We start from the raw sequence: 56,131 nt of genomic DNA, 5'->3' as shown, positions 1-56,131 counted from the left end.
ACTCCGGCCACAACATGCCCGGCACGAACGTGCTGTGGACGACCCACGCGGCGGAATACCTCAACGCCCACTACTGAACGCCCGTCCACGCCGTCGCGCGGGCGGCGGGATAGATTGCGGGAGAGTAGTAGCGAGGTGATTCGTGGGTGGTCCGCCGAGTGACGCCGAGGGGGTCGGCGTTCGGCCGGAGGTGTTGGTGAATGTCCTGGGTGGGCTGGCCGCGACGGTGTCGGGGCGGCCGGTCGACCTGGGCGGGTTGCGGCAGCGGAGTCTGCTCGCGGCCCTGATCGCGGCCTATCCGCGGGAAGTGTCCGCGGACCGGCTGCTCGAACAGGTGTGGCACGATGCGGCCGAACCTTCGGTCAGCTCACTGCATTTCGGGATCTCGAAGCTGCGCGACCGGCTCGAACCCGATCGGCGGCGCGGCGCCGAAAGGGTGATCGTGCGATCCGGGACGCGGTACCAGCTTGCCCTGGACGCGGACCGGATCGACGCGCACCGCTTCGCCGGACGGCTCGCCGCCGCCGAATCGGCCTGCGCGGCCGGGGATTCCGCGGCCGGGCTGAGCGCCTACGAAACGGCGCTGAGCGAGTGGAAGGGCGCGCCCTACGCCGATATCGCCGACGCCGATTTCGTGCGGCCGGAGATCGCGCGGCTGACCGGGCTGGAACTGCGGGCCCGGAAAGCCTTGGTGGAGTTGCGACTCGGCACCGGCCGGATCGAGGCCGCACTCGCCGACGCCGAGGCGCTGGTGGCCGCGCATCCGCTCGACGAACGGGTGTGGGAGCTCGCGGCGCTGGCGCGCTACCGGGCCGGGCGGCAGTCCGAGGCGCTGGCGGCATTGCGGGATGTGCGGCGGCTGCTCGACACCGAACTCGGCATCGAGCCGGGAGTCGGGTTGCGCGAACTCGAGACCGCGATCCTGCGCCATGACGAGGATCTGCTGCCCGGGTCGGCGGCCGCGGTCCATGCCGTCACCCCGTTGATCGCGGCGACCTGCCCGATGCCGGTTCCTCGAACCCAATTGATCGGGCGTGCGGACGAACTCGACGAGATCAATCGCGCGGTGCGCGAGAGCCGACTGGTGACCCTGGTCGGTACCGGCGGGGTCGGCAAGACCCGGCTGGCGGTGGAGACCTGCCGCCGCCTGCCCAGGAACCCGGCCACCGGGGATCAGCTGTGGTGGGTCGATCTGGCTCCCGTCGAATCCGATGAACTGGTCGCCGCCACCGTGGCCGCGGCCATGCAGGTGCGGGGCGCGAGCACGCCCGCGCGGCTCGCCGACATTGTCGCGACGCAGGAATGCACGGTGCTGCTGGACAATTGCGAACACGTCCTCGATGGGGTCGCCGAGGTGGTGAATGTCCTGCTGACCCGCTGCCCGCGGGTCCGCATCATCGCCACCAGCCGTGAACCGCTCGCCCTCGACGGCGAGCGCGTCATCGACGTTCCGACGCTGGACGAGTCCGAGGCCGTGCTGTTGTTCGCCGCGCGGGCCGCGGGCATGGTCGAGGGGTGGAGCCTCGAAGACCGTGTGCGCGAACCGGTTCGGCGTATCTGCGCCGACCTCGACGGCATCCCGCTCGCCGTGGAGTTGGCCGCGGCCCAGCTGCGGGTGCTGTCCGAGCAGCAGATCGCCGACGGTCTGGCCGACCGGTTCACCCTGCTCGAGGGAGGTTCGCGCACCGCGCCCGTGCGGCAGCGCCGCCTGGCCGACACCATCGACTGGAGTTACCGGCTGCTCGATCCCGCCGAAGCGCGGCTGTTGCGCGATATCTCGGTCTTCGCCGGAAGTTTCGACATCGACGCGGCCGCCGCCGTCCACGGGGCGAGCTCGTCGATGGCCGTCCTGGCCCCGCTGACCGGTCTGGTTCGGCGATCCCTGCTGCGGGTCCAGCCCGCCTCGTCACCGCGCCGGTACCGGCTGCTGCAGACGATTCGCGAATTCGCGCTCACCCGTTGCGAAGCCGAGGAGCTGGAGCGGGCCCGGGCGGCACACCGGCGGTGCGTGCTCGAGCGGGCGCAGGCCGCGGCCGCGCATCTGCGCGACGCCAGATCGGCGCAGTCGATGGACACGCTCAACCGCGATGTCGCCGAACACCGCGCCGCCATCGCCTCCGCCTTCGCCGCCGGCGACCCCGCGTACGTGCTGCGGCTGGCGGCGGCGCTGTACTGGTTCTGGTACCGGCGCGGATTCATCGAGGAGGCCATCCCGGCCATCACGACGGCGCTCGCCTCGAGCGAAGCACCCGACCACGGCGTGGACGCCGCGACCCTGTCCCTCGCCCTGGGCGGACTGGGTGGGCTGCATTATCTTTCCGGCGATCCGGTGCGCGGCGTGGCGATGGCGGAGCGCGCCGCCTCCCTCGCGAACGCCGAAGGCGATCGCGACACGGCCACCTGGATGCGCACCTGGACCACCTATCTGCGCGCGGTCGCCGACCCCACCCGCGACACGGCCGCGGACGCCGCCGTGGCCGTCGCCTCGGCCCGCCGCGACGGCCGCCCCTGGCAGCTGGCCGACGCGCTCATGGTGCAGGGCCGAATCCTGCGCTACGCGAATCGGCCCGCCGCGGCGCGCGCCGCCCTGACCGAGGCGATCGCGGTCGCCGAACGCTGCGGCCACCGCCTCACCGTCGCCTCGGCCTCCTGGACCCTGACCCGCTGCGCCCTCGAGTCCGACGACCACGCCGAAGCCCGAACCGCCCTGCGCACCATGCACACCGCGGTCGAGCTCGACGGCGACGTCACCTCGTGGCTGGTGATGGTTCACCTGGCCGCGGCCCTGGCGACGCGCACCGACCGGCCCACCGACGGGGCCCGCCTGCTCGGTGCGGTCCGTGCCCTGGGCGTCCGGATCGGATTCCAGCCGGAGGTGATGGACCCGATCGACGCGGCTCGAGAGGCCGCCGCCGTCGAGAACGCGCTGCCCCCAGCGACATTCGAGGCGAGCTTGACGGCGGGTGCGACGATGTCCCGCGACGAGGTGAATGTGCTGGTCAGCTCTATTCTCGGCGAGCCCGCGAGGCTGCCGGGCAGGGCGCTAAGTTCGCGCTAAGAGGCAGGCACTCTGCTGGACGTCAACGACCCCGTCGAGTGACAGGAGCTTCATGTCCAGCGTCTGCGATCCGCCCGCGCCCACCGGTGCGCGTCCGCTTCCGGCCTATCGGGTCGCCGAGCGAGTGCGGGCGGCGGTCGCAGGCGCGGTGCCGACGCCGGGAGCCGACGCCTACCGGCACCCGGCCGCGGATGCCGCTCCCGCCGTCCTGGTCTCGACCAGATCCGGCGCCCTGTACGCGGGTGGTCTCACCTATCGCGTCGAGGACTCGGGAACCGTGCTGCGGGCCTGGCGGAGCTGGCTGGCGACCGCGCCGGACTGCGTCACCAGTTCCGTCGCGGTGCTGAACCTGCCCGCCGTCCCCGTCCTCCCCGCATCACTGCACGGGGCCACGGTCCTGCACCTGCGCTACGCCCACTCGGGAGATCCGGCCCGGGGCGCCGAGTTGCTCGCGCCGCTGCGGCAGGTGGCCACACCAGTGCTGGACACCACCTGCATCCACCATGACCCGGACCATCCGATGCCCGTCCCGGCCATCGACGCGCTGCTGGCGGCCGCGGCCGGGCAGCCGATCACCTTCGCCGAGATCCGGGCCCTCGGCGGCGCGATCGCCCGGCAATCCCTGTCCCCCGGCATGATCGCCGGACGCCACGCGCTCGGCCATGCCCGGGGACTGATCGGCTATCCGGCACCGGAAGCCGACGGCTAGGCGCGGCACGCTGATACGTTTCACGGTTCTCACAGCGATAGATTGCCGAGTGAGAGCTAGTGAGGTGATTCGTGGGTGATCTACCGGGTGACGGCGAGGAGATCGGTGCGCGGCCGCGGGTGCGTTTACACGTCCTGGGCGGGCTGGCGGCCACGGTCGAGGGACGGCCGGTCGATCTGGGCGGGCTGCGGCAGCGGAGTTTGCTGGCGGCATTGATCGCGGCGTTCCCGCGGGAGGTGTCGGCGGATCGGCTGCTCGAGCAGGTGTGGCACGACGCCGTGGAACCGTCGGTGGGATCACTGCATTTCGGGATCTCGAAGCTGCGCGATCGACTCGAACCCGACCGCCGGCGCGGCGCGGCGGGCGTGATCGTCCGGTCCGCCACCAGCTATCAGTTGGATCTGGCCGCCGACCGAATCGACGCGCATCGCTTCACCGGGCACCTCGCGACGGCCGAAGCAGCCTGCGCCACAGGTGATTCCGCTACAGCACTGCGGGCGTACGAGGCTGCGCTCGACGAGTGGCGCGGCGCACCGTACGCGGATATCGCCGACGCCGACTTCGTGCGGCCGGAGATCGCACGTCTCACCGCGCTCGAGCTCCGGGCGCGAAAAGCGCTGGTGGAGTTGCGGCTCGAGACGGGCCACGCCGAAGCCGCGCTGCTCGACGCGGAGGCCTTGGCGGTCGCGCATCCGCTCGACGAACGTGTCTGGGAGTTGACGGCGCTGGCCCGCTACCGGGCCGGACGCCAATCCGACGCGCTGGCGGCACTGCGGGATATCCGCGACCGGCTCGACACCGAGCTGGGTATCGAACCCGGGCTCCGGCTACGTGAGCTCGAGACCGCCATCCTGCGCCATGACGAGGAGCTGCTGCGCGGATCGGAGGCCCCCGCCCGGGTTGTCGTCACCGTGCCCGAGACCGCGCCGGCCTGTCCCATGCCGGTGCCGCGGACCCAATTGGTCGGCCGCACGGCCGAACTCGACGATATCGGCCGCGCGGTCGGCGCGGCCCGCCTGGTGACCCTGGTCGGCACGGGCGGCGTCGGCAAGACTCGGCTGGCGGTCGAGACCTGCCGGAGGCTGCCCCGGGTCACGGGCTCCGAGGACGAGCCGTGGTGGGTCGATCTGGCCCCGGTCGAATCCGATGACCTGGTCGCCGCCACGATCGCCGAGTCACTGCAGGTCCTCGGCGCGAGCACACCCGACCGCCTCGCCGACATCGTCGCGAACCGGGAAGGCACACTGCTGCTGGACAATTGCGAACACGTCCTCGACGGGGTCGCCCACATGGTGCACACCCTGCTGATCCGATGCCCCGGCCTGCGGGTCCTCGCCACCAGCCGCGAGCCGCTCGCGGTCGACGGCGAGCACGTCGTCGAGGTACCGCCGCTCGATGAGTCCGATGCCGTCGAGCTGTTCGCCGCGCGGGCCGCGGGCGTGGTGGCCGGCTGGTCATTGAACGAGTCGGTGCGCGAACCGGTCCGGCGGATCTGCGCCGACCTGGACGGCATCCCCCTCGCGGTGGAATTGGCCGCCGCGCAACTGCGGGTGCTGTCCGAGCAGCAGATCGCCGACGGTCTGGCCGACCGGTTCACGCTGCTCGCCGGAGGCGCTCGCACCGCACCCGTTCGACAGCGCCGCCTCTCGGACGCCATCGACTGGAGCTACCGGCTGCTCGACCCCACCGAAGCGCGGCTGCTGCGCGACGTCGCGGTCTTCGCGGGGAGCTTCGACATCGACGCCGCCGCAGCCGTACACGGTGTCGCGAACTCGATGACCGTGCTGCAACCGCTGACCGGTCTGGTGCGCCGGTCGCTGCTGCGGGTGCAGCCCGCGTCGTCGCCGCGCCGCTACCGGATGTTGCAGAGCATCCGCGAATTCGCGCTCGCCCGTTGCGAAGCCGACGAGCTGGAGCGGGTGCGCGCGGCGCACCGCCGCTGCGTGCTGGACCGGGCGGAGGCCGCCGCGGTCCATCTGCGGGACGCCCGCTCGGCGGAGCTGATGGACGCGCTCGGCGCCGATGTCGCCGAGCATCGTGCCGCCATCGCATCCGCTGTCGCGGCCGGCGACCCCGGGTACGTGCTGCGGCTGGCCGCGGCCCTGCACTGGTTCTGGTACCGGCGCGGGTTCATCGCGGAGGGCATCGCGGCCATCAGCAGCGCCCTCGACGCGACCGCAGCACCCGGGCACGGGGTCGAACCCGGGACCCTGTCCTTGGCGCTCGGCGGATTGGGCGGGCTGCACTATCTTTCCGGTGATCCGCTCCGGGGCGCGGCGGCCACCACACGGGCCGAGCGGGTGGCGGCCGCCGCGGGCGATCTCGACACTGCCGCCTGGATGCGGTCGTGGACCACCTACATGCGCGCGATCGCCGAGCCCACACCCGAGGCGGCCGTCACCGCCGCGGCCGCTGTCACCGCCACCCGCGCGGACGGCAGACCATGGCAGTTGGCGGAGGCCTTGATGATCGAGGGCATGATCCTGCGGTTCACCGATCGTCCCGAGGAGGCTCGGGCAGCGCTGCGGGAGGCCGTGGCGGTTGCCGAGCGCTGCGGGCACCGTTGGTCGGGGGCTTCCGCGTCGTGGACGCTGGCCCGCTGCGCATTGGACGCCGGTGACATCGCCGACGCGCGGACCGCGTTGCGCACCATGCAGACCGCGCTGGAACTGGACGGGGACGTGACGTCGTGGCTGGTGATGGTGCAGCTGGCCGCGGCGCTCGCGGCGCGCAGCGGCCGTCCCGCGGACGGCGCCCGGATGCTCGGGGCGGTCCGCGCCCTGGGTGGCCGGATCGGATTCCTGCCGGAGGTGATGGATCCGGTCGATGCGGTCCGCGAGGCCACCGAGGTCCGGTCGGCGCTGTCGGAGGCCGAGTTCGAGGCGGGTGTGGCGGCGGGCGCGATATTGACTCGCGCCGACGTGAACGCGCTGGTCAGCACCCTCGCCTCCGAGACCGCCGGTGATGCTGGGCGGCAGCTAAGTTCGCGATAAGCGTCGTGCGGTCTCCTGGATATCGATCAGCACCATCGACTTTCAGGAGCCCCATGTCCAGCGTCTTCGATCCGGCCGCGCCGACCGGCCTCGACCGACATCCGATTCCGGCCGCCACCGTCGTCGAACGCCTGCGCGCCGCCGTCGCCGGTGCCGCCCACACCCCCGGCGAGGAGGGGTATCAGCGCTCGGCGGCCGGATTCAATGCGGCGATCGAGCACGCGGCCGCGGCCGTCGTGGTGGCCAGCAGCGCCGCCGACGTGGCGGCCACCGTCCGCGTCGCTGTCGAGACGGGGTACACCATCGCGGTGCGGGCCACCGGGCACGGGGTGCTGCCGACACCCGCCGACAGCATCCTCATCGACACCACCCTGCTGGACGCGGTCTCGATCGACCGTGATCAGCGGACGGCGACCGTGGGCGCGGGTGTGCGCTGGCAGCAGGTCCTCGACGCCGCCGCCCCGTTCGGGCTGGCCGGGCTCGCCGGGTCCTCGACCAGCGTCGGTGTCGTCGGGTACACCCTCGGCGGCGGTCTGGGCCCGATCGCGCGCACCTACGGTTTCGCCGCCGACCATGTCACCGCCATGGAGGTGGTGACCGCCGACGCGACCCTGCGCCGCGTCACCCCCGACACCGAACCCGAACTGTTCCGGGCCCTGCTGGGCGGGGGCGCGGCCTTCGGCATCGTCACCCAGATGACGTTCCGGCTCTTCCCGATTCACACGCTGTACGCCGGTAGCCTCACGTACCGCATCGAGGATGCGGCGGTCGTGCTGCGGGCGTGGCGGAATTGGGTGGCCGCGGCGCCGGAGACGGTCACCAGTTCGGTCGCGATCCTGAATCTGCCGCCGCTGCCGGAGATTCCGGAACCGCTGCGCGGAGCCACCGTGCTCACCCTGCGCTACGCCCATGTCGGCGACGCCGCCGAGGGGGCCGCCCTGCTGGCCCCGCTGCGACCGGTGGCCGCGCCTTTGATGGACACCGTCGCCGAAATGCCTTACACGGCTTTGGCTTCCATCCACAATGATCCGACCCACCCGATGCCCGCGCTGGATCGGGGGACCTTGCTGCGGGAATTGCCGGACGCGGCGCTCGACGCCCTGCTCGGGGCGGTCGTGGGGGCCCCGATCGGCATGGCCGAGATCCGGGTGTTCGGCGGAGCGATCGCGCGAGAGTCGCAGTCGCACACTACGATCGCGGGTCGCCACGCGGCGTTCCAGGTCTTCGCGGTCGGCGTGCTCGCCCCGCCGGTCGCCGAAGTGGTTCCGGCCGCGCTCGACCAGGTGGCAGCCGCGATGGACCGGTGGAGTCTGGACGCCGCCACGCCGAACTTCGGCCTGAATCCGCTCGGCGGCTCGTCGGAGACCCTGGCGGCCTGGACCGAGCCGCAGCGCGCACGCCTCGTCGACGTACGCCGCCGCTACGACCCGGCCGGGGTGTTCGCCCCGGCCGCGCGCTGGAATCCGCCGGTGCGCTGAGCTCCGGTTTCCGCGCCGAGCGCCGGCGGGACCTGCCGCTGGTCGAGAGACCACGCGGGGTGCGGCAGGTCCCGCCACCCAACTTCTTACCCACCGGTAGGGTCTGCTGGCAGAATGACGGGGCGCTCCGGCGGCGGGTGCGTGAACAAGGAGGTTGCGCGTGGCATTCGGTGATTTTCAGAACGAGATCTACTTCAACGGGTTGCGCGGGGTGGTACCGACACTGCCGGTGAGCTACGCGGATCTGGCCGAGCGGGCGCGGGCGGCGATGCCGCCGTCGGTGTACTCGTACGTGGCGGGCGGCGCGGGCGACGAGCGGACCCAGAATGCCAATGTGGCGGCGTTCGATCGCTGGGGGCTGATGCCGCGCATGTTCGTCGGCGCGAAGGAGCGCGACCTGTCCGTCGAGTTGTTCGGGAGCACCTGGGCCGCACCGGTGTTCATGGCGCCGGTCGGGGTGATCGGGCTGTGCGCGCAGGACGGGCACGGGGACCTGGCGACCGCGCGGGCGGCGGCGCGCACCGGGGTGCCGATGGTGGCGTCCACGCTGACGGTGGACCCGATGGAGGATGTCGCCGCCGAATTCGGTGACACCCCCGGCTTCTTCCAGCTCTACACCCCCACCGATCGTGACCTGGCCGCGAGCCTCGTCGAGCGCGCCGAGAAGGCCGGATTCCAGGGCATCGTCGTCACCCTCGACACCTGGGTGACCGGGTGGCGGCCGCGTGACCTGTCCACCGGCAACTTCCCGCAGCTGCGCGGGCACTGCCTGGCCAACTACTTCACCGACCCGGTCTTCCGGGCGAGCCTGGCCAAGTCGCCCGAGGAGGATCCGCAGACGGCGATCCTGCGCTGGATCCAGGTCTTCGGTAATCCGCTCACCTGGGCCGACCTGCCGTGGCTGCGGTCGCTGACCAAGCTGCCGCTGATCGTGAAGGGCATCGGTCATCCCGATGACGCCCGCCGCGCCAAGGATCTGGGCGTGGACGGCATCTACTGCTCCAATCACGGTGGCCGCCAAGCCAATGGCGGGCTCCCGGCCCTGGACATGCTGCCGGGCGTGGTGGCGGCCGCGGACGGACTGCCCGTGCTCTTCGACTCCGGGGTGCGGTCCGGCGCGGACATCATCAAGGCGCTCGCGCTGGGCGCGTCGGCGGTCGGCATCGGACGGCCCTACGCCTACGGGCTGGCATTGGGCGGGGCGGACGGGATCGTGCACGTGCTGCGCACCCTGCTGGCGGAGGCGGATCTGATCATGGCGGTGGACGGGTATCCGACGCTGAAGGATCTGACACCGGACGCGCTACGGCCCGTCACCGTCTAGCGCGACGATCGGCACTGCGCCGAATTGCTGTGTCACTCCTGGATGCGACGGAAGGGCCGCTCCGCCTCCAGGGTGTAGGCCAGTTCGAGGAGGGTGCGTTCGTCGCCGTGCGCGGCGGAGAACATCATGCCGATGGGGAGGCCGTCGGCGGACGCGCCCAGGGGCAGCGACAGGGCCGGCGCACCGGTCACATTCGCCAGCGGGGTGTAGGTGACGTAGTTCAGCAGGCGCTCGAAGACCTCGTCGAAGGGCTGGTCGGGGCTCAGATAGCCCAGGTGCGGGGTCACGCTCGCCAGCACCGGGGACACCACGAGTTCGACATCGCGGAAGGACGCGGCGTAGGCCTGACGGATGCGGGAGAGCCGGTAGAGCACCGCAGGCGAGCGCAGTGCGGATCCGCCGAACCGCGCGGCCAGGCCACGGGTGAACGGGTCCAGGCGGGCGGCGTCGAAGGAGCGGTCGAGGGTGAGTTTGCCGGTGCGGCCCAACAGGAACGCCAGCATCGCCCAATAGGTGGCGAAGTCGTCGGCGAAGCCGCGATCCACCGGGTACGGGAGGGGACGCACCTCGTGGCCCAAACTCTCCAGCAGGGCGATGGTGTCGTCGTGGACGGCCCGGACCTGCGGGTCGAGCGGGGCGCCGGTGATGGGTTCGGTGAGCACCCCGATCCGCAGGCGGCGTTGCGCGGGACCTTCGACCAGGCCGACCGGCGGCAGCGACGGATTCCGCCAGAAGCGCTCGGCGGCAGCGAAATACGTGGCCGTGTCGCGGACGGTACGCGTGAGCACGCCCTCGGAGACGAGGTTGATCGGCATGGACCGAGCCTGCGGGCCGTCGATGTGGCGGCCCCGCGTCGGCTTCAATCCGACCAGCCCGCAGCAGGCGGCCGGGATGCGGATCGAGCCGCCGCCGTCATTGCCGTGCGCGATCGGCACCACGCCCGCGGCGACCATGGCGGCCGCGCCGCCCGAGGACGCGCCCGAGGAGTATCCCGTGGCCCACGGATTGTGTGTCGGTGCGGCATCGGCGAATTCGGTCGTGGCGTTCAGCCCGAACTCCGGCAACGTGGTCTTCCCGAGCACGGTCATCCCGGTGCTGAGGAACTGTTTCGTGAAGGGTCCGTGCGCTTTCGCGGGCCGCGCCCGCCACGCCGCACTGCCGTGCTGGGTCGGCATTCCGGACACGTCGGTGTTGTCCTTGACGTACGTCGGCACACCGTAGAGCAGCGCGTCCCGCTCGCCCGACACCATTGGCGTATCCAGATCCACCACCAGCGCGTTCAACTCCGGATTCACCCGAGCCGCCCGCTCCCGTGCCGCCTTGGCCACTTCCGCGGCACTGAGCTCCCCCCGCCGGATCAGCGCGGCGATCCCCACGCCGTCGTGCTCACCCAACGCGTCATCGGTGAACGCATGAACTCGCGTTGCCATGATCCGGGCCTCCTCATCGACTCTCCCGACTCAGCCCGACCGTACCCCCGGACTGGTCGTACGAACAGAAGATGATGGCCGGACGCCGGTTCATGACCGGTTCTGCACCGGAATGTCCGGTTCTGCACCCCACCGGTCGCATCATCGGGGCCGATGCTCGCGCACGCGGGCCACGCCCGCCGTGCCCGAGACACGAAACCCTGCGGTGACCTCGGGAAGCGGCCAGACTGTGCGCATGGTTCTGGTGCCGGGGGCGGTCTTCGCCGGATTCACGATCGAAGCGCTGCTCGGCAGCGGCGGCATGGGTGAGGTCTATCGCGCACGCCATCCGCGCCTGCCCCGGCACGTCGCGATCAAGGTCCTCACCGATACCGCGGCCCGCGACGCGTCCTTCCGTCTGCGATTCGATCGGGAGGGCGCGCTGGCGGCCCGGGTCAACCACCGCAATCTCGTCACCGTCTACGACCGTGGCATCGACGGCGACCGGCCGTGGATCTGCATGGAATATGTTCCCGGCCAGGATGTCTCGGCCCTGATCCGACGTCGCGGCGGCGTCCCGCACGAGCAGGCCGTCTACATCGTCGGCCAGGCCGCACTGGGCATCGACCACGCCCACCGCCAAGGGCTGTTGCACCGCGACATCAAACCGGCCAACATCCTGCTCGCCCCCGGAGACCCCGGCGAAGGCGACCGAGTCCTGGTCTCCGACTTCGGCATAGCCCGCAGCCTCGACGAGTCGCGGGGCCTGACCAGCACCGGCGGCGTCGTCGCCACCCTCGCCTACGCACCGCCCGAAGCCTTCACCGGCGAACCCCTCAGCCCGCGCGCCGACATCTACGCCTTGGGCGCGACCCTGTTCGAGATGCTCACCGGCTCGGTCCCCTACCCCCGCACCACTCCCGCCGCGATCATCCACGCCCAGCTCAGCGCGCCCCCACCGCGGCCGAGCGACCTGCGCCCCGACCTTCCGCGCGGCTTCGACGAGGTCATCGCCCGAGCCATGGCCAAAGATCCGGCCCACCGCTTCGCCAGCGCACGTGAGCTGGCCGAGGCCGCCACCGCGGCTCTGCGCGCCGCACCACGACCGGCACCGGCGCAATCGTTCGCCACTCCTGACGCGACCACCCTCGCGAGCCATCCGCCGCAACCCGATACCTCTGCCGCCCAACAGGTTTCCAATGCGCGATCACCCGACACCAGGGACGTCGCGTGGGCCGGGTACCCAGCAGGGGCCGCGCCGCCACCGATGTCCCCGGCCGTCGTCCCGGCACCAGCCGCGCCGGAACCGCCGCGCACGTCCACCGGTATCGGGCCGGAGCGTCCGGCCCCGAAAACGGCTCCGCCCGAGCGTTCTTCGTCGTCCCGCCGCACTGGACGACGGATGATTGTCGCGGGGGCCACGGTCGCGGTGGTCTCGGCGGGTCTCGCCGGGCTCGGCTTCGGCTACCACGCGATCCGTTCGCAGTACTACGTCGGCGTGGACGGCGAGAAGGTGGTCGTGTTGCGGGGATCGCCCGGCACGGTTGCCGGTTTCACCATCCGGGAAGTGGACGGGGTGGCGTGTGTGGATCGGAACGGCGGACTGAGACAGATGTCGGTTGGGGACACGTTTCCGACCGGATGCGTCGCACTGAGGCGCTCCGACCTTCGAGAATCGGCGCGCGCCGACGTCGAGAAGGGTCTGCCGCCGGGCGACAGGGGCGCGGCGATGCAGGCCATGCGGACGCTGGTGGAAACCCAGCTGCTGCCGCCCTGTGATCGCGCGGCGTCGCCCGGGTCGGGTGCGCCGCTCGCGCCGCCGACCACGACCACGGTCCCCGCGCCGACGCTGGGCGTTCCGGCCACCACGGCGGTTCCGGTCACGAGCGGCCAGAACTGCCGGGCCGTCAACTGAATTCGACTACGAGCCCGTAGTGTGCCCGCTGACCGCTATGCGTCGGTTCGGGCCGGGAAGACCGCGAAGGTGCCCAGCGCCTTGGCGACGAGGCGACCCTCGTTCCGGATCTCCGACTCCAGGGCGATGACGCGCTTGCCCCGGTTGATCACCCGGGACTCGCACTCGACCACGCCGCCGCGCACCGCGGCGAGGTAGACGATCTTCACCTCGATGGTGGCGCAGGATTCCCCTTCGCCCAGAACGCAGTACACCGCCGCGCCCATGCCCTGGTCGGCCATCGAATACATGGCCCCGCCGTGCAGCACGCGATGGGGATTGAGGTGTTGGGGCGCGACCGTGAGCCGGCAGACGCTGCGCGCACCGTCGCGGTCGAACTCGACCATGTCCAAACCGATGAGCGCACCGAAGCCCCCATCGAGATTCACCGAGGATTCCACAAGGCGGACAGCTTAACCGAGGGGATCGACCGGCCCGCGCCGGTCGATCATCGCGCGGCTACCGGTCGAGGTCGAGACCCTTCAGCGCCTCGATCAGGAATTCGTTGACGGCGTCGGGGCGTTCGAGCTGGACCAGGTGGCCCGCGCCCGGCACATCACGGACCTCGCGCAGGTCGGTGACATTGGCCCGGAGCGTGGCCAGGGGGTCGCGGCCGGAGAAGCCCTCCATGTCCGGGTCGTTCTCGCCGTAGAGGAAGTAGGTGGGGACTTCCACCTTGGCGTCGGCGTAGGCCTCGGTCAGTTCCCAGTTGCGGTCGAGGTTGCGGTACCAGTTGAGGCCGCCGGTGAAGCCGGTGCGCTCGAAATCGGCGACCAGGGTGTCGAATTCGGCCTGGGACAGCCACGGCCAGGGCAGGGCGGGGGCCTGCGGGAGGACGTCGAGGTAGCCGAGCCCGGGCGGGTTCTTCCAGGTGTCGAGGTAGTGGTAATCGCCGGAGAGCGAGTAGTAGACCCGGGCCAGGAAGCCGCGCGGGTCGGCGGCGAGTTCGGCATCGGCGACGCCGGGGGTCTGGAAGTAGGACAGGTGCAGGAAGTGACGTTCGGCCGCTTTGGTCCAGAAGGCCGACGGCGGGCGCGGGGGCCGCGGGGCGAACGGGTTGTTCAGGACCACGACGCCGGCGACCCGTTCGGGGGCGCGCAGGCTCAGTTCCCACACCAGTTGCGCGCCGAAGTCGAGGCCGACGAAGACGGCCTTGTCGGCGCCGATGTCGTCGAGCAGGGCCGTCAGGTCGCCGATGACGGCGGCGTTGGTGTAGGCCTCCGGGTCCGCGGGGGCCTCGGTGCGGCCGTATCCGCGCAGGTCGGGGGCCAGGGCACGGTAGCCCGCGGCGGCGACCGCGTCGAGCTGGCGGTGCCACATGTACCAGGTGTGCGGGAACCCGTGACAGAACACGACCGGGAAGCCCTCGCCCTGATCCGCGACGTGCAGGCGGACCTCCCCGGTGTCGATCGTCCGATGCGTCAGTTCCACTCCGCCTCCAATTTCTAGAACACGTTCCTATTTCAAGGTAATGTCCAGAGGTCGTGAGCGAAATACCCAAGATTCTCGCCGGAACGGTCGCGGTGGTGACCGGGGCCAGCCGGGGCATCGGCAAGGGCATCGCCCTGGAGCTGGGCGCGGCCGGGGCGACCGTGTACGTCACCGGGCGCACCGTCACGGCCGGGCACCTGCCGGGCACCGTCGCCGCGACGGCCGCCGAGATCGACGCCCTCGGCGGGCACGGGGTCGCGGTGGTCTGCGATCACCGCGACGACGCCGCGGTGGAGAAACTCTTCGCGCAGATCCGCGACGAGCAGGGCCGCCTGGACGTCCTGGTCAACAACGTCTACAACTCCCCCGCCTCGGCGCGCTGGATCGGGCGCAAGTTCTGGGAGGTGCCGCCGAAAGCCTGGGACGAGGGCTTCGACATCGGCGTCCGATCCCATTACGTGGCCAGCGTCTTCGCCGCGCCCCTGCTCATCGAGTCGCGGGGTCTGATCGTCAGCGTGTCCTCCCCCGGCGCGGTCCGTCACATGCACAACGCGGTCTACGGGGTCGGCAAGACCGCCGTGGACCGGCTCACCGCCGACATGGCCCACGACCTCGAGGGCACCGGCACCACCGCGGTGTCGATCTGGCCGGGCATCGTCAATACCGAACTACTGCAGATGGTTCCGGCCGACGCCCAGGGCCGCCGCCTGGTCACCCTGCCCGGCGAGGGCACCTTCGACCTGGATCAGGCCGAGACCCCGCACTTCGCCGGCCGCGCCGTCACCGCCCTGGCCGCGGACCCGGATCGCCTGGCGCGCACCGGGAAAGCCTGGAAGGTCGCCGACCTGGCCGAGGCGTACGGCTTCACCGACATCGACGGCCGCGTCCCGCGCGCCGACTAGACACCCGAATTACGTTCCCGAAGAACAGGAGTGGACAACCCAATGCGACGCGTTTTCGTCGTCGGCGTGAACATGACGCCGTTCGTCAAGATCGGTTCCCGCGAGTGGAGCTACCCGGAGATGGTCGCCGAGGCCGTCAACGGCGCGCTGAAGGACGCGGGCGTCACCTATGACCAGGTGCAACGCGCCGCGGTCGGCTACGTCTTCCAGCCCTCGGCCGCCGGTCAGCGGGCGCTCTACGACATCGGCCTGACCGGCATCCCGGTCGTGAACGTGAACAACAACTGCGCGACCGGCTCCACCGCGCTGATGTTCGCCCGCGAGTGGGTCGCCTCCGGCATCACCGATGTCGCCCTGGCGGTCGGCTTCGAGCAGATGACCAAGGAGGCCATGGCGGGCCCGGCCACCAAGCCGAAGGTCACCACGGTCGACCACCACGTGAAGGTGAACAAGGAGCACTTCGAGTTCTCCGCCGCGCCGATCACCACCCAGTTCTTCGGCAATGCCGCCCTCGAGCACATGAAGCGCTACGGCACCACCCCCGAGCAGCTGGCCGCGGTCGCGGTGAAGAACCACCAGCACTCGACCAACAACCCGCTCGCGCAGTTCCAGGACGCGTACACCCTCGAGCAGGTGCTCGGCGACAAGCCGGTGCACGGCCCGCTGACCCGCTCGCAGTGCTCACCCATGTCCGACGGCGCGGCCGCCGCGGTCGTGGTGAGCGAGGAGTTCGTGAAGGCCAACGGCCTCGAGGGCCAGGCCATCGAGATCCTGGCCCAGGAGCTGGCCACCGACGACGGCACCTCCTTCTCCACCGGCTCCATGATCGACGTGGTGGGCGCGCCCATGACTCGCGCCGCGTCGTCGAAGGTGTTCTCGCGCGCCGGGATCACCGTCAACGACGTCGACGTGATCGAGCTGCACGACTGCTTCTCCATCAACGAGCTCATCACCTACGAGGCGCTGGGCCTGTGCGGCGAGGGCGAGTCCGGAGCCCTGGTCGAGTCGGGTGCGACGACCTACGGTGGCACCTGGGTGGTCAACCCGTCCGGCGGCCTGATCTCCAAGGGCCACCCGCTCGGCGCGACCGGCCTGGCGCAGTGCACCGAATTGAGCTGGCAGCTGCGCGGACTCGCGGGCGACCGTCAGGTGGCGGGCGCGCGCACCGCACTGGCGCACAATCTGGGCCTGGGCGGCGCGGTCGTCGTCACCCTGTACGCGGCCCACACGGCGTGACCATCGGATGAATTGAGAACCCCATGAGTGCAATCGATCCCGACACCATGCTGCGGCTGCCCGTGCACAACGGGCACGCCCTGGTGGCCGGGCTGAAGCGGCATCGCAACCGTCCGGTGCTCACCCTCGGCGACCACATCCTCACCGGCGGTGAGGTGCTCGACGGCATGAGCCGCTACATCGACGCCTTCGCCGAGCACGGCGTCACCACCGGCACCCCGGTCGGTGTCCTCGCCCTGAACCGGCCCGAGGTGCTGTTCACCATCGGCGCGGGTCAGATCGTGGGCTCGCGGCGCACCGCGCTGCACCCCATCGGCGGCCTGGACGATCACGCGTATGTGCTTGCCGACGCGGGCATTTCGACACTGATCCTGGACCCGGTCCCGGCGTTCGTGCAGCGCGCCCGCGAACTGGTCGACATGGTGCCGACGCTGACCAAGATCCTGGTACTGGGTCCGGTGCCCGAGCAGCTCGCCGACGTCGGCGTGGATCTGCTGGCCACCGCCGACAAGTACGAGCCGCGGGCGGTCGAGGCGACCGAACTGCTGCCCTCGGATGTCATCTCGATCAGCTACACCGGCGGCACCACCGGCAAGCCCAAGGGTGTCATCGGCACGGCGCTGACCATGAACACCATGACGCAGATCCAGCTCTCCGAGTGGGAATGGCCCAAGCAGCCGAAATTCCTGATCTGCACGCCGCTCTCGCATGCGGGCGCGGCGTTCTTCCTGCCGGTCGTGCTGCTGGGCGGGCAGTGCGTGGTGCTGCCGCGATTCGACGCGGGCGAGGTGCTGCGCGCGATCGAGGAGCACAAGATCTCGGCGACCATGCTGGTGCCGTCGATGCTGTACGCGCTGCTCGATCACCCGGACTCCAAGACGCGGGACCTGTCCTCGCTGGAGACCGTGTACTACGGCGCGTCCGCGATCGACCCGAATCGGTTGCAGGAGGCCATCGATCGGTTCGGGCCCATCTTCGCCCAGTACTTCGGGCAGTCCGAAGCGCCGATGGCGATCAGCTACCTGGGCAAGGACGAGCACGACAAGGCGCGGCTCACCTCGTGCGGCCGGCCCTCCACCGCGGTGCGGGTGGCGTTGCTCGACGGTGAGGACAAGCAGGTTCCCCAAGGCGAGGTCGGCGAGATCTGTGTCTCCGGGCCGCTGCTCGCGGGCGGCTACCTGAACCTGCCCGAGGTCACTGCGGACACCTTCAAGAACGGGTGGCTGCGCACCGGTGACCTGGCGCGTCAGGACGAGGACGGATTCCTGTTCATCGTCGGGCGTTCCAAGGACATGGTCGTCACCGGCGGGTTCAACGTGTTCCCCCGTGAGGTGGAAGACGTTGTCTCCGAACACCCCTTGGTGCACGAGGTCGCGGTCGTCGGTGTGGCGGACCCCCAGTGGGGTGAGGCCGTGACCGCGGTCCTGGTGCTCGACGCGGCCACCGCCGCCGATCCGGCCGCGGTCGAGACCGTCACCGCCGAGATCCAGGCCGCGGTCAAGCAGCGCAAGGGTTCGGTGCAGGTGCCCAAGCACGTGCTGGTCATCGAGCAGCTGCCGCTGACCGGTCTGGGCAAGCCGGACAAGAAGGCGATCCGGGTCCTGGCGGCCGAGCGCCTCGGCATCGCCTGATCCCCCGCGGGCGTCCGGCTAGGCGAACCTGCGGGTTCGGATCAGCCGGGCGCCCCGTCGGGCGCTGTCCACGCCCGCCTCCACCACGGCACGGGTCACGAAGTGGCCCAACGCCGTTGCCACGAACACCGCGGCGATCAGCACCGGGGCCCAGTTCCAGCTCAACGCCAGCATCATGCGGTCGAAGGTGCCGCGCGGCTGCACCACCGGCTCCCACGAGTTCAGCCGGACCCAGCGGCCCAGGAAAACGCCTACCGCGCACAGCAAATGGACGGCGAGGGTCACCGGGGTCCGCCACGCGGCCAGTCCGCGCGCCACCAGGAATCGGCCCATCTCGGCCAGCACCAGGTAGTAGGCGACGAATCCGGACACGATGAACACGCCGTACACCGGCAAGATCGTCGTCACCACAGGGCCGTTGCCCGCGGCGCGGATGTCGTCGCGCAGATGCACCAGATCGGTCACCACGTACGGCGCGTTCGGCAGGAACAGCAGCAACAGCACGACACCGGCCCACCAGAACGGCGAAATCGGTAGTCGTCGTTCATCTTCGGGCGGGCGGCGGAACACCAGCAGCGCCAGCGCCACCGGGATCCAGGCCAGCACGGTGTTCCACACCATCCAGAACAGATTGCGGTCCAGCACCCCCGCGAGGCTCGGCGCGACCGTTTTCACCGGGTCCATGCGTTCATGATGCCTTGTGCGGCGCGCCTCGTCCCGCGTGTCGAGGACGCCGCCCCGGCAACACGCCCGCGATCGACGCGCCCGTGATTCTCTCGAAACTCTGGTCGACAGGTGGCGACCAGCTGTTTTACGATCGTATTATGCGGCCGTGGGATATGAGATTCCAGAGTGGGCCCTCGACGTCGCGGCCCGGCTCGGTGTCGCGCCGGAGGAGGTCCTGCGGGTCCTGACCGGACCCGGCCGGCGCTGGCCGCGACCGGTGCGCGGGACGGGCGGACTACCCGCCCTCATGATCATCGGCCGCACCGGCGCCGGGCTGCCGCTCGCGGTGGTGGTTCGCCCGCTGTCGCAGTGGGACCAGCAGGTCATCGGCGTCCGGCCGGTGACCGGACGGCTTCTCGCCCAGTTCGAACAATGGGAGGCGGACCATGAGTGACCATCCGGACCAGGGGTACCCGAACACGGCGGCCGAGGCGCGCGATTTCCTCGACAGCCTCACCTTCGACGAGGACGCCCCCGAACCCGACCTCCCCGGCCCCGACACCCCCGTCACGGTGCTGCGCACGGTCCGGCTCCCCTACGCCATGGATCAACGCATCCGCGCCGAGGCCGACCACCGCGGCGTCAGCATGTCCGACCTGATCCGCGACTTCCTCACCATCGAGCTGGCCGCCCTCGACGACGACACCCCCATCAGCCGCGCCGACGCCCGCCGCGCGCTGTCCGCCGCCTTGGCGAATCTCTCACCGGTCCACGGTCATCGGAGCTGACATGACGAATCGCCCGGGCACCTTCGCGGGCGCCCGGGCGATTACGGAAGCTGTGGACCTAGGAGAATTTGATTTCGAGGCCGATCCCCAGAATGGAGATCAGCCAGATCACGCCGAGGAAGATGGTGATCCGGTCGAGGTTCTTCTCGACGACAGTGGAGCCCGACAGGCTCGACTGCACTCCACCACCGAAGAGGCTGGACAGACCTCCGCCCTTGGCGCGGTGCAACAGCACCAGCAGCACCAGCAGCACGCTGGTGATAACTAGGAGGATATCCAGGAACATCCGCATTCCAGGGAGTATAGGTGGTCGTCAGGGGTGCTTTTGACCAACCCCCTGGTGAGGGGCACGTTCATCGGGCGTGCCCCGGCCCGTCACCGACCGTCCCGCGATGTCCCGCAAAATTGTGGCACGAGATCTGACACTGCACGCCCCACGATGTTCCGGAAGCCAAGGCGCAGAACAAGATCATTCCGCACCAGACAGGGCGGCTGGACGCACTTCTCAACAGTTCGTTCAGCAAATATTCCGCAATGCTCGATGGCGCGCCGCACGCCAGTATTCGCAGCTATGTTGCGAATACTGGCCCGCAGCCGATCACTTCCGCTTCTCGGTAACCCAGGCCGCGATCTGGCTTCTCGATGTGAACCCGAGCTTGCTCAGGATGCGCTCGACGTGGCCCTGGGCTGTGCGGGGCGAGATCACCAAGGTGGAGGCGATCTCCCTGTTGGTCAGTCCCTTCGTGACCAGGTCGGCGACCTCGGTCTCGCGGCGGGTCAACACCGGTGCGTCCGAGGTCGCGGGGGGCTCCTCGGCAGGGCCGTCGCCGAGCGCGTACGCGATGGATTCGTAGAAACTCATGGCGGTTCCGGCGCGGAACGCGTCTTGGTAGGCGCGGTTGCCGAGTGCTTCGCGGGTGAGCTGCTCGCACTCGTCGTGGTTGTCGAGCAGGTTCGGGAGGGTCACCGAGATCCTTCCGACCGTCTGCGCGAGCGTCGCCGCTGCGCCCATCAGGACGGCGGCCCGGGTCGACTGGTCCTCACGTATCGCGGCCCAGGCCAACGACTCGAGGCACCAGCCCGTCACGACCGGATCCTTGACCCGCCGGAGGAGCCGCAACGCCGATTCCACGAGGGCTGTTGCCCGATCGGTGTCCCCCGCCCGCAGTGCTGCCAGCGCGAGAGCCCACGACGAGTACGCACGGTAGACGGACTCACCGCGCGGTGCGGTGATCGCAAGCACCTGCTCATGGCAGGCGACCGCGGTCTCATCGTCCCCTGACAGTCCGCTCGCGATCGCCAGGCCGAGAATCCCGCCTATCGATCGTGCGATCTGGAGTCCGGTCCCGGTCAGGTGGGAGCCGGCGGCGGGTGCGCCGGCGAGGGCCGACCGGAACCGCTCGACCGCCGCCGCGAGGTCTCCGGTGAACATCGCCAGATATCCTCGAGCGTAGTTCGCGATCTCGATCGACTCCGCGCGCCCCAATTGCTCTGCGAGCGAACAGCATTCCACCGCCCGAGCCGCGGCCTCGTCGAGTTGACCCTGCATCCCCGCGAACAAGGAGTCACCGTACAACGTCTTGACGCGTTCCTCGGCCCCCGCGGTGTCGGAGCCGTTGAGGCAGCGGCCCATCCAGTGCCGGGCTTCCGTCAACAGACCCCGGCACTGCCAGAACAGCCACAAGGCGTTCACCATGCGCGCGGTGACATCCGGGTCGGTGGCGACGACCGATTCGGTCATACTGAACGTCAGAGCCCCCCGCAGATTCGGCTGCTCCCGATCGAATCGCTCGATCCAGCCCGCCTGGTCGGGGCCGATCCAGTCGATCTCGGCCCGCTTGACCAACCGCTCGTACCACGAGAGGTGCCGCTGCCGCGCCCGGGAAAGATCGCCGGATTCGCGCAGTTTCTCCCTGCCGTAGTCGCGGATCGTCTCGGCCATGACCAGGCGAACGACGTTGCCGACCTGCTCACGGCTCAGGATCGACTTGTCCACAAGCGATGCCACCGTGTCCAGGAGGTCGTCTCCGACCACCTCCTCGGGACAGACGCCCTCGGCCGCGTCGAGCTCGAATCCGCCCACGAACACCGACAGCCAGGCCCACAGCTGCTGTTCCTGCTCGGTGCACAGTTCGTAGCTCCAGTCCACGCACGACCGCAACGTCTGCTGCCGGGTGGGCGCAAGCCTGGAACTGACGGTGAGCAACTGGTACCGGTCGGTCAGCCGTTGCAGGATCTGGCCGGCGGACAACACCCGGATCCGCACCGCCGCCAACTCGATCGCCAACGGAAGCCCTTCCAGCCTCCTGCAGATCCCCGCCACCTCAGCACAATTGGCCTCACTGAGGGCGAAGTCGGGCACTGACGCGGCCGCCCGGGAGGCGAACAGTGACACCGCCTCGTACTGGGGCATCGCCTCGAGCAGCGGAGACTGGTCGTCCGGAACCGACAACGGTGGAACCTGCAACATCTGCTCCCCATCCATCCCGATCAGCTCCCGGCTCGTCGCCAGGATCCGCACCCCGGAACACGCCCGAAGCAGCGTCTCCACCAACTCCGCGACAGCACCCAGCAGGTGCTCGCAGTTGTCCAGGACCAACAGCGCCTTCCTGGTCGAGAAGTGATCGATCAGCAGTTGGGACAACGACCGGCCCGGTTGATCCGGCAGTCCGAGCGCGGCGGTCACGGTCTCCGCCACCAGAGCGGGATCGTGCAGTTCACCGAGTGGAACGAACCACACCCCGTCGGCGAACGACCGCCGGGAGTCCTCCGCGACCCGCATCGCCAACCGGGTCTTTCCCACGCCACCGGTGCCCGTCAACGTCACCAACAGCGAGGTCGCCAGCAACCGCCGCGCCTCGGCCACCTCCTGGCGCCGACCGACGAAACTCGTCAACTCCAGCGGCAGATTCCCGGGCGCTGCCTTCACGGACGTCTGCATCGAGCAAGCCCTCCTGTCGCCGCCAACCTGGTTCGAACGCTACCCCTCAGGGGCTTCCGACCAGCCGATCGTCGCCATGTCGTTGCCCGAGTTGAAACGCGGTGGGGATTCACTGGTGCACCGCGGCCGCACAACAGCCTTATCGCCGAGTCATGCAGGCGTCTTCTCGAAACGTGTACTCACCGGGATGACTACCGAGCATCGGTGGTGCGCGTCGAGCCAAGGACGGGCGCGACCATCGTAAAGAACGTTCGGTCCGCATATCCCGCGTCACCATGCTGGCGTTTATGAATTAGCTTGCCTTACAAAACATTTCGTGATCAACAGTTGAAACGCAGTGACCGCGGCGAGCGATCCCGCAAGTACGTTGCATCTTGCGACTACCAAAGGAGCTCATCGTGATCGACTTCGACGTCCAGGCGATCGTGGCCTATCTCGCCACGGCGGCAGGAGTTGCCGGCGCAAAGTGGGTCGACCGTCACTTCGATCTAGCCCTCACGTCGCTGACCGATCTCGTCAGCCGCAAGATCGGCATCCAGTCGGTTACGCAGCTTCAACAGAACCCCGACAGTGTGCGGTCACGAAACCAGATGGCCGAGGCGATCGCCCGCGAAGCCGCGACGGATGAGCAGTTCGCCCACAGGCTCACCGAGATCCAGCAGAAACTCGACGGCCTCAACGGACGGGCAATGATCGTCGCCTTCGACAACTCGGTTTCCACCGTCACGTTGACGGGGAACACCGGCATGGCCGCGGGAAAGGACATCAACCAACACATCAACAACCACGTCGATGTGCCGTCCCCCGACGACATGTCCAGGGCGCCCATGTGGACACGGACGCTCTTGTGGGTCGGTACGGTCATCGCCGTCATCGGCTGGTTGACCATGATGTTCTCGATGCAATCCAGCGGCCACCCCGCCGATGGAGCAACCGGATTCGCCGTCTTCGCCATCGGTGGGGTGATCGCGATGTTCGGACAGCTCGGCGCCCAGACATCCACGCCGCGGCGGAGACGCTGATCCGATACGCCGGACCAGGTCGTCGCATGTCGTAGAAGCACGCGACGAGGTGCGGGCGGGCGCGCAGCAATCAGCCCTGGCCGGGCCCGATTCGATCGATCATGGCCGATCAACCGCCCACTCGGGACTGTAATCACGGTGGTCGGACCAGAGGGCGGCGATCGCGCGCACGGCCGGGCAGGGCCAGGCCACCGGGCCGCGGTCGCCGGGGTCACGGCATACCGAGCATCGGTGTTGCGCGTCGGGCGTGTGCTCGCTGACGATCAGCCGCAGCACGGCCAGGTGCCGCAGCGTCTGCTTCGGTGTCAACGTGCCCGGTACGAACACCGTCGACGGGGCGGAGCGGCTGTGCTTGGGCCGTACGAGGCGCACCCACTCGTATTTGATCTCGCGACCGGAGTCCCGGAAATCGTGCTCCAGGCTCACCGCGAACTCGGCGGCTTCCTGCTGCCGCTCGAGCCGCCGGGCGATGAACTGCTCGATGGTCATCATCGCCGGACCATCCAGAGTGCGGTCGCGACCACGACCAGAGCGGCCCACAAGACCCAATACAGCGAGGACGCGTCTGTGGCGACCAGCACCGCGGCGGCGACGGTGAGCACTACGACCGTGGAAGTGCGCATGATCGATTGTCTCTCACCACGCCCGGTTTGCCGCGAAGGCCCGGCTTCATCTCCATCAAGCGCGCTCGGAGATCGCTGAATGCGTACTGCCATAAGGGGATCCAGCCGCGGCCATACGGCTGCACCAGCGAGTGACGCCGGTCATATTCGAGTGAAACATGAGTCATTCACTTTTCGGGCTCAGTAGCGTTCCGGGCTGGCCGAAATCATCGGCCAGGGGAACAAGGCGTTCTACCAAAAATGGGGAGTTAACAAGTGAAGAAGACCTGGTTGGCACTGCTGGTCGCGGTGCTTTCCATTCCCGCCGCGGGGGGGATTCCCGCCGGCGCCGAACCTGCCGCGCCCGCACCGACGATCTCGGTGGATCGGGCACAACCCGGGCGTGGCATCCCGGACGTCTATGTCGTCTCCGTAAAACAGGGGGCGAACATCGACGACGTCTTGTCGCAAGCGAAGATCAAGGAAACTCGCGTGAAGTCGGCCGCACTGCGGTCCTTCGCCGCGAAGCTGACGAAGCCTCAAGTCGAAGCGTTGCAAAGGAATTCGTCGGTCGAAATGATCCTCGAAGACCGGGTCGTAACGTCCACCTCGAGCATCGAAGGCTATACCCCGACCGACGAACCGGGCCCCGGGTGGGCAACTGACCGAATCAATCAGGCCGCGCTGCCGCTGGACGGAAGCTACACAACCAATGCCACCGGGGCCGGCGTCACGGCCTACGTCATCGACGGTGGAATCGATGTCAATCACCCGGACTTCGAGGGGCGAGCCTCTGAGGGCACGTCCTTGGTCGACACCGCGCCTACCCCCAATTGTGGGGGATACCAGCACGGCACCGGCGTCGCAGGTGTGCTGGGCGGCGCCAAGTTCGGCGTGGCAAAGAAGGTCAAACTGGTCTCCGTCCGTACGACGGGGTGCGACGGGGGTGCCTCCCTTTCAACCGTTTTGGCCGCCGCGGCATGGGTGGGTGCGAATCACCAGAAGCCTGCCGTTGTCAACGTGTCATTCAATATCAACGGGACCGGCTCCCTCGAAGATATCGCCACGGCGACGATTCTTCGCGGGGTTTTCAACGCGCTTTCCGCCGACCTTGGACTGTTCATCGCGAACTCCACGTCCAATCGCAACCTTGACGCTTGCATGGGTGCCCCAGCCGATGCGGCGGGGGTGGTGGCTGTCGCACACACCGACATCGACGACCGCGCTGCCGACAGCGCGGACTGGGGACCCTGCATTCAGCTGTATGCGCCCGGACGGAACGTCCCCTTCCCAGCCATCGGTAGCGGCTTCGTGAAGTCCAGCGGCTCATCATTCGCCGCGCCGATGGTCGCCGGCGTCGGGGCGCTGTACAAGTCCGCGTACGGCGACGCCCCCTCGCAGACGGTCACGAACTGGATCAAGGACAAATCCACCAAGGACGTAGTGAAGCCCAAGCTCAACCCCTACCCGAACCCCAATGTCATTCCCACGCCCACGGTGAACCGACTGCTCAACACCGGCGGCCTGTAACCGTCACCCGATGACAGTGCGCCGTGCCCGGCCTCGAGCACGGCGCACTGTCACATCGCCACGCCGCACCCGTGGCGAGCAGCACTGCGGCGGCACCATTTACAGCCGCGGGTCGTACACGAGCTCGAATCCGCGCAACCCCTGCGAGTCACCCGTCGCCAGGAACTCCCTCCCGGCGACCTCGCTCACCGGGAGGTCGCAGTCGCGCGCGATCTCGGCCGCCGACAGGATCATGGGCTCTCGACCGGTATGCCAGGGGGTGACCGCGTAGGCCTGATCGCCACAGGTGAGAATCACTCGCAACACGGCCCGACCGTCCGGCTGCACCTCGTACGTACGCGCGGGCTTGTTCCAATCCCACAACTCGCTCATGCCACCGATCCTTCACCCACAACGTCTTTCGGCCACCGTCTTCCGATCAATTGCCCAGGCGGCGAGCTGATTGAGCCTGGTGTGGTTCCGGAGAGCTAGGCGACCCCGCCCGGTGAGCCGTAGTAGCACCACTCGTCGTCACAGGATTCGAGACTGTAGGCAACGACTTGCTGGTGGCCCTCCGGGCCCTCTACTTCGAGGGCTGTGGGCTCACAGTCGCTGCAGTCCGCGGCGTCCGCAGCTATGGAAGCCGGCGGCTGGGATGCTTCGCTGCCTGCCCGGCGCCGCCGAAGAAGCGACGCGGTTTCGACTACCTTGCCGGTGTCGTCCACCGTGCGGACTTCCATCCTGACCGCCGTCGTGGTCGTCGTAGTGCCATCCTCGTTGCGGACAGTCCGTACGGTCCATTCTGGGTTGGGCGGATACTTCAGCGACATCGCACACGCTCCTTCGAATCGACCGATAGTGGTTGGTTCGCCGCATTCCATTTTTCGCCAACTCGTCATCGTTGTTGCTGTTTCCGCCGGAGTGTCGGGGTTTCCACGACCGGCCGTCCCCGACCGGGCCGGAACCTTCCACTTTCACCGCCGCTCAATCGCGCGCGGTGTAACACCGTGACTGTTCGATCGAGCCGCTCGGGCTCGGCGGCGGGACTCGAATCGACTGTGGCGCAGGCAAATCGCACCGCTGCCGCGTGAAACCGAGCGCGGTGGCCGGTGTGGCGATAGGGTCGCGACGTCGGATGAGGAGTTCACATGAGAGCGATTGCCGTAGCTGCGCTGTCCCTTGCTGTGCCGCTGCTGGCGGCTTGCAACCCCGGGGGCGAGACGACATCGAGTCCAGCGTCGCCGACGTCGGCCTCAGCGGATTCGGTGCACTGTGATGCGAAGGCGTGGCCGGTGGCCATGCCGGATCTGCGGGGGCAGCGCCTCGACGCGGCGCGGGCCGGCGACGCGGCGTGCTTCCTGATCGCCTCGGCTACCGCGCCCGACGGACGCAACGTCCTCGACGGCCAGGACAACTCGGCATGGGTCGTGAAAGATCAGTCGCCTGATCCTGGCGCGTTGGTCGCCGAGAAGCAGCCGATCACTGTGACGGTCAAGTCGGCCGGCGCGAAATAGGCTTTCCCGCCGCGCAAACCGACGGTCGCCGGCGTCGGCAGCCTCGAGTGACGTAGGTCGGAGTCGAACCGACGTGGTTCCTGAGTGAAAATCAGGCTGCCCATCCCGACAGAGCAACTACGCCATGAGTCCGGCCGGATGGAATCGAACCACCTGTGCCCGAAGGCGGGAGGTTTACAGCCTCCGTGCACACCATGTGCTCAACCGGTTGGTGGCGGTGGTCGGATTCGAACCGACGACCTGTGGGTTATGAGCCCACCGCGCTAACCTAACTGCGCTACACCGCTCCAACGATCCGCCATTCGGCGGACCCTGCGGAAGACAGAGAACTCGAATCCCAAGCCCTGAGGCTCAACACCGTTAGCAACGGGTTCCGGCCGGCCCGACCGGTTTATCTTCCATCGCGGAAAGTTGAGGAGTCGAACCCCCGGGACACAATGCCCGCCTCCGGTTTTCAAGACCGGCTGGCCCCCACAGGCCGGAACCTTCCATTCTCACCGCGCTCGGTTGAGTTTGCGGTGTAATCACATTCGCAGGAGGGCTGAAGGCTCGCAACTGAATTTCACCCGACCGGTTTGCCGGGAAGGTCGGGGTTGTGGGGACGGATTGTGCCAAGGGGTTGCTGAAAGGTGTACAGGCGCGGGGAAATGGCGCAGGGTCGGTCGGCATGAAAGGCCATGTTGTGCGATTGCTATGTCGCAGCGTTCCCGTTGTCGCCGCTGCCGCGGTTGGGGCGGCGTTGATGTCTGGTTGCGGACCGGCGTCGTCGTCACCTGCCGGCGTTGCCAGTACCTCGCCGACCTCGGTGCAGACGACCACTACCCTTGCTCCGCCTACCAGTACGACGACGACCACGGTGACGACGTCGGAGGTCGCGCCGTTGAGCACGTCGACGGAGGTCGCGCCGCCTCCGGCGCCGGTGCCGTTCGTTGCCCCGGCGGCACCGCCGACCGCAGTGCAGCCACCGGCTGTGGCGCAGCCGCCCGCACCGGCTCCCGCGCCCCAGACGACCAATGCTCCGTCGGTGTATTACGGCAGTTGCGCTGAGGCCAAGCGGGCGGGAGCCGCGCCGCTTCGGCGGGGTGATCCCGGTTATCGCTCCGGGCTCGATCGCGACGGTGATGGGATCGCCTGCGAGAGATAGGTTTCGGGGAACCGGCGGTCGTCTCGGCCGCCGGGGATCGGGATTTCACAAGGAGCGACGGACGTATTCCTTGAGTGAATCCCTCACGAAGGCCGCGCAGTCCGGGTTGCCGTAGGCGGCGGCGTAGCGGTCGTCGTCGGCGTACATGTCGGCCATGGCGGTGACCATCGCGATGGAGCGGTCTCGGTCGCCGTCGGCCAGGGGCGTTCCGGGGATGGCGCGGAACCAGGCGATGTGGCGGGCGGCTTGGGATTGGGCGTGGGCCGAGTCGGGTGTGTGGCCGGATTTCCAGGTGGTGATCCAGGTGGCGATCATGTCGTCGAGGTCGCGTTTCCAATCGCGTTGTTGTTGCAGGGATTTGGCGTGCCACCACTGGTTGCTGGCTTCGAAGGCGGCTTCGCCCCAGCGGGCGATGACGTCGTCGCGGTAGGGGTCGTTGAAGCCTTCGAGCATCATGCGCAGGGAGCCTTCGGCGCCGGCGCGGGTGTCGAGGGTGTGGCGGAGGGCCCGGATTCGGGTGTCGATCCGGGCCCGTTCGGCTTCCAGGAAGCGCAGGTGGGCCTGTAGCGCCGCGTCCTCGGCATCCGCGGGGTCCTCGTCGGATGCGCGGTCGAGGATTTCGGCGATGGTCGGCAAGCTCAGGCCGAGTTCGCGCAGCAGGAGGATGCGTTGGAGGCGGGAGACCGAGTCGGTGTCGTAGTGGCGGTAGCCGTTGTGGCCGACTCGGGCGGGTGGGAGGAGGCCGATCTCGTCGTAGTGGCGCAGGGTGCGGCTGGTGATGCCGGCGCTGTCGGCCAGTTGCTGAATCGTCCACTCCATGAAGGTCTCCCGTCAGTGTTTGCCGACCCAGTCGCCCTCGAAGGTGGCCGCCCATTCCTTGGCGTGGTCGAGTTCGGCCAGGCGGGGTGCGGTGAGGATGACGCGGTTGCCGTCGGGGTCGGTGATGGTGATATCGCTGGTGTACCACGCGGTGTCGGTGGGGCCGGTGATCGTCACGCCGGGGAAGGCGTGCTCGCGCAGGGTCGAAGCGAGGGTCGCGAGGTCCTCGCCGCCCGCGGAGAAGCTGACGGTGGTGCTGCCGGGGACGGGGTCGCCGGGGACGAGCAGCAGGTCCTGGTACTTCATGCGGCGCAGGTGCACCACGACGGGACCGTTGTCGCCGGGAATGGTTGCCAGCGCGATGAATCCGGCGGCCTCGTAGCACGCCGTGGTGGCGGCGATGTCGCGCACCTGGAAGGTGGCGAACATGGGCATGGGGTAGATGGTGCGGTCGATGTCGGGGTGTTCGCTCATGGGCTCGACGGTAGGAGTTGACGTAGCGGCAAGGTCAACTCGGCGGTGTGGTGTGCCGGGAGTAAACCGCCAGCATGTCCTCGACCAGACGCAGGATGGCGACATCGAGATCGGGGCGCTGATACACCCCGCGCACCACGGCCTCGCCGGAGAACAGGTGCAGCATCATGAAGAAGATGGATTCGCGCAGGTCGGCGGGGAAGTCGGCGAGGACGCCGCTGGCGTCGAGGGCGGCCACGATCTCGCGGTAGTAGTTCTCGGCGATGGGTGCGACGCGGTCGCGCAGTTCGGTGTCGGAGCGGGCGGCCAGGAAGATCTCGCGCAGCGCGTGGGTGAGGTTGGACTGCTGGGCCTGGCGCAGGAACCGCAGTGCGACGTCGAGTGGATTGTCCTGGGCGCCAAGCTGTTCCATGGTGACGCGGTAGCCGATGAGCTGGCGGGCGAAAATCTCCTCGGCGGTGCGCACGATGAGGTCCAGGCGGGTGTCGAACTGACGGAACATGGCCCCGGCCGATAGTCCGGCGCGGCCGCAGATCTCCTGCACGGTGGTGCGCTGGTAGCCGACCTCACCGATGGCCGCGATGGTGGCGTCCACCAGCTTGGCCACGGTGGCTGCCCGGCGCTCCTGCTGGGTGCGCCGCGGGCGGGAAACTTCGCTCACGACATCCCATCCTGCCCCGTGAACGCGGGCAGCAAATATCCGGCCCAGGGTGACCGTTGACACATTCACCACGGTCGGCATATGGTCGCCGCGCTACTTAGGAAATATCCACTCTCTTTCTTGGACGGGGGGGTACGCGGCCGCCGCAGCGGCGTGAAGGAGTGCGATATGACGGGGACCAGGACGATCGCGAGGGCGTGTGCGGCGATCGCGGCGGGAATGACCGTGGCGTTCTGCCCGGCAGTGACGGCAGGCGCCGATCCGGTGCCGGTGCAACCGAACCTGCCGTTCCCGATCCCGCCGGCGCCGCCGTATCTGGATCCGGGCTTCTACCAACCGGATCCGGCCCGGGTGGCGGCCGCGCAGCCCGGGGAGATCCTGGCTGCGCGGCAGGTGACCCTCGCCAATGTGTGGCTGCTGCCGCTCAATGCCGATGCCTGGCAGCTGTCGTATCGCAGCACGAACACCCGGGGCGAGCCGATCGCGGCGGTGGCGACGGTGGTCGTGCCGCATCGGCCCGCACCGAGCGGGCAGCGCGGGCTGGTCTCGTTCCAGATGGCCGAGGACTCCTTGTCGGTCAACTGCGCACCCTCCTACACGCTCCGCGTGGGTTCGCTGCCCAATCCACTGAATCCGGTGATGGAGGCCGAATTCGTGGAGGTGCAGGCCATGCTGCAGCTCGGGCACGCGGTGGTGATCCCCGATCACGAGGGCCCGAACGCCGCGTACGCGGTGGGCCCGCTGGGCGGGCGGATCACTCTGGACGGGATTCGCGCCGCGGAGCGCTTCGATCCGGCCGGCCTGCCGGGCACCGACACCCGGGTCGCGTTGTGGGGCTACTCGGGCGGCGCGATCCCGACCGCGCACGCCGCGGAGTTGCAGCCCACCTACGCGCCCGAGCTCACGCTGACCGGGGCGGCGGCGGGCGGGCTGATGGCCGATATCCGCGCGGCCATCGACTACAACAACGGCACGTCGAGCTTCGGCGGCGCGGTGCTGGGCGGCCTGTTCGGCGTGGCGCGGGAGTATCCGCAGGTGGATCGCTTCATCGCCGACCATATGAACCCGCTGGGCAAGGCCACTCGGCTGGTGCACGAGAACCAGTGCGTGGCGCTGCAATTCGCGGCGTTCCCGTTCGTGAACATCAAGGGCTTGTTCGACTATCCCGGTGATCCGATGCTGGCGCCGGAGGTGCAGCCGGTGCTCGACGAGCTGAGTCTGGGCCGTCGCGGGACGCCGATCGCGCCGCTCTATATCTATGAGGGCACTTTCGACGAGGTGATGCCGCTCAACGCGGTCAACAACACCTATGACATTTACTGCCACGACCCGAGCGCCCGGGTGCAGTACACGCGTGATCTGTTCAGCGAGCACGGCATCGCGGCGGTGTCGAATACCGCGAGCGCGGCGCTGTGGATCGATGACCGCCTCCATGGCGTTCCCGCGCCGCGGGGCTGCCACAACCGCGATGTGTATTCCGGCATTCTCGACCCGGGTGCGGTCGGCGCGTTCGTGAACACGATCGGGCAGACCCTCGCGTCGGCGCTCGGGATGCCAGTGTAGCGGCCGTACGATCGGGCTCATGCCAGCAACCCGGGTTTCGATCCTGCTCGCACTGACCGCCCTGGCCGCCGCCGGATGTTCGTCGGGCGGCGGCGGGGACGAGACGCCGCCCGCCTCGCTGACCGGTCGCACGTTCGTCTCGACGGCGGTGTCGGGGACCCCGATCCCGGGCGGCGGGCCGTTGACGCTGACCTTCACCGAGGGCCGGGTCTCGGCATCGTCGGGCTGCAATACCGCCAACGGTTCGGTCGACCTGCAGGGCACTACGATGCAGGTCGGCGAGCTGTCGTCGACCTTGATGGCGTGCCCCGGCGATCTGGCGGGCGCCGACGAATGGCAGAGTGCCCTGCTGCGTTCCCAGCCCACCTGGACCCTGTCCGGCGACACCCTCACGGTGAAGGGCAGCGGCTCCACGGTCACCATGCTCGACCGCAAGGTCGCCCACCCCGACAAGCCGCTGGTCGGCACCACCTGGGTCGTGACCACCCTGCTGCGCACGCAGGCCAAGATCCGTTCGGCCACTCTCGACGAGGTTCGCCCCACCCTGACGATCACCCCCGACGGCAAGGTCTCCGGCAGCGCGGGCTGCAATCAGATGACCGGCACCGCCGCGATCGACGGCGAGGACGTCACCTTCTCCATCGCCACCACCCGCATGATGTGCGCCCCCGAGGTCATGGAGGTCGAGCGGCAGGTCCTCGAGGCGCTGGACGGGAAAGCCGAGGCCACCATCGATTCCGACGTGCTGACCCTGCGTAACGCGGGTAATGGCGCCGGAATCGAACTGCGCGCCGAGTGAGACCGGGTCCGGCGAAAATCATTGTCGCCGGACGGTATCGGCGCGCTAGCGTCCGATTCCATGACGACTACGAGATTCCTGAATGTGGTGGATGTGGAGGCCACCTGCTGGGCGGGACCGAACCCGCCGGGACAGCCCAGCGAGATCATCGAAATCGGGTTGTGCGTGCTCGATACCGTGACCAGGGAACGGGTGAGCAAGCACAGCATTCTGGTGCGGCCCGAGCATTCGGCGGTGAGTGAATTCTGCACGAGCCTGACCACACTCACTCCCGAACAGGTGAGCGCGGGCATTACTTTCGCCGAGGCGTGTGAACGGCTGCGCACCGAATTTCACGCCGATTCGCGGCCGTGGGCCAGTTGGGGCGATTACGACCGCAAACAGTTCACCGCGCAATGCCAGGGCACGGGTGTGCGCTATCCGTTCGGTCGCAAGCACACCAACGCCAAACTGGCGTTCTCCGCGGCGCACGAGACCGAACGCCGCTACGGCATGGCGGGCGCGCTGCGGCTGTCCGGGCTGGCGTTGGAGGGAACACATCATCGCGGTGGGGACGATGCGTGGAATATCGCCGCCTTGATCGCGGAGCTGATGAGTAAGGGTTCGTGGCCGGGCTGACGCTTTGTGCCATTGCCCGAAAACCCTGCGCTACATGGTCTTTTATGCATGGTCGACTGACAACGGAATGTTGTGAACTAACGGCATTTCAATGTTTCAGCTCTGCGGCCCGACGACCCTAATGTTCATTTCCACGCCGAGGACCAGCTCCGCGGGCGTAGACCATCGAACATCTAGGAAATCCATGGCACACAGAGTTATTGCGCGCGGTATGGCCGCCTGCGCGGCGACCACCACGGCGGCGGGCGCGCTGGCGCTGTTCGGCGCGGGCGCGGCCCAGGCGGACCCGGGAACGATCACCTGGAGCGACGGCTCCTCGCAGTTCACCCGCACCGTCAGCAACACCACTCCCGCCGAGGGCGACACCGTCACGGTCAGCACCAAGTTCGAGCGCACCAGCTGGACCGACGAGTTCCTCTACAACATCAAGGACCGGCACGCGGCGTGCCTGACCTATGTGGCGGGCTCGGCCAAGATGACCGGCAATGACGGCGACTACCCGTACGCGAATCCCGAGGTCAATGCCGACGAGGGCAATGGCTACGGCTACGTGCGCGTGTCGTTCGGAGTCACCGAGTGGTCCGTGCAGAACCGTCCCGGCTTCCACCGCTCCCCCATCTTCACCGTGCAGTACAAGGTCGGACACGACTGCGCGCGCGGTGCGGCGCTGACCAGCGGCATGGATTACGGCGGGTCGCTCGGTTCGGGCAACTACGGCACCAAGGGCCCCTCGATCACGGTCGGCAAGAACGCGACCACCACCACGCTGGCCCCCGTGCAGAACGCGCGCGTCGGTGTGGCGACCACGTTGACCGCGACCGTCACCGGCGGCGCGGCGGGCGACCCGGTCGACTTCTTCGACGGCACAACGAAGATCGGCTCCGGGGCGCTGGACGCGGCCGGGACCGCGACCTTCCAGTGGACCCCCGCGGTGAAGGGCGACCACGGCCTGTCCGCGAAGTACGCGGGCACCGCGGCCGCCAATGGGTCGACCTCGGCGACGGTCACCGCGCAGGTGTCCGAGCAGAACCAGACCTCGACGGTGAGCCTGACCGCCGCCTCGGGCGCGCAGGTCGGCAAGGCGACCACGCTGACCGCCACGGTGAGCCCGGCCGCGGCGGGCGGCACCGTCGAGATCCGTGACGGGGACGCCTCCCTCGCGGTCGTCCCGGTGGGCAACGACGGCACCGCCGCCTACCAGTGGACCCCGGCCACGGCGGGCGCGCACTCCCTGACCGCGACCTTCTCCGGCCGCGACGGCGTCACCGGCTCCACCACGTCCACGCAGGTCACCGTGGCCGAGGCCCCGGCCCAGAACACCGACTCCACCACCACCCTGTCCCCGGTCTCGGGCGCGCAGGTCGGTAAGGCGGTGGCGGTGACCGCGACGGTGAAGCCCGGAACTGCCGGTGGCAGTGTCACTTTCAAGGACGGCAACACCGTGGTCGGCACCGCGCAGGTCTCCGGTGACGGCACCGCCACCATCCAGTGGACTCCGGCCACCGCGGGCCAGCGCACGCTGACCGCCGAGTACTCCGGCCAGGGCACCGTGAACGCGTCCTCGGACCGGGCCTCGGTCGTGGTGGCCACCGCCGCGGGCGGGGTCGACACCGGCAGCGGGACCGGCAGCCTCGGCTCCCTGCTCGGCGGCACCGGCTCGAGCAAGTAACGAGGTGATGTCGCCGGGCGGTCCCCTCCCCGCCGTCCGGCGACATCTTCGCGAAATGGTCCCCGGCCGCGCCGATTCGCGGCAGGCTGGACGGACTGGCCGAGGGATCGGATGTTGCCGCAGGTAGCGCCGCGTCACCTCTACGCTGAGTTCCCGGCGTACGCGACCTATAGGGCATATGGGAGGGCGTCATCAACGACCGCGAAGCGGATCTGGATCAGTGGTTTCGCGCGGAGGTCACCGCGGCGACACCGGGACCGGCTCGCGCGCAGGGGGAAACGATCGACGCCGCCTCCGGGCTCACCGGTGAGCTGGCCCTGGCCCTGTTCGACGCCCAGGCCACCTCGAGGCACCTGGATCTGGCCGCACGGCGGCTGGGCCGCGACGGACACGGCTACTACAGCATCGGATCGGCCGGGCACGAGGGCAATGCCGCGGTCGCGGCAGCGCTACGGGTCACCGATCCGGCGCTGCTGCACTATCGCTCGGGCGCGTTCTTCGTGCACCGCACCCGGCAGATCCCGGGCCTGGACCCGATCCGCGACGTCCTGCTGGGCGTGACCGCGGCGGCCGCCGACCCGATTTCCGGTGGGCGGCACAAGGTTTTCGGCAGCAAGCCCGCCCACATCATCCCGCAGACCTCCACCATCGCCTCGCATCTGCCGCGCGCGGTCGGCCTGGCCTTCGCGCTGGGGCGGGCCGCACAGCTGGGGCTGCGCACCGAATGGCCCACCGACGCGGTGGTGGTGTGCAGTTTCGGCGACGCCTCGGCCAATCACTCGACCGCCGCCGGAGCGATCAATACCGCGATCCACACCGCCCACCAGGGCGTGACCATGCCGATCCTGTTCGTGTGCGAGGACAACGGCCTGGGCATCAGCGTGCCCACCCCCCGCACCTGGATCGAACAGGCCTACGGCTCACGCCCCGGCCTGGCGTACTTCGACGCCGACGGCGCGGACCTGCCCGCGGCGCTGGCGGCGGCGACCGCGGCCGCCGATCATGTTCGCGCCCACCGCACGCCGGCCTTCCTGCGCCTGCGCACGGTGCGGCTGCTCGGCCACGCGGGCTCCGATGTCGAATCGGCCTACCGGCGCCCCGCCGACATGGCCGCCGATCTGCGCCGCGACCCGGTGGCCGCGACCGCCCGGCTGCTGGTCACCGCCGGGGTGGCGACCCCGGGCGCGATCCTGGCCCGCCACGACGAGATCGCCGAACAGGTCGCCAAGGCCGCCGACAGTGCCTGGCACGAACCGAAATTGGGCTCGGCCGCCGAAATACAGGCCCCCTTGGCTCCCGCGCGGCCCGCGGCGGTCCGCGCCGACGCCCTGCGCGGCACAGAGGGCCCCGAGTCGGTGCACGGCGACCCGCTCACCCTGGCCCAGGCGGTGAATCAGACCATGGCGCACCTGCTCGCCCGCGACCCGGACGTGCTGGTGTTCGGCGAGGACGTGGGCCGCAAGGGCGGGGTGTACGGCGTCACCAAGGGCCTGCAGCAAAGTTTCGGCGTGCGACGGGTTTTCGACACCCTGCTCGACGAGCAGAGCGTGCTGGGCACCGCGCTCGGCGCGGGCTTGGCGGGCTTCGTACCCATCCCGGAGATCCAATACCTGGCCTACGTCCACAATGCCGAGGACCAGTTGCGCGGCGAGGCGGCGACACTGTCGTTCTTCTCCGGCGGCCGCTATCGCAATCCGGTGGTGGTGCGCATCGCGGGTCTGGCGTATCAGAGGGGCTTCGGCGGCCACTTCCACAACGACAATTCCCTTGCCGCGCTGCGGGATATCCCCGGTCTGGTGCTGGCGGTGCCGTCGCGCGCCGACGACGCCGCGGCGATGCTGCGCACGTGTGTGGCGGCGGCGCGGGTGGACGGCCGGGTGTGTGTGTTCGTGGAGCCGATCGCCCTCTATCACACCCGCGACCTGCATCGCGACGGCGACGGCGGCTGGCTGGCGCCGATTTCCGGTGTGCGCCATGCCGAGATCGGCCGGGCCCGGGTCCACGGCACGGGCACGCACCTGACCATCGTGAGTTTCGGCAACGGGGTGCCGATGAGCCTGCGGGTGGCGCGGCGACTGGCCGAGCGCGACATCCACGCCCGGGTGCTGGACCTGCGCTGGCTGGCCCCGCTGCCGGTGGAGGATCTCCTCGACCATGCCCGCGCCACCGGGCGGGTGCTGATCGCCGACGAAACCCGCCGCAGCGGAGGCGTTTCCGAGGCGGTGTGCGCGGCGCTGCTGGACGCCGGATTCGACGGCGGGCTCGCCCGGGTCACCAGTGCCGACAGTTTCGTGCCGCTGGGCCCGGCGGCATCGTCGGTGCTATTGGACGAGGACGCGATCGAGGCGGGCGCGCTGCGCCTGCTGGCCGCGCGCCGGTGACCACGGACGGAGCCGGGCCTGCTCGCTTGGAAGCCCGGCCCCGCCCGTGGTCGACGCCGGTTCCGGTCGGCGCCCCGGTGCCGTCGGAGGACGACACCCAGCCCATCTACGTATCAACTACGTAGATACGTAATACCGTAGACGCGGGGCCGCCCGCAAGGGGCACGTAGCGACCCGCACACGATTCGCAAACTCGCGCGCGACAGTAAGGCTGTCCTCAGTTTTGCCCCCTACACTCGGGCGGATTCCACGGGAGGAGATCGGATGCGGGCCGCGCGATCGCGGGTGGGCCGATGAGTGTCGCCGTCTGTCTGTTGCTGTACGGGTTCGCGGTCGCGGTGCTCGCGCCCCGGGTGCTGCGGCGGATCAGCGCGTCGGGGGCCGCACCGCGCATCGCGGTCGCGGCGTGGGTGGCGGTGATGATCTCTACCCTGCTGGCATGGACGGTGACGGTGACCATCATCGTGGTCGACATCGGCACCCATAAGATCTCGGTGCTGCCGGCCCGCTTCCTCGACACCTGCCTCCTGCACCTGCACGACGCGGCGATCGGCCACTACGGGCGCCACCTGCAGACCGGCCTGCTGATCCTGTCCTTCTTCGCGGCCCTCGCGGGTCTGGTGGTCGCGTTCCGGCTCGCCACCACCCTGTGGCGATCGCACCGCAGCGCACTCGAGCACGCGCGCATGGCCCGCCTGGCCGGACGCCACCACCCCGAACTGGACGCCGTGATCCTCGACGTGGATCATCCCGCCGCGTATTGCGTTGCGGGCAAACCCCATACGATCGTGGTCAGCCGCGGCGTGCTCACCGCCCTCGACGACCACCACCTCGAAGCGGTGCTGTCCCACGAGCGCGCCCACCTGACCGGACGCCACCACCTGCTGCTCACCCTGACCCGCGGCCTGGCCACCGTGCTGCCGCGGGTCGACCTGTTCACCATCGGCGCGGCCGAGGTGGCGCGCCTGCTGGAAATGCTGGCCGACGACGCGGCCGCGCGCATCCACGGCCGCGACACGGTCCTGCAGGCCCTGCTCACCATGGCCGCGCTGCCCGAACAGTCCGACACCACCCACGCGGTGCTGCGCTCCCGTGTGCGGCGACTGTCCGAACCGGCCGATGTCGCCCGGTCCCACTCGCGCACCGCGGCCGTGGCCGCCACCCTGACCGCCATGCTCATTCCGGTGGCCGCGCTCATCGCGGCCACCATCGGCATCGAGGTCTGCCTGACCTGATCGTGGGCGATGTCAGCGCCGGGCCGGCAGCGGCTGGGTCGGGTAATCGACCACCCGGCCGGACGGGGGCATCCCGTGCGACGGGCGTTTACGATGGCGGCCGCCGCGCGTGGGCTCGCGTCCCGAACGGTCCAGCACCGCCAGCGCCACGGCCGCGATCACACCGATCACCACCAATCCCAGCCAGACCGCCCACTCCGTGCCCGCGGCGTGCGCCGCGCCCAGCAGCGCGCCCGTGGCCAGGTTGCCGATCAGGATTCCGATGCCCACCACGGTGTTGTAGAAGCCGTAATGCGTGGCCACCAGCCGATTTCCCGACAGCGACACCACGGTGTCCATCTCGAACGGGAACACCGCCGCCGTCCCCACCGCCAGCACCGCCGCCGCCAGCAGCAGCGCGCCGAGCGCCACCGCGTCACCGAAGATCCCGCCCGACGGCACGATCGCCAACGGCAGGAACGACACCGCCAGCAGCGCCACCCCCACCACCAGACCGCGCCCGGTCCCCCATCGGCCGCGGAACCAGGCCGTGATGCGCAACTGGCCCGCGACCGCGACGACACCGGAGATCACGAACAACGCCGAGGTCACCGCCTGCGCCCGGTCCCCCGCCAGGTATTCCGCCTGCAACGGCAGCGCCAGATACACCTGGAACGACAGCACATACGAGCCGACCATGGCCGCCGCGAACGCCACGAACCGGCGATTCGCCACCACCGTGCGCCAATCCTCGAGCACCGAGGTCCGCACGGCGGACTCGGCCGCGCGGCGCGCGGGCAACGCGAACAACTGGGCGACGGTCAGCGCCGCGAACACCACCGCCGCCGCGGCCGCCGTCACCCGGAAATCCAACGCCAGCAACGCCAATCCGACCAGCGGGCCCGCCAAGGTCCCAGCCTGATAGAAGACATTGAACACCGCGAACGCCTCCACCCGCCGCTCCCCCGCCTCGGCCGCGAGATAAGCGCGCACCGCCGGATTGAACAGCGCGCCCGCGAAACCCGTCGCCGCCGAGGCGATGATCAGGCTCGGCAGATCCGAGGCGAACGCCAGCAGCGCGAAACCCGCTGTCCGCAACAGACATCCGGCCACGATCAGCGGCTTGTACCCCAGCCGATCCGCCAGCGTGCCGCCCACCAGGAACATGCCCTGCTGCGAGAAGTTGCGCACGCCCAGCACCAGCCCGACCGCCCACGCCGCCAGCCCAAGGGGGCCGGACAGGTATCCGGCCAGATAGGGCATGAGCATGTAGAAGCCCAGATTGATGCCGAACTGGTTGACCATGAGCAGCTGGGCCGCCCGGTCGAACCCGCGAAACTTTGCCAGGACACTCACGACAGCGGTCCCGGGGTCGCGTCACGCGCGCGCTCGGGTATGCGGGGGTCGATGACGGTCGTGCAGCGGGTCCATCGTTCGACCTGCCGCTCGCGGGGATGGGCGATCACATCGGGCCCCGCCGGTTGGCCCGCGTCCAGCAGACCGTGTGCGGCGCAATAGGAGTCGTTGTAGACGGTGTCGAAGTAGCGGTGCGGACCATCCGGGAAGACGGCCGCGATGCGGGTGCCCTCAGGATGGGTGCGGGCCGCCCACCCGGCCACCAGCGCGACCGCGCCGACGCTCCAGCCGCCACTGGACAGGTAGCCCGAGGCCAGGGTCCGGCAGGCCCAGACCGACTCGGCCGGTGCGACCCAATGGATTTCGGTGAAGGCGGCGTAGTCGACATTGCGCGGATGGATGCTCGACCCGAGCCCGCGCATGAGGCGGGGACCGGCCTGCTGACCGAAGATGGTGGAGGCCACGGTGTCCACGCCGATCAGCGACAACGCGGGATTGGTGCGGCGCAGGGCGCGCGCGATGCCGGCGGAGTGGCCGCCGGTCCCGACAGCGCACACCAGCACGTCCACGCCGCCCAGCTGCTCGATCAGCTCCCGCGCGAGGGACTCATAGGCGTCCACGTTGTCGGGGTTGCTGTACTGGTCGGGGCACCAGGAACCCGGCTCCGCCGCCAGGAGCTCGGCGACGCGGTCGCGGCGCGCCTGCTGCCAGCCACCCTCCGGATGCGGTTCCCGCACCAGGTCCACCCGCGCACCGTAGGCCGCGAGCAGCTGGGCGACCATGGGTTCCAGGCCGGGATCGGTCACCACCGTCACGGGGTGCCCGTACACCAGCCCGGCCAGGGCCAACCCCAGACCCAGAGTGCCGCTGGATGATTCGATGATTCGCGCGCCGGGTGCGAGCTCGCCTCGCTCACGGGCGCGACGCACCATGTGCAATGCGGGCCGGTCCTTCATGCCGCCCGGATTGCGGCCTTCGAGTTTGGCCCAGAAGCCGCGCCCGGCCGGCGCGAAGGGCTCGCCCACCCACAGGACCGGCGTATTGCCGACCAGGGCGCGCGGTTCGCGGGCCAGTACGGGCAAGCCGGAGCTGGTGGTGAGCATGTCGAATTCGTCGAGCAGACCTCGGTCCATGACTGTCGCTTTCGGTATCGGACCGCCACGGGGGCGGAATGACGTGCACGGCAACGGACTCCGGCCGCGGGCGCTGGGCCCCGGCCTGCCGCTGACCGATCAGCGTCGGGCGATACACAAGCGCGTCAGCAGTAATCGGCCGCCGACCGCACCTCCCGGCGGTCCGCGCACCCCGTGGACGGCGGTGGCGACACCTTGGTTCGCGAGACCGACCTCGACCGCGTTCCGTTCGGCGGTGAACTCCGGAGCATGCTCCTCGCCGGGTGACGCCGAACGGATGGCGTGCTCGACATGCGGGTCACAGTGTGCGGATTCGCCGCCCAGCGGCTCGCCGGAGACTCCGGCGGTCTGGGCATGGCTCAATCCGGGCGAATGGTCGGCGCCCGCCCCGGCGGCGCAGTCGGTGATCGCGGCGACCAGTACCAGCACGGCGAACAGCAGTCCCCACAGGAACCGGCCCGAACCGCTGCCACGGCTCACGCCGCCACCTCCTGCCCGAATTCGACTGTTCCGCCGTCACTTTCACCGGTCGAGCGGCCATGGCGCCGTGCGAGGTCATCGCGCCGGAACCTGGTTGACACGCTCTCGAAACAATCTACTATCTACGTACGTAGTTCGTAGCAACCCCGTGACCGGGTTCACGTCCGCGCGAGGCGAATACGGAGCAAAAGGACAGGACACGCATGGGGTTCGCGCCATCGAAACGCCCGACACGCCGAACTCGCGACGTGCCTACGACAGTCAGGGCCACCGGCCCCCGACGATCAGCGCTTGCCGCGCGTGAACTTCCGCAGCGCCGCGCGCAGCCCCTCGGACTCCTCCGCGCTCATCTGCTCCACGAAATGCGCGAGCACCAACTCCGAACGGCCGCCGCTGCCCAGCGCCTCGCGCATGAGCCGCGCGCTGTACTCCTCGCGGCTGAGACTGGCCCAATAGCGGTAGGCCTTGCCGACCCGCTCACGCTCCAGCCAGCCCTTGCGGTGCAGGTTGTCCATGGTGGACATGACGGTGGTGTACGCGATGTCGCGCTCGGCGGCCAGCTCGTCGAACAGCTCCCGAACCGTCGTCTTCTCGGGGCGATCCCAGATCCGTTCGATGATGACGGTTTCCAGATCGCCGAAGCCTCGTGCACTCACGTCCGACGTCTCCTCACCTCGGCACGCCATTCGTACGTTCTACGTACGTAGACAGTAATGTGGGTGGCACGACCTCACAACATTTGGCGTTGTCCGGGTCCGCCGAGCCGCGCCGGGAGCGGCCTCACTCCGCCAGGCGGTGCCCCGCGTCCCGCAGAGCCGCCGACGCCTCCTCCAGCCGATGCGCCGGAACCAGGATGAGATCGGCATGGAAGGTCGAGGCGACGAACACCGGGATCGACGATTCCGCCAGCGGCCCGATCAGCGCGGCCAGCGCGCCGGGCGAGTTCAGACTCCCGGCGTCGATGCCGTAGAAGCCCTTCCAGGTCTCCCCCTCGGCCCACGCCGGCGCCTCACGAATCACGGTGAGCCCCTCCGGCGCTCGCACCAGCGCGATCCACTCGTCGTCCTCCGGAAACGTCGAATTCGGCAGATGATCCACCGCGAACTGCGACGGGACGATCCGCAAACGCTGGGAGCCGCTCATGGCCACATCGTAGGCGGCGGGCCCGACACTTCCGGCTCTCCCACCGCGCCGACCAGTATTGGTGCCAGCGACTAAAATTCGGATGACGGTTCCGGAACCGGGCCGTAGAGTCGGCGAAATGACCACCAGCCCACGACAAATCGCCACCGAGAACGAGCAGATCGCCATGCTCGGCAGCTACCACACCAGCGACGGGACCCTCGTCGACATCAGCGCCCCGCTGACCCAGGCCCGGGCCGGGACCCTCTGCCACGAGCCCGAGGAAGACCTCGGCACACCGGTCACCGGACCCTTCACCGGTCGCCCCGAGGTCACCGCCGAAGGCAGCCTCCAAGCCGCGCGCCGACTCCACACCGAAGGCGGAAAACGCCTGGCGGTACTCAACTTCGCGTCCGCTCGCAACCCCGGCGGCGGCTACATTCGCGGCGCCCGCGCCCAGGAAGAGGATCTCTGCCGCAGCGCACTGCTCTACCGGTGCCTGCTCGAGGCACCCCGCTACTACGAGGCCCACCGCGCCTCCGACGACCTGGGCTACAGCGATCGCGTCATCTACGCTCCCGAGGTCCCGGTCATCCGGGACGACCGCGGCGAACTCGACCCGCACCCGTTCACGACCTCTTTCCTGACCTCGCCCGCCCCGAATGCCGGTGCGCTCGCGGACCGTTCGGGCCACCCGGCCGATGTGCGCGGCCTCCTCGCCGAACGCGCCACCCGAGTACTGGCCGTCGCCGCCCATCACGGGGTGCGCGAACTGGTGCTCGGCGCCTGGGGTTGCGGCGTGTTCCGCAATGACCCGAACGAGGTCGCCGAAGCGTTCGACCTCGCGCTGCGCGCGCACGGCGCCGCCTTCGAGCGGGTCGTCTTCGCGGTGTGGGACCGCTCCCCCGTCTCGGCCAACCGTGCCGCGTTCGCAGCCCGATTCGGCTCGGCCGCATCCTCGTAGCCGCGGTTGCCCGCGGAACTCACGCCGGGTCCCGCGGCGGCCGCGACATTCTCGCAATCCATATTCAGATTGCAATATCTACAGACTTGGATACCCGTGATCTGAATCAGTCGAGACGCGACTGAGCGCGATGGTCGGCCTCGCCCCGTCAATCGGGCCAGACAGGCGACCGCTTCTCCAGGAAGGCGGCCATTCCCTCACTCGCGCCGGGCAATTGGGAGGCGGCGGCCATGACTTCCCGCGCGAGCGTGTACGCGTCCGCCTCGGGGCGGTCGAGCTGCGCGTAGAGGGTGCGCTTGCCCAGCGCCTTGCTGGCGCGACTCCCCCGCGTGGCCCGGCCGAGCAAGTCTGCGACGGCGGTGTCGAGCTCGGCGGCCGGTACCGCGTAATTGATCAAACCCCAGTCGACGGCGGTCCGAGCATCGATCACATCGCCGGTCAGCGCCAGCTCCATCAAGCGCTTTCGGCCGATGGACCGCGCAACGGGAACCGCCGGGGTGTGGCAGAACCAGCCGCCCTTGCCACCGGGCAGCGCGAAGCCCGCGGAGTCGGCGGCGACGGCCAGGTCACAGGAGGCGACGAGCTGACAACCAGCCGCGGTGGCCAGCCCCTGCACCCGCGCGATCACCACCTGCGGAACCTCTTCCAGGGTGGTCATCACCGCCTGGCACAACGTGAGCAGATCGCGAACACCGAGCAGGTCCCGCGCCGCGACATCCGCGAAATCATGGCCCGCGCTGAACACGGGCCCGGCCGCGGCCAGCACGATGCCGGACGCGTCGGTCTCCCCCGCCGCCCGGAACGCCGCGAGCAGTTCGGACAGATGATCGGCCGACAGCGCATTACGCCGATCGGGCCGGTTCATGGTGATGGTGACGGTGTCACCATCGGTTTTGACGAGCAGGTGCTCGTACTCCGCGGTCATACTTCCACGGTAGTGCGGGCGGCCCCCGTTCGCGGTCACACCGGCGAAGGCGCGGCCACCCCCAGTCGCAGCCATTGGCCGACCGAGGGAACCCTGTCGGTGTCCACGACCGCCACGAGGTACCAGCCGGGCGGAGCCAACGCCGGATTCGAGGGCATGGCCACCGAGACCGTGCCGGCCCCGGTCGCGGTGATCGGCAGATCGACCAGGCGCTGACTGTTATCGCAGGAGTGGGTGCATGACGTGGGATGCATGAGGCTCACCTCGCGGACGGCGGCCGACGTGGTCAGCGTCAGGGTCGCACCGTATTCCGCTGTGCCCGAAGTCATCTCGAATTCCGGTCGAGCGCCCCGGAACAGGTAGGGCGGCCAGAACACTTCGATGCGCAGTTCCTCGGTCTTGCGCTGCGGATTCGATCCGGCCGTCACCACTGTGCCGTCGGGAGTCAGGAGCGCCACCGAGTGGTACAGCCGCGCCACCCGCTGCGGGGCGGTCGGGGTCCAGGTTTCCGCGATCGGGTCGTAGATCTCCCCGCTGGGCGGGACCGCGTCGGCCGTCTCCTCCATCGCCGAACCGCCCGTGGCCAGCACGGTGCGGTCCGGCAGCACCACCGCGCAGACGTGCATGCGGGCGTAGGTCATGGGCGGACCCGCCTGGTAGGCGGGTACGGCGGCGCTCAGGTCGGCGATGCGCGTGTCGGACAATGCCATTCCGGGGCCGTGCGCGTCGACGGTGCCGCCGCCGAGGATCATGACCCGTTGCGCCTGCGCGGGCGGCAGCAGCACGCTGGTCGACTGGCTGCGGGATTCGGGATCGTAGAGGCCGGGCACCTCGGTGACCGAACCGAGCACGGGATCCCAGATCGAGGGCCGCATCCCGTTATTGGTGCCGTATTGCCCGCCGGTGTAGAAGATGCGGCCGTCGACGAGCAGCACCAGATGCGCGTACATCGGGATCGGCCCGGGCACCGGCAATTTCGACCAGGTGAGCTTCTCGGGATCGAACAGTTCCGGTGTCTGCGACAGGAACCCGTCCGCGCCGAGACCCGAAACAGCCACCACCTCCCCGGTTTTCAGCGCTGTCAGGGTGGGGTACCAACGCCCGTAATCCATATCGGGCTGCGCGGTCCACGTGAGCGTCGCCGGATCGAAGATCAGGGTGTCGCGCAGGCCGAAGAACGGGTCGTACTGCCCGGTTCCCCCCGCGGCCAGCACCCGCCCGTCCGGCAGGTACGCCTGCCCGGAACAGAACAGGTCGATGGGCGTGGCGGGCGCGGCCAGGCCGGGATTCGGGTAGTGCCAGACCCGGGTGCGGAACTCGTGGGCGTCGAGCCGGTCCGGATCGTTGCCGGATCCGGCGAAGAACAAGACGTCGCCGGTGTGCAGCAGCGCCGCGTGTACCGGATTCACCTCGGTGCCGAAATCCAGTATGCGCCAAGCGCCTTGGGTGGCCGCGGCGGACAGATCGGTATCGAGGTCCAGGACGCGCAGGTAGCCGGAGTTGCCGCCCGCGGGATGATCGATGGTGCCCACCACCAGTTTCGGGAGCTCGCCCGCGCCGGGCAGCAGCGCGACGGCCGCGCCCTGGTTGGCGGCGAAACCCCAGTCGGGCACGGGCGACCAACGGCTCCAGCCGTCCACGCAATGCCCGGTCCCGTCCAGTCCCCAGCCGACGGTGTACCGCCCGCCGTTCCCGTTGCGCGGGTGGTCGACGGTGAAGACGATGAGCTCGGGGCGGCCGTCGCCGTCCAGGTCGGCGGCGGTGAGGCCCGCGCCCTGGTTCTCCCAGCCCCACCAGTCGGGCACCTCGAGCCACGGCGTCCACTGCCCGACCGAGCCGTCCGCGGCCAGGCCCTTGGCCAGCCGGAATCGGCCGCTGTTCTGGCCGTCGGGATTGTCGACGGTCAGCACCACCAGGACCGGTTCGCCGTCGATGCTGGTCAGGCCGATGTCGGCGCCCTGGTTCTCCCAGCCGTACCAGTCCGGGATCTGCCGCCAGGGGGTCCAGCCGCCGGTGACGGCGCCGTCGGGGGCGAGGTCGCGGCCGATGCGGTAGTAGCCCTGGTTCTGGCCGGCGGGGTTGTCGACGAGGAAGACCACCAGGTCGGGTCGGTCGTTGCCGTTCAGGTCGCCGACCGCGATGCCCGCGCCCTGGTTCTCCCACCCCCACCAGTCGGGCACCGCCAGCCAGGGTCCCCACTCCCCGACCGTGCCGTCGGCGGCGAGGGTGTGGCCGACCCGGTAGCTTCCAGTGTTCTGGCCGGCCGGGTCGTCGACCATGAGGACCACGATGTCGAGTGCGCCCTGACCGTTCAGGTCGGCGACGGCGATGCCGCAGTCCTGATTGTCACGCGAGAACCAATTGGGAATGGGAACGAATTGCCCTGCCACACAGCACATTATCGGTGTCGCGCGCCGTATGCGGGAGCCGATGTCCAGATCTCGCCGATGGCCGTTTACGCCACGTTACGGAAAACCCTCCCGGCGAATGGGAAACCCATTACCCTGCGAAACGCTCTCGTTTCACACACTGAGGATTTCACCATGAACAAGGCACTCTGGGCCAACGGCCTGGCGCTCACCGCCGCCGCCCTGCTCGCCGGCGCGGGCACCGCGGAGGCGTCGCTGGCCACCGTCATCGGCTCCGACTCCACCTTCAAGGTCGGCATCGACATCCAGCCGGGCGTCTACAAGACCACAACCGCGACCCAGCTGTGCGCCTGGGCGCGCCTGTCCTCGCTCGCGGGCGGCACCGGCGCCACCATCGAGGCCGGCGGCGCGGTCGGCGGCAAGGCCACCGTCGAGATCAAGTCCACCGATGTCGCCTTCTTCACCAGCGGTTGCGGCACCTGGACCCTGGACACCACCACCACCGTGTCCGGCTCCTCGAACTTCAGCACCGGCAGCATCGGCGGCTTCATCCCGACCGGCTCCGCCTCGGGCTCGTCGCACTGATACGCGAGCGGTGAGCCGCCCACCCGGTGGGGGCGGCTCACCACACCCGCGCCGACCTCAGCAGTCGCAGCAGGTTTCCTCGCAGCAGCAACAGCCCTCGCCACAACAGCAGCAGCCCTCACCGCAGCACACGCAACCCTCGCAGCACGGCAGGCAGCAACCGCTCCGGCGACGCGGCGCGCGCCCGTAATAGCCGGGCCCCGGGCCGTATCCGCCGTAACCCGGCGGCGGGCCCCACGGGTCCGGACCGCGCCGACGCCACCGCGACCGCGGCGCGATAACGGCATGATTCGCGCACGCGGGCGCGGAGCCACCGAAGGTCCGGGTCACCGAGCGACCCAATTCGTGTTTCAGCAGTTTGTGAATCAGCCGCGAATCGGTGAATTCCACCTCCGCCAAAGCCAATTCGATGCCCAGCACAGCATCGACGCACAGCCGGTGCGCCTCGGCGACATCGGTACCCGTGGCCACCAGCGGATTCCATGTTCCGCGGGCCACGTCATCGGTCAGATCCTCGACCGAGTCGACCAGATGCGCGATGCGGCCGAACAATCGGCCGGCCTCGGTCAGGGCGGCCACATTACCGGGGCGGCCCGCCAGGATCGCGGTGTGCCCGAAGGCGGCCGCGGTGGCGGTCTCGGTGGGTTCGGTGACCGTGAGCAACGGGGTGCCCACCACGGCGGCGGCCTCGATCTCGGTCTGCCGGTCCACCGCCGTCACCAGGACGCCGGTATCGAAACCCAGTCTCGCGCCGGTGGATTCACCCTGACGGGCCCAGCGTTGGGCGATCCGCCGGGCGGCAGGACGGAATCCGGCCGTGCCCGCGACCCCGTCGTGGTCGTCGACATGATCGCGCACCTTGGCGGCGGCCAGGACCAGTGAGACCGTGGCCGCCAGCCGGACGCAGTCACCGGTGGCGACATCCGCGCGTCGCATGCCGCGCAGCGGGCAGGGCCCGGCCGCTCGGCGCGTGGGCGGCGCGGTGGACTGCGCCTCCACCAGGGCCGAGATGATCAGCCCGTCGTAATTGGTTGCCATGCGGGCGCTCTGACCGTGGTCGTCCCGCAAAGCCAGGCACAGGCCGCACAGTTGCGCCAGCCACGCCCGCCCGAGTTCCTCGCCCAACCGGTGACGGCAGGGCCGGATGATGCCGAACACCCTATCGACGGTAACCCTTCACGGGGGCATCCGTCGGGCGGATCGCGAATCCGCACCGCGTGTTCGTCGCCGACACCACATGGACGGTGTAGATCGAATCCAGTTGGGCGGCAGCGCGACAGCTCGCCCCGCGACCACCGCCACCGCTGCCGTTCTCACGCTCGACAGCGGCCCGGTGCCGGCGCCGACGCCGGAGCGGCTATTTGCCCGCCGCGTGCAGGGCGGCGAGGTAGCCGTAGACGATGGCGGGGCCGATGGTCGCGCCGGGACCGGCATAGGTGTGGCCCATGACGGGGGCGCTGGCGTTGCCCGCCGCGTACAGGCCCTCGATCACCGAACCGTCCGCCCGCAGGACGCGGCCGTCGGTGTCGGCACTCAGGCCGCCCTTGGTGCCGAGGTCACCGGGGACCAGCTTGGCGGCGTAATACGGACCGGTCTCCAGCGCGCCGAGGTTCGGGTTCGGGCGGTTGCGCGGGTCGCCGTAGTAGTTGTCGTAAGCGCTGTTGCCGCGGCCGAAGTCGGGATCGGTTCCGGCGGCGGCGAATTCATTGAAACGGGTCACCGTGGCGCGGAGGTTCTCGACCGGGATGCCGATCTTCTCCGCGAGTTCGGGGAGCGAGTCGGCGCGGGTCAGTGCGCCCGACTTGAACCAGCGGCCCGGCAGCGGCTGCCGGGGCGGGACGCCCGCGAACTGGTAGCGGTTGCGGTAGCGCTGGTCGAAGATCAGCCAGGCGGGCAGGTTCTCCCCCGGGCCCGCCCCCTGGCCGTATTCGCCGCCGTACATCTCGTGGGTCGCCTCCACATAGGGCAGGCACTCGTTCATGAACCGCTCGCCGCGGTCGTTGACCACGATGCTGCCCGGCAGGTTGCGTTCGGCCAGGCAGAACCAGGGCAGCCGCGGCAGCGGGATGGACGGGCCCCACCAGGCGTCGGCCATGAACTCGACCGCGCCACCGGCATTCTCGCCGGCGCGGATACCGTCGCCGGTATTGGCCTTCGCGCCGACGGTCCAGTCGGTGCCGATGGGTTCGCGCTGGTACTGCTTGCGCATGGCCTCGTTGTGCTCGAAACCGCCCGCCGCGATGATCACGCCGCGGCGGGCGGTGAGCATCAGCTCGCGGCCGTCGCGGCGCACCACCGCGCCGGTGACCCGGCCGTCCTCGGTACGCAGGTCGAGCAGCGGCGTCTCCAGCCACAGCGGGACGTTCGCCTCCAGCAGACCCGCGCGCAACATGGCGCTCAGGGCCTGGCCGCGGGCGAGGACGCGGCGGCGCAGCACGGTCGCCGCCAGCCAGCGGCCCGCGACGCGAGCCCCGGTCAGCGGGCTGCGCGGGTTGCGCAGGCCCAGGTGCAGCTGCCGGAACTCGGCCTGGGTGATCACGACGTTCTTCGGGGCGCGCACGTAATCCGGTTCCAGGGTGGACAATTCGGCGCCCAGACCGGTGGCGTTGTACGGCGCGGGCTCGACCGATCGGCCGTGCGAGCGGCCGCCGGGAGCCTCGGGGTAGTAGTCGGAGTAGCCGGGAACCCACCGCATGCGCATCGGCGAGTGCGCTGAGAGGAAGTCGAACGCCTCCGCGCCACGGTCGAGGAAGGTGTCGATGCGTTCGGCCGGCACGCCCGGACCGATGATGTCCTTCAAATAGACCCGCGCGGCCTCGAGGTCATCGGCCGGAGCGGATCCTCGCAGTGCCGAGTTGCCCGGAATCCACACACCGCCACCGGATCTCGCCGTCGATCCACCCCAGTAGGCCGCTTTCTCGACGATCACCGTCGACAGCCCGTGCTTCGCGGCGGTCAGCGCCGCCGCCATCCCTGCCGCACCGGATCCCACCACGATCACATCGAAGCTCTGGCCGGTCGCCTTGTCGTCCTGCATTGTTCCTCACCCTGTTCGTTCGTTCGAAGCTGTTCACTGACACGCCAAGGCTTTTCAGCCGCGCCAGCGCTCCCCGGTCACGGCGTCGAGCGCGCCCTCGACGCACACCGCCAGCGACATCTCCGGATGCGCCGAATTCCGCAGCCACTGCAGGTATCCGAACTCCGCCGCCGCCAGCATGAGATGCACCAGCAGGCCCGGGGTGCTGTCCTGGCCCGCGTCCCGCCCCATCCGCTCCGCGACCAGCTCGACCAAGCGCGCCCGATGTTCCGGCGTGATCAGCGCGACTCGCTCCAGCAGGTGCGGTGCGGTCTGGAACGCCGCCCGCCACTGCTCCAGGTCCTGTGCGGCCGAGCTCGTGGATCGAGTCAGAATCGCTTGCGCCAGCGCCACATCCGCGGATTCGGCCTCGTCCCGCCCTTCCAGCAGCGTCACGATCCGAGCCCCGCCCTCACGCACGGGATCGAGCAGCAGATCCTCCTTGCTGCGCACATGCCGGAAATAGGTACTGGCCGACACCCCCGCGGCCGCCGCGATCTGCTCGGTGGTCACCTCGCCGAATCCCTGCGCCGCGAACAGCTCGAACGCCGCCCGCTGAATCTCGGCCCGGATCTGCCGCCGTTGCCGCTCCCGTAGTGACATCCGCAGACCTCCTTCCGTCACCGACAGCATCTCCCTTTATGACAGTTACTGTCAAGAGTGGATTCACAGTCATCTTGCCGTCGATCCACGCAAACCGGGCAGGTACCGGCGACACAGCCCATGACATGCCGCGATTCGGCCGGACTCGCGTTGGGGCTCAGCAATACCCCGCATCATGGACGGCTGAAAGGAGGTTCGAATGGCCACCGTCATCGGCGCGGGCATCGCGGGCTCGGCCCTGGCAGGCGCACTCGCGCGCCGCGGCGCAGAGGTGACGCTCTACGAGCGGTCCGCACGCACCGACGCCGGGGCGTTCCTCTTCATCGACGGCCGCGGCCACGACGCCCTCACCGGCCTCGGCGTGGACACCGATGCGCTGATGGCCGCCTCGTACCCGCTGACCGGCGGCCTCTCCTACGCCGACAGCGCGGGCCGGCACGGCACCTCCCCCAGCCGCGGCCACCGATTCTGGTTGCGCCACAATCTGATGCGCGTCCTGCACGGCTTCGTCGAGTCGTCCGGCGCGCGAACGCACTACGGCCTGGCGGCAACCTGGACGGCACTCACCGATGACGTCACCGATGGCCTACTGATCGGAGCCGACGGCATCGATTCGGTAGTCCGGTCCCACATCGAACCCACTCGCGTCCCCGTCTACACCGGCGACAACGTCGTGTACGGCATGACCACCGAGCCGGTCGAACTCCTCACCTCCCCCGCCACGTTGCACTTCTTCGCCGAAACAGATTCCACCGGCAGGGTTTTCAGCACGCTCGGCCATCTCTGGCGGCCGGGTGATTCGGCGGCCCTGTGGTTCGTCCGCATCGTGGCGCCACCCCTGCCCGACCGCGGTGCCGCGTCCGGCGTCAGGCCCGTATCCGAATGGGCCGATCGCATCCGCGCCGCGTGTCCCTCCAACCTCGCGCTCGTGGATACGTTCCTGGGCGCCACCGCGTCGGTCCACGTCAGCAATGCCCGCACGATCCCCCTCGAAGACGCAGCATCGCCCGGCGAACGGATCCTGCTGATCGGCGACGCCGACCACGCCATCACCCCCGCCGCCGGAGTGGGCGCCCGCGACGCGCTCGAAGACGCCTACGCCGTCCACCAGGCCCTCATCTCGGGCGCATCCCCCGCCGACGCGATGACCGCCCGTCGTCACCGCATCCTCGCCGATCGGGCCGCAGCCCTGCGCGCCCGGCCGTCCGCGAGCCGAGCCCCGGCCTCATCCGAGGCCGGGCCCGACCGGTCCACCGACCTCAGACGCGACGCAGCGCCAGCACCGGAATAGCCCGGATTCCGGCCGTTTTCTCCGCGTACTCCGCGAATCCCGGATACCGCCGGGCCTGCTCGGCGTAGATCCGATCGCGGTCCGCGCCCTTCACCTCGGTGACGACGACCGGGAAGGTCTCGGTGCCGATCTCGGCCTGAGCCTTCCCAGCGGTGGTGAGGTTGTAGTACCAGTCCGGGTTGGTCGGCGCGCCCGCCTTGGAGGCGAAGACGTAGACGACCGCCGGGTCCTGCTCATCGGCCATGTACATGGTGGGCGTGACCAGCTCACGACCGGTCTTGCGGCCGCGGTGATGCACCAGGATCATCGGCGCGCCCTCGAACGGCCCGCCCACCCGGCCCGCGTTGGCCCGGAACTCGTTGATGATGTTCGTATTCCAGTCGCTCATACCGGTCATTCTGCCGACAAGGGCCGGGCATCCGTGGGATGCCCGGCCCTGTGCGACGGAAACCGTTACGGCAGCGGACCGCCGGCGGCGATGGCCGAGAGGGTGGCGAACTCGTCACCCTTCAGCGACGCGCCGCCCACCAGGGCGCCGTCGATGTCGGCCTGACCGACCAGTTCGCCGACGTTCTTGGCGTTGACCGAACCGCCGTAGAGGACGCGGACGCCCGCGGCCACTTCGGGATTCGCCAGTTCGGCGAGCTCCTTGCGGATGGCGCCGCAGACTTCCTGCGCGTCGGCCGGGGTGGCGACCTTGCCGGTGCCGATGGCCCAGACCGGCTCGTAGGCGACGACGACCTTGGAGATCTCCTCCGCCGTCAGGCCCTTGAGCGAACCGCGCAGCTGCTCGAGGTTGTATTCCACGTGGGTCTTGCTCTCGCGGACGCCCAGGCCCTCACCGATGCAGACGATCGGGGTGATGCCGTACTTCAGCGCCTGCTTGGCCTTGGCCAGCACGGTGGCGTCGTCCTCGTTGTGGTACTGACGCCGCTCCGAGTGGCCCACCACGACGAAGCTGCAACCCAGCTTCGCGAGCATGGACCCGCTGATCTCGCCGGTGTAGGCGCCCTCGTCGTGGGTGGAGACGTCCTGGGCACCGTAGGTGATCAGCAGACGGTCACCCTCGACCAGCGTCTGCACGCTGCGCAGGTCCACGAACGGCGGAACCACCGTGACGTCGACCTTGTCGAAGTACTTCTCCGGCAACGCGAACGCGATCTTCTGCACCAGAGCGATGGCCTCGAGGTGGTTGAGGTTCATCTTCCAGTTGCCGGCGATCAAAGGCTTACGTGCCATGGCTCAGTCCTCCAGAACCGCGAGACCGGGGAGTTCCTTGCCCTCCAGGTATTCCAGCGACGCGCCGCCACCGGTGGAGATGTGCGAGAAACCGTCATCGGGCAGACCCAGGGTGCGCACCGCCGCGGCGGAGTCGCCACCGCCGACGACCGTGAACGCGCCCTTCGAGGTGGCCGTGGCGATCGCCTCGGCGACACCGCGAGTACCGGCCGAGAACTTCTCGAACTCGAACACGCCCATCGGGCCGTTCCAGAACACCGTCTTGGCCTCGGTCAGCAGCGCGCCGAAGCGAGCGGCCGAGTCGGGGCCGATGTCCAGACCCATCCAGCCGTCCGGAATCTCGTGGGCGGGCACCGTCTTCGACTCCGCGTCCGCGGCGAACTTGTCGGCCACCACGATGTCCACCGGCAGGTGGATGACGTCGGCGTACTTGTCGAGCAGGCCCTTGCAGGTGTCGATCATCTCTTCCTGCAGCAGCGAGGTGCCCACCGAAAGGCCCTGTGCGGCAAGGAAGGTGAAGCACATGCCGCCACCGATGACCAGCGTGTCGACCTTCGGCGCGAGCGCCTCGATCACCGCCAGCTTGTCGGAGACCTTGGAGCCGCCGAGCACGACCGCGTACGGGCGGGCCGGGTCCTCGGTGAGCTTCTTCAGCACCTCGGTCTCGGCCGCGACCAGGTTGCCCGCGTAGTGCGGGAGCAGCTTGGCCACGTCGTAGACCGACGCCTGCTTGCGGTGCACCACACCGAAACCGTCGGACACGAAAGCGCCGTCGTCGCCGACCAGTTCGACCAGGGCGTTGGCGAGCTTGGTGCGCTCGGCATCGTCCTTGCTGGTCTCACGCGCGTCGAAACGGATGTTCTCGAGCAGCATGACATCACCGTCGGTGAGGCCCTCGGAACGGGCGAGCGCGTCCTGGCCCACCACGTCACCGGCCAGCTGGACATTGCGGCCCAGCTCCTCGGCCAGTCGCGCGGCGACCGGGGCGAGGGAGAACTTCGGGTCCGGCTCGCCCTTGGGGCGGCCCAGATGCGCGGTCACCACGACCTTGGCGCCGGCCTCGGCCAGCGCCTTGATGGTCGGCGCGGACGCGATGATGCGGCCCGGGTCGGTGATGACGCCGTTGTCGAGCGGCACGTTCAGGTCCGAGCGCACCAGCACGCCGCGGCCCTCGACGCCCTCGTTCAGCAGATCCTGGAGAGTCTTGATCGTCATCGGCGCTTAGAGGGACTTGCCGACGAGGCCGACGAGGTCGGCGAGACGGTTGGAGTAGCCCCACTCGTTGTCGTACCACGAGGCGACCTTGACCTGGTTGTCGATGACCTGGGTCAGCGGCGCGTCGTAGATGGAGGAGTGCGGGTCGGTCACGATGTCGGAGGAGACGATCGGGTCGACGTTGTACTTCAGGATGCCCTTCATCGGGCCGTCCGCGGCGGCCTTCATGGCGGCGTTGATCTCCTCGACCGAGGCGGCGCGCGCCAGGTCGACGGTCAGGTCGGTGAGCGAACCGGTCGGAACCGGCACGCGCAGCGCGTAACCGTTGAGCTTGCCGAGCAGCTCGGGCAGCACCAGGCCGATGGCCTTGGCGGCGCCGGTGCCGGTGGGCACGATGTTCAGCGCGGCGGCGCGGGCGCGACGCAGATCCGAGTGCGGGCCGTCCTGCAGGTTCTGGTCCTGGGTGTAGGCGTGCACGGTGGTCATCAGACCACGCTCGATGCCGAAGGAGTCGTTGAGCACCTTGGCGATCGGGCCCAGGCAGTTGGTGGTGCAGGACGCGTTCGAGATGATGTTCTGCGAACCGTCGTACTTGTCGTCGTTGACGCCCATCACGATGGTGATGTCCTCGCCCTTGGCGGGCGCGGAGATGATGACCTTCTTGGCGCCGGCGGCCAGGTGGCCCTTGGCCTTGGTGGCGTCGGTGAAGATACCGGTGGATTCGACGACCACGTCGACACCGAGGTCGCCCCACGGCAGGGCGGCGGGGCCCTCCTTGATGGCCAGCGCGGTGATGCGCTGGTCGCCGACGACGATGGTCTCGTCGCCGTCCAGGGAAACGTCCTGCGGCAGGCGGCCCAGAATCGAGTCGTACTTCAGCAGGGTCGCCAGCGACTTGTTGTCGGTCAGGTCATTGACCGCCACGATCTCGATGTCGGTGGTGCCGAGGGCCTTCTGCGCCTCGACGGCTCGGAAGAAGTTGCGCCCGATACGGCCGAAGCCGTTGATACCTACCCGGACAGTCACGTTTTCGCTCCTCAGCTTTGCGGATCGTTTCCGTTGCGGTGCTAACCCTAGCCCTGTAACAGAAACATCACGGACACACCCCCGCCACGGTGAACATACGAAAACGATCATTTTCGCCACAGACGACCGGAAGCGGGGGGGCGCGGGGGGGGGGGCGCGGCCCCCGCCGAGAAAACCCCCCGGGACGCGCGAGGGATAGGGCCCCCCCCCCGGGGGCGGGCGAGAGGGCCCCGAGAGA

At 69.3% G+C, this 56,131-nt stretch carries 52 protein-coding genes and 3 tRNA genes (1 of these 55 cut by a window edge); 25 read left to right on the top strand and 30 right to left on the bottom strand.

The genetic code is table 11. The features are described 5' to 3' along the window. The 6 genes from ACFRAQ_RS12545 to ACFRAQ_RS12520 all read left to right on the top strand — a co-directional run. Positions 1–77: the 3' portion of a hypothetical protein gene (locus ACFRAQ_RS12545; RefSeq protein ID WP_379098081.1), read on the top strand. It extends 733 nt beyond the left edge of the window; 77 of the gene's 810 nt are visible here — the last part of the coding sequence; its start codon lies beyond the left edge, outside the window; its stop codon occupies positions 75–77. A 119-nt stretch (positions 78–196) separates the two neighbouring features. Beyond that, positions 197–3,058, top strand: a complete 2,862-nt coding sequence (locus ACFRAQ_RS12540; protein ID WP_379098078.1) for a BTAD domain-containing putative transcriptional regulator — start codon at positions 197–199, stop codon at positions 3,056–3,058. A 52-nt stretch (positions 3,059–3,110) separates the two neighbouring features. Next, on the top strand, positions 3,111–3,767 hold the full coding sequence (locus ACFRAQ_RS12535) for a hypothetical protein (protein ID WP_379098075.1): 657 nt from the start codon (positions 3,111–3,113) through the stop codon (positions 3,765–3,767). 71 nt (positions 3,768–3,838) lie between these two features. Further along, positions 3,839–6,760, top strand: a complete 2,922-nt coding sequence (locus tag ACFRAQ_RS12530; protein WP_379098072.1) for a BTAD domain-containing putative transcriptional regulator — start codon at positions 3,839–3,841, stop codon at positions 6,758–6,760. Between the two features lie 53 nt (positions 6,761–6,813). Further along, on the top strand, positions 6,814–8,238 hold the full coding sequence (locus tag ACFRAQ_RS12525) for an FAD-binding oxidoreductase (protein ID WP_379098069.1): 1,425 nt from the start codon (positions 6,814–6,816) through the stop codon (positions 8,236–8,238). Positions 8,239–8,398: 160 nt separating this feature from the next. Continuing rightward, positions 8,399–9,562, top strand: coding sequence for a lactate 2-monooxygenase (locus tag ACFRAQ_RS12520; protein ID WP_379098066.1), 1,164 nt, complete (start codon positions 8,399–8,401; stop codon positions 9,560–9,562). Positions 9,563–9,594: 32 nt separating this feature from the next. Here ACFRAQ_RS12520 and ACFRAQ_RS12515 read toward each other — a convergent pair whose 3' ends face one another. Next, positions 9,595–10,992, bottom strand: a complete 1,398-nt coding sequence (locus ACFRAQ_RS12515) for an amidase (protein WP_379098063.1) — start codon at positions 10,990–10,992, stop codon at positions 9,595–9,597. A gap of 235 nt (positions 10,993–11,227) precedes the next feature. Between ACFRAQ_RS12515 and ACFRAQ_RS12510 the strand changes: the two genes are divergently transcribed. Continuing rightward, positions 11,228–12,886, top strand: coding sequence for a serine/threonine-protein kinase (locus ACFRAQ_RS12510; protein WP_379098059.1), 1,659 nt, complete (start codon positions 11,228–11,230; stop codon positions 12,884–12,886). Between the two features lie 35 nt (positions 12,887–12,921). Here the strand turns inward: ACFRAQ_RS12510 and ACFRAQ_RS12505 are convergent, their stop codons facing one another. Together ACFRAQ_RS12505 and ACFRAQ_RS12500 are read right to left on the bottom strand one after the other, a co-directional pair. After that, positions 12,922–13,314 (bottom strand): PaaI family thioesterase, encoded by a 393-nt coding sequence (locus tag ACFRAQ_RS12505; RefSeq protein WP_379098056.1) that lies wholly within the window; start codon positions 13,312–13,314, stop codon positions 12,922–12,924. A gap of 70 nt (positions 13,315–13,384) precedes the next feature. Continuing rightward, the gene (locus tag ACFRAQ_RS12500; protein ID WP_379098053.1) at positions 13,385–14,356 is read right to left on the bottom strand and encodes an alpha/beta fold hydrolase; all 972 of its coding nucleotides are present in this window, start codon (positions 14,354–14,356) and stop codon (positions 13,385–13,387) included. Positions 14,357–14,409: 53 nt separating this feature from the next. Here ACFRAQ_RS12500 and ACFRAQ_RS12495 point away from each other — a divergent pair, with 53 nt between their 5' ends. The 3 genes from ACFRAQ_RS12495 to fadD8 are packed head-to-tail and all read left to right on the top strand — an operon-like array spanning position 14,410 to position 18,125. Further along, complete coding sequence (locus ACFRAQ_RS12495; RefSeq protein ID WP_379098050.1) at positions 14,410–15,258, top strand: SDR family NAD(P)-dependent oxidoreductase; 849 nt, start codon at positions 14,410–14,412, stop codon at positions 15,256–15,258. A 42-nt stretch (positions 15,259–15,300) separates the two neighbouring features. Then, positions 15,301–16,494: a beta-ketoacyl synthase N-terminal-like domain-containing protein gene (locus tag ACFRAQ_RS12490; protein WP_379098048.1), complete on the top strand. Its 1,194-nt coding sequence runs from the start codon at positions 15,301–15,303 to the stop codon at positions 16,492–16,494. Positions 16,495–16,517: 23 nt separating this feature from the next. Continuing rightward, positions 16,518–18,125 (top strand): fatty-acid--CoA ligase FadD8, encoded by a 1,608-nt coding sequence (gene fadD8 / locus ACFRAQ_RS12485; RefSeq protein WP_379098045.1) that lies wholly within the window; start codon positions 16,518–16,520, stop codon positions 18,123–18,125. 18 nt (positions 18,126–18,143) lie between these two features. On the opposite strand, the gene ACFRAQ_RS12480 is transcribed toward fadD8, so the two are convergent. Continuing rightward, entirely contained in the window at positions 18,144–18,809 is a 666-nt protein-coding gene (locus ACFRAQ_RS12480; RefSeq protein ID WP_379098042.1) for a DUF1361 domain-containing protein, read from the bottom strand. A 148-nt stretch (positions 18,810–18,957) separates the two neighbouring features. Here ACFRAQ_RS12480 and ACFRAQ_RS12475 point away from each other — a divergent pair, with 148 nt between their 5' ends. Further along, a complete protein-coding gene (locus ACFRAQ_RS12475) occupies positions 18,958–19,245 on the top strand; it encodes a hypothetical protein (RefSeq protein ID WP_357286315.1) in 288 nt (95 codons plus the stop codon). Continuing rightward, positions 19,238–19,579, top strand: a complete 342-nt coding sequence (locus ACFRAQ_RS12470) for a hypothetical protein (RefSeq protein WP_357083123.1) — start codon at positions 19,238–19,240, stop codon at positions 19,577–19,579. The genes ACFRAQ_RS12475 and ACFRAQ_RS12470 overlap by 8 nt, the downstream gene beginning before the upstream one ends. Positions 19,580–19,637: 58 nt before the next feature. Here ACFRAQ_RS12470 and secG read toward each other — a convergent pair whose 3' ends face one another. Both secG and ACFRAQ_RS12460 read right to left on the bottom strand, forming a co-directional pair. After that, entirely contained in the window at positions 19,638–19,871 is a 234-nt protein-coding gene (secG, locus tag ACFRAQ_RS12465; RefSeq protein WP_154789531.1) for a preprotein translocase subunit SecG, read from the bottom strand. A 306-nt stretch (positions 19,872–20,177) separates the two neighbouring features. After that, positions 20,178–22,520, bottom strand: coding sequence for an ATP-binding protein (locus ACFRAQ_RS12460; protein WP_379098037.1), 2,343 nt, complete (start codon positions 22,518–22,520; stop codon positions 20,178–20,180). A 398-nt stretch (positions 22,521–22,918) separates the two neighbouring features. Between ACFRAQ_RS12460 and ACFRAQ_RS12455 the strand changes: the two genes are divergently transcribed. Continuing rightward, a complete protein-coding gene (locus ACFRAQ_RS12455; protein WP_379098034.1) occupies positions 22,919–23,542 on the top strand; it encodes a hypothetical protein in 624 nt (207 codons plus the stop codon). Between the two features lie 99 nt (positions 23,543–23,641). On the opposite strand, the gene ACFRAQ_RS12450 is transcribed toward ACFRAQ_RS12455, so the two are convergent. Continuing rightward, complete coding sequence (locus ACFRAQ_RS12450; protein WP_379098031.1) at positions 23,642–24,034, bottom strand: DUF6221 family protein; 393 nt, start codon at positions 24,032–24,034, stop codon at positions 23,642–23,644. After that, positions 24,031–24,165, bottom strand: a complete 135-nt coding sequence (locus ACFRAQ_RS12445) for a hypothetical protein (RefSeq protein WP_379098028.1) — start codon at positions 24,163–24,165, stop codon at positions 24,031–24,033. Before ACFRAQ_RS12445 ends, ACFRAQ_RS12450 begins: the two co-directional genes overlap by 4 nt. Positions 24,166–24,420: 255 nt before the next feature. On the opposite strand from ACFRAQ_RS12445, the gene ACFRAQ_RS12440 reads away from it, so the two are divergent. Further along, entirely contained in the window at positions 24,421–25,674 is a 1,254-nt protein-coding gene (locus ACFRAQ_RS12440) for a S8 family serine peptidase (protein WP_379098025.1), read from the top strand. 99 nt (positions 25,675–25,773) lie between these two features. On the opposite strand, the gene ACFRAQ_RS12435 is transcribed toward ACFRAQ_RS12440, so the two are convergent. Beyond that, a complete protein-coding gene (locus tag ACFRAQ_RS12435) occupies positions 25,774–26,046 on the bottom strand; it encodes a hypothetical protein (protein WP_379098022.1) in 273 nt (90 codons plus the stop codon). 95 nt (positions 26,047–26,141) lie between these two features. Further along, positions 26,142–26,483, bottom strand: coding sequence for a hypothetical protein (locus ACFRAQ_RS12430; protein WP_379098019.1), 342 nt, complete (start codon positions 26,481–26,483; stop codon positions 26,142–26,144). A gap of 462 nt (positions 26,484–26,945) precedes the next feature. On the opposite strand from ACFRAQ_RS12430, the gene ACFRAQ_RS12425 reads away from it, so the two are divergent. After that, on the top strand, positions 26,946–27,167 hold the full coding sequence (locus ACFRAQ_RS12425; RefSeq protein WP_379098016.1) for a PASTA domain-containing protein: 222 nt from the start codon (positions 26,946–26,948) through the stop codon (positions 27,165–27,167). A gap of 48 nt (positions 27,168–27,215) precedes the next feature. On the opposite strand, the gene ACFRAQ_RS12420 is transcribed toward ACFRAQ_RS12425, so the two are convergent. The 3 genes from ACFRAQ_RS12420 to ACFRAQ_RS12410 form a co-directional block, all read right to left on the bottom strand. After that, positions 27,216–27,291 (bottom strand) — tRNA-Glu (locus ACFRAQ_RS12420). Positions 27,292–27,376: 85 nt separating this feature from the next. After that, positions 27,377–27,454, bottom strand: a tRNA-Met gene (locus ACFRAQ_RS12415). 117 nt (positions 27,455–27,571) lie between these two features. After that, a tRNA-OTHER gene (locus ACFRAQ_RS12410) sits at positions 27,572–27,657 on the bottom strand. A 177-nt stretch (positions 27,658–27,834) separates the two neighbouring features. On the opposite strand from ACFRAQ_RS12410, the gene ACFRAQ_RS12405 reads away from it, so the two are divergent. Beyond that, on the top strand, positions 27,835–28,311 hold the full coding sequence (locus tag ACFRAQ_RS12405; RefSeq protein ID WP_379098013.1) for an excalibur calcium-binding domain-containing protein: 477 nt from the start codon (positions 27,835–27,837) through the stop codon (positions 28,309–28,311). A gap of 45 nt (positions 28,312–28,356) precedes the next feature. Here the strand turns inward: ACFRAQ_RS12405 and ACFRAQ_RS12400 are convergent, their stop codons facing one another. Genes ACFRAQ_RS12400 through ACFRAQ_RS12390 form a run of 3 tightly spaced genes read right to left on the bottom strand, consistent with a single transcriptional unit; the run spans position 28,357 to position 30,265 of the window. Next, on the bottom strand, positions 28,357–29,130 hold the full coding sequence (locus ACFRAQ_RS12400; protein ID WP_379098010.1) for a MerR family transcriptional regulator: 774 nt from the start codon (positions 29,128–29,130) through the stop codon (positions 28,357–28,359). Between the two features lie 12 nt (positions 29,131–29,142). After that, positions 29,143–29,604 carry a VOC family protein gene (locus ACFRAQ_RS12395; RefSeq protein ID WP_379098007.1) on the bottom strand — a complete coding sequence of 154 codons (462 nt, stop codon included), beginning with the start codon at positions 29,602–29,604 and terminating at the stop codon, positions 29,143–29,145. Between the two features lie 34 nt (positions 29,605–29,638). Continuing rightward, positions 29,639–30,265, bottom strand: coding sequence for a TetR/AcrR family transcriptional regulator (locus ACFRAQ_RS12390; protein WP_379098005.1), 627 nt, complete (start codon positions 30,263–30,265; stop codon positions 29,639–29,641). 168 nt (positions 30,266–30,433) lie between these two features. On the opposite strand from ACFRAQ_RS12390, the gene ACFRAQ_RS12385 reads away from it, so the two are divergent. The 6 genes from ACFRAQ_RS12385 (at position 30,434) to ACFRAQ_RS12360 (ending at position 38,530) form a co-directional block, all read left to right on the top strand. Then, positions 30,434–31,828, top strand: coding sequence for a lipase family protein (locus ACFRAQ_RS12385; protein WP_379098003.1), 1,395 nt, complete (start codon positions 30,434–30,436; stop codon positions 31,826–31,828). Between the two features lie 19 nt (positions 31,829–31,847). Further along, positions 31,848–32,627: an META domain-containing protein gene (locus tag ACFRAQ_RS12380; protein WP_379098000.1), complete on the top strand. Its 780-nt coding sequence runs from the start codon at positions 31,848–31,850 to the stop codon at positions 32,625–32,627. 60 nt (positions 32,628–32,687) lie between these two features. Further along, the gene (locus tag ACFRAQ_RS12375) at positions 32,688–33,245 is read left to right on the top strand and encodes an exonuclease domain-containing protein (RefSeq protein WP_379097997.1); all 558 of its coding nucleotides are present in this window, start codon (positions 32,688–32,690) and stop codon (positions 33,243–33,245) included. A 184-nt stretch (positions 33,246–33,429) separates the two neighbouring features. Beyond that, positions 33,430–34,914 (top strand): Ig-like domain-containing protein, encoded by a 1,485-nt coding sequence (locus tag ACFRAQ_RS12370; protein WP_379097994.1) that lies wholly within the window; start codon positions 33,430–33,432, stop codon positions 34,912–34,914. Between the two features lie 191 nt (positions 34,915–35,105). After that, the gene (locus tag ACFRAQ_RS12365; RefSeq protein ID WP_379100235.1) at positions 35,106–37,295 is read left to right on the top strand and encodes a thiamine pyrophosphate-dependent enzyme; all 2,190 of its coding nucleotides are present in this window, start codon (positions 35,106–35,108) and stop codon (positions 37,293–37,295) included. Positions 37,296–37,588: 293 nt separating this feature from the next. Next, positions 37,589–38,530: a M56 family metallopeptidase gene (locus tag ACFRAQ_RS12360; protein ID WP_379097991.1), complete on the top strand. Its 942-nt coding sequence runs from the start codon at positions 37,589–37,591 to the stop codon at positions 38,528–38,530. 12 nt (positions 38,531–38,542) lie between these two features. On the opposite strand, the gene ACFRAQ_RS12355 is transcribed toward ACFRAQ_RS12360, so the two are convergent. The 5 genes from ACFRAQ_RS12355 to ACFRAQ_RS12335 all read right to left on the bottom strand — a co-directional run bounded on the left by ACFRAQ_RS12355 (position 38,543) and on the right by ACFRAQ_RS12335 (position 42,621). Further along, positions 38,543–39,865, bottom strand: coding sequence for an MFS transporter (locus tag ACFRAQ_RS12355; RefSeq protein ID WP_379097988.1), 1,323 nt, complete (start codon positions 39,863–39,865; stop codon positions 38,543–38,545). Further along, positions 39,862–40,998, bottom strand: coding sequence for a PLP-dependent cysteine synthase family protein (locus ACFRAQ_RS12350; protein WP_379097985.1), 1,137 nt, complete (start codon positions 40,996–40,998; stop codon positions 39,862–39,864). Before ACFRAQ_RS12350 ends, ACFRAQ_RS12355 begins: the two co-directional genes overlap by 4 nt. Positions 40,999–41,097: 99 nt before the next feature. Beyond that, complete coding sequence (locus ACFRAQ_RS12345; protein WP_379097982.1) at positions 41,098–41,478, bottom strand: hypothetical protein; 381 nt, start codon at positions 41,476–41,478, stop codon at positions 41,098–41,100. A gap of 284 nt (positions 41,479–41,762) precedes the next feature. Then, positions 41,763–42,134: a BlaI/MecI/CopY family transcriptional regulator gene (locus ACFRAQ_RS12340; protein WP_379097979.1), complete on the bottom strand. Its 372-nt coding sequence runs from the start codon at positions 42,132–42,134 to the stop codon at positions 41,763–41,765. Between the two features lie 124 nt (positions 42,135–42,258). Next, positions 42,259–42,621 carry an ACT domain-containing protein gene (locus ACFRAQ_RS12335; RefSeq protein ID WP_379097976.1) on the bottom strand — a complete coding sequence of 121 codons (363 nt, stop codon included), beginning with the start codon at positions 42,619–42,621 and terminating at the stop codon, positions 42,259–42,261. Positions 42,622–42,739: 118 nt separating this feature from the next. Between ACFRAQ_RS12335 and ACFRAQ_RS12330 the strand changes: the two genes are divergently transcribed. Next, positions 42,740–43,564 carry a TIGR02452 family protein gene (locus ACFRAQ_RS12330; protein WP_379097973.1) on the top strand — a complete coding sequence of 275 codons (825 nt, stop codon included), beginning with the start codon at positions 42,740–42,742 and terminating at the stop codon, positions 43,562–43,564. A gap of 148 nt (positions 43,565–43,712) precedes the next feature. On the opposite strand, the gene ACFRAQ_RS12325 is transcribed toward ACFRAQ_RS12330, so the two are convergent. Continuing rightward, positions 43,713–44,489 (bottom strand): enoyl-CoA hydratase-related protein, encoded by a 777-nt coding sequence (locus tag ACFRAQ_RS12325; protein WP_379097969.1) that lies wholly within the window; start codon positions 44,487–44,489, stop codon positions 43,713–43,715. Between the two features lie 35 nt (positions 44,490–44,524). Beyond that, complete coding sequence (locus tag ACFRAQ_RS12320) at positions 44,525–46,879, bottom strand: galactose oxidase-like domain-containing protein (RefSeq protein WP_379097966.1); 2,355 nt, start codon at positions 46,877–46,879, stop codon at positions 44,525–44,527. A 153-nt stretch (positions 46,880–47,032) separates the two neighbouring features. Here ACFRAQ_RS12320 and ACFRAQ_RS12315 point away from each other — a divergent pair, with 153 nt between their 5' ends. Further along, positions 47,033–47,443, top strand: coding sequence for a hypothetical protein (locus ACFRAQ_RS12315; protein ID WP_379097963.1), 411 nt, complete (start codon positions 47,033–47,035; stop codon positions 47,441–47,443). A 57-nt stretch (positions 47,444–47,500) separates the two neighbouring features. Here the strand turns inward: ACFRAQ_RS12315 and ACFRAQ_RS12310 are convergent, their stop codons facing one another. The 3 genes from ACFRAQ_RS12310 to ACFRAQ_RS12300 all read right to left on the bottom strand — a co-directional run bounded on the left by ACFRAQ_RS12310 (position 47,501) and on the right by ACFRAQ_RS12300 (position 51,122). After that, positions 47,501–48,601: a DUF5685 family protein gene (locus tag ACFRAQ_RS12310; RefSeq protein WP_379097960.1), complete on the bottom strand. Its 1,101-nt coding sequence runs from the start codon at positions 48,599–48,601 to the stop codon at positions 47,501–47,503. 199 nt (positions 48,602–48,800) lie between these two features. After that, positions 48,801–50,480 (bottom strand): 3-oxosteroid 1-dehydrogenase, encoded by a 1,680-nt coding sequence (gene kstD, locus ACFRAQ_RS12305; RefSeq protein ID WP_379097957.1) that lies wholly within the window; start codon positions 50,478–50,480, stop codon positions 48,801–48,803. Between the two features lie 54 nt (positions 50,481–50,534). Further along, entirely contained in the window at positions 50,535–51,122 is a 588-nt protein-coding gene (locus tag ACFRAQ_RS12300) for a TetR/AcrR family transcriptional regulator (protein WP_379097955.1), read from the bottom strand. 199 nt (positions 51,123–51,321) lie between these two features. Here ACFRAQ_RS12300 and ACFRAQ_RS12295 point away from each other — a divergent pair, with 199 nt between their 5' ends. After that, positions 51,322–52,413 (top strand): FAD-dependent oxidoreductase, encoded by a 1,092-nt coding sequence (locus ACFRAQ_RS12295; RefSeq protein ID WP_379097952.1) that lies wholly within the window; start codon positions 51,322–51,324, stop codon positions 52,411–52,413. Here ACFRAQ_RS12295 and ACFRAQ_RS12290 read toward each other — a convergent pair. Genes ACFRAQ_RS12290 through gap form a run of 4 tightly spaced genes read right to left on the bottom strand, consistent with a single transcriptional unit; the run spans position 52,382 to position 55,893 of the window. Next, positions 52,382–52,810, bottom strand: coding sequence for a nitroreductase/quinone reductase family protein (locus tag ACFRAQ_RS12290; RefSeq protein ID WP_379097949.1), 429 nt, complete (start codon positions 52,808–52,810; stop codon positions 52,382–52,384). The two genes, ACFRAQ_RS12295 and ACFRAQ_RS12290, sit on opposite strands and share 32 nt — an antisense overlap. A gap of 56 nt (positions 52,811–52,866) precedes the next feature. Next, positions 52,867–53,652, bottom strand: coding sequence for a triose-phosphate isomerase (gene tpiA / locus ACFRAQ_RS12285; protein ID WP_357286240.1), 786 nt, complete (start codon positions 53,650–53,652; stop codon positions 52,867–52,869). A gap of 3 nt (positions 53,653–53,655) precedes the next feature. Beyond that, complete coding sequence (locus tag ACFRAQ_RS12280; RefSeq protein WP_379097944.1) at positions 53,656–54,867, bottom strand: phosphoglycerate kinase; 1,212 nt, start codon at positions 54,865–54,867, stop codon at positions 53,656–53,658. 6 nt (positions 54,868–54,873) lie between these two features. Next, a complete protein-coding gene (gene gap / locus ACFRAQ_RS12275; RefSeq protein WP_357083207.1) occupies positions 54,874–55,893 on the bottom strand; it encodes a type I glyceraldehyde-3-phosphate dehydrogenase in 1,020 nt (339 codons plus the stop codon). Between the last annotated feature and the right edge of the window lie 238 nt (positions 55,894–56,131).

This window comes from Nocardia sp. NPDC056611 (assembly GCF_042792755.1).
Lineage (GTDB): Bacteria > Actinomycetota > Actinomycetes > Mycobacteriales > Mycobacteriaceae > Nocardia.
The sequence above is the reverse complement of the archived record's forward strand: the minus strand, read 5'-3'. Positions and strand labels throughout refer to the sequence as shown.

What these genes read in the sequence shown, in the direction of transcription:
- kstD (WP_379097957.1), bottom strand. Translation starts at nt 50,480, where the DNA reads ATGCAGGACGACAAGGCGACCGGCCAGAGCTTCGATGTGATCGTGGTG.
- fadD8 (WP_379098045.1), top strand. Translation starts at nt 16,518, where the DNA reads ATGAGTGCAATCGATCCCGACACCATGCTGCGGCTGCCCGTGCACAAC.
- ACFRAQ_RS12430 (WP_379098019.1), bottom strand. Translation starts at nt 26,483, where the DNA reads ATGTCGCTGAAGTATCCGCCCAACCCAGAATGGACCGTACGGACTGTC.
- ACFRAQ_RS12535 (WP_379098075.1), top strand. Translation starts at nt 3,111, where the DNA reads ATGTCCAGCGTCTGCGATCCGCCCGCGCCCACCGGTGCGCGTCCGCTT.
- ACFRAQ_RS12515 (WP_379098063.1), bottom strand. Translation starts at nt 10,992, where the DNA reads ATGGCAACGCGAGTTCATGCGTTCACCGATGACGCGTTGGGTGAGCAC.
- ACFRAQ_RS12490 (WP_379098048.1), top strand. Translation starts at nt 15,301, where the DNA reads ATGCGACGCGTTTTCGTCGTCGGCGTGAACATGACGCCGTTCGTCAAG.
- ACFRAQ_RS12360 (WP_379097991.1), top strand. Translation starts at nt 37,589, where the DNA reads ATGAGTGTCGCCGTCTGTCTGTTGCTGTACGGGTTCGCGGTCGCGGTG.
- ACFRAQ_RS12400 (WP_379098010.1), bottom strand. Translation starts at nt 29,130, where the DNA reads ATGGAGTGGACGATTCAGCAACTGGCCGACAGCGCCGGCATCACCAGC.
- ACFRAQ_RS12370 (WP_379097994.1), top strand. Translation starts at nt 33,430, where the DNA reads ATGGCACACAGAGTTATTGCGCGCGGTATGGCCGCCTGCGCGGCGACC.
- ACFRAQ_RS12280 (WP_379097944.1), bottom strand. Translation starts at nt 54,867, where the DNA reads ATGACGATCAAGACTCTCCAGGATCTGCTGAACGAGGGCGTCGAGGGC.
- ACFRAQ_RS12300 (WP_379097955.1), bottom strand. Translation starts at nt 51,122, where the DNA reads ATGTCACTACGGGAGCGGCAACGGCGGCAGATCCGGGCCGAGATTCAG.
- ACFRAQ_RS12315 (WP_379097963.1), top strand. Translation starts at nt 47,033, where the DNA reads ATGAACAAGGCACTCTGGGCCAACGGCCTGGCGCTCACCGCCGCCGCC.
- ACFRAQ_RS12325 (WP_379097969.1), bottom strand. Translation starts at nt 44,489, where the DNA reads ATGACCGCGGAGTACGAGCACCTGCTCGTCAAAACCGATGGTGACACC.
- ACFRAQ_RS12290 (WP_379097949.1), bottom strand. Translation starts at nt 52,810, where the DNA reads ATGACCGGTATGAGCGACTGGAATACGAACATCATCAACGAGTTCCGG.
- ACFRAQ_RS12460 (WP_379098037.1), bottom strand. Translation starts at nt 22,520, where the DNA reads ATGCAGACGTCCGTGAAGGCAGCGCCCGGGAATCTGCCGCTGGAGTTG.
- ACFRAQ_RS12480 (WP_379098042.1), bottom strand. Translation starts at nt 18,809, where the DNA reads ATGGACCCGGTGAAAACGGTCGCGCCGAGCCTCGCGGGGGTGCTGGAC.
- ACFRAQ_RS12295 (WP_379097952.1), top strand. Translation starts at nt 51,322, where the DNA reads ATGGCCACCGTCATCGGCGCGGGCATCGCGGGCTCGGCCCTGGCAGGC.
- ACFRAQ_RS12335 (WP_379097976.1), bottom strand. Translation starts at nt 42,621, where the DNA reads ATGAGCGGCTCCCAGCGTTTGCGGATCGTCCCGTCGCAGTTCGCGGTG.
- ACFRAQ_RS12435 (WP_379098022.1), bottom strand. Translation starts at nt 26,046, where the DNA reads ATGAGCGAGTTGTGGGATTGGAACAAGCCCGCGCGTACGTACGAGGTG.
- tpiA (WP_357286240.1), bottom strand. Translation starts at nt 53,652, where the DNA reads ATGGCACGTAAGCCTTTGATCGCCGGCAACTGGAAGATGAACCTCAAC.
- ACFRAQ_RS12350 (WP_379097985.1), bottom strand. Translation starts at nt 40,998, where the DNA reads ATGGACCGAGGTCTGCTCGACGAATTCGACATGCTCACCACCAGCTCC.
- ACFRAQ_RS12470 (WP_357083123.1), top strand. Translation starts at nt 19,238, where the DNA reads ATGAGTGACCATCCGGACCAGGGGTACCCGAACACGGCGGCCGAGGCG.
- ACFRAQ_RS12510 (WP_379098059.1), top strand. Translation starts at nt 11,228, where the DNA reads ATGGTTCTGGTGCCGGGGGCGGTCTTCGCCGGATTCACGATCGAAGCG.
- ACFRAQ_RS12380 (WP_379098000.1), top strand. Translation starts at nt 31,848, where the DNA reads ATGCCAGCAACCCGGGTTTCGATCCTGCTCGCACTGACCGCCCTGGCC.
- ACFRAQ_RS12385 (WP_379098003.1), top strand. Translation starts at nt 30,434, where the DNA reads ATGACGGGGACCAGGACGATCGCGAGGGCGTGTGCGGCGATCGCGGCG.
- ACFRAQ_RS12525 (WP_379098069.1), top strand. Translation starts at nt 6,814, where the DNA reads ATGTCCAGCGTCTTCGATCCGGCCGCGCCGACCGGCCTCGACCGACAT.
- ACFRAQ_RS12450 (WP_379098031.1), bottom strand. Translation starts at nt 24,034, where the DNA reads ATGATGACCATCGAGCAGTTCATCGCCCGGCGGCTCGAGCGGCAGCAG.
- ACFRAQ_RS12395 (WP_379098007.1), bottom strand. Translation starts at nt 29,604, where the DNA reads ATGAGCGAACACCCCGACATCGACCGCACCATCTACCCCATGCCCATG.
- ACFRAQ_RS12375 (WP_379097997.1), top strand. Translation starts at nt 32,688, where the DNA reads ATGACGACTACGAGATTCCTGAATGTGGTGGATGTGGAGGCCACCTGC.
- ACFRAQ_RS12405 (WP_379098013.1), top strand. Translation starts at nt 27,835, where the DNA reads ATGAAAGGCCATGTTGTGCGATTGCTATGTCGCAGCGTTCCCGTTGTC.
- secG (WP_154789531.1), bottom strand. Translation starts at nt 19,871, where the DNA reads ATGCGGATGTTCCTGGATATCCTCCTAGTTATCACCAGCGTGCTGCTG.
- ACFRAQ_RS12445 (WP_379098028.1), bottom strand. Translation starts at nt 24,165, where the DNA reads ATGCGCACTTCCACGGTCGTAGTGCTCACCGTCGCCGCCGCGGTGCTG.
- ACFRAQ_RS12330 (WP_379097973.1), top strand. Translation starts at nt 42,740, where the DNA reads ATGACCACCAGCCCACGACAAATCGCCACCGAGAACGAGCAGATCGCC.